Source organism: Stenotrophomonas capsici (genome assembly GCF_034961085.1).
GTDB classification, from domain to species: domain Bacteria; phylum Pseudomonadota; class Gammaproteobacteria; order Xanthomonadales; family Xanthomonadaceae; genus Stenotrophomonas; species Stenotrophomonas capsici.
Map to the genome: position 1 here is coordinate 492316 of NZ_JAYFUH010000249.1, position 56353 is coordinate 548668.

Consider the following 56353-nt stretch of genomic DNA (forward strand, 5'->3'; position numbering starts at 1 on the left):
TCCCTCGACATGGGTCTGCAGGGTCAGGTGCTTGTTCATGCCATGGCGAAGGCTGGCGCTGGCCAGGGCGACGTCGCCGTAACGGAAGGAGCGCTGGCCGTACTCGCGTCGGATTACCCCTCCCTCCAGCGACCAGTCCGACAGCCCCGCCTGCAGCAGGCGGGGGCTGCCATACAGGCTGAAGTCCAGCGCGCGACGTTGTCCGTTGATATCGGTGATGACCAGCTGCGCATGGCCCGTGCCGTTGAGCGAAGGGCTGCCATCCAGCTGGAAGCGGCCGGGGAGCAGGGAATGGGTGGATTGCCGGATGCCGTCGATGTACAGGTCGACCGTGGAGGGCAACACCGCCTCGCCGGAGAATGCGGCCGGGGGAGTGGTGATGCGGTAAGGCTGCAGGGCGAAGTTGCGCGATAGTCGAATGCCGCCGATACGCGTCGCGCGTGACCATTCCAGCGCACTGGTGGTGGTGTCGCCCACGGTCAGGGTGATCATGGATTCGGGGAGATCCAGCTGCCAGCGGCTGTCCAGGCGCGTGTTGCGGGCGCGGACGTCCGCCTTGGCGGGCCCGGCATGCAGGCGGCTGCGCATCGTGTTGCTCCAGACGCCACGGCCCACCCCGAACAGGCGCAGTTCGTTGAAGCTGCTGAGGTTGCTTCCCTCGCCGGAGCGCTGGCCGTACAGGTCGTAGTTGAGCACCGCACCGGGCACGCGTTGGCGTGCATCGCGCGGCGCAGCTTCGGTGAGGGTCAGGTCGATATGCGTCACCGGGCGGTCGAGCATCTCCACCGGCGCCAGCAGGTCGAGGCGTTGCCGTGGTGCGTCGTATTGCACGCTGAGCCCCGCCAGCGAGGGCAGTTCGACCAGGTGCCGGGTGGCAGCGCCGGCCGGCAGTCGGAGCCCCAGTTTCCACAGGGTGGCCGGGCTGGCCAACAGCACATCACCGCGTCGTACGAAGCGTGCCAGCTTGCCGGTGGCGGCCTCGTTGACGCGGGTGTCCAGGTAAAGCACGTGCTCGTCGACCGCGATATCCGTCGCATCACTGGCAGGTGCGTCGGCCAGGGCCAGCCCGGTGACCGCGGCGGCAACGGCCTGCCGAAGCCTACTGGCCGGCAGCGATCTGCGGCAGTGCTTGTGGGTCGGTGTCGTCATTGAGTCTTGCGTGAAGCGTGCCGTTGCCGTGCAGGGGCGAAGGCAGGGGCAGTGTCCAGCGCACGCCGGCACCCGGCAGCACGTAGCCCAACAGGCCCGGAGACAACTCGATGTCCGGGCCCGTGGGCGTCACCCAGCGCAGCTGGCTGATGCGGATGCGTTGTGTGCCGTGGTTGTGCAGCACCAGGGAGAGGTTGCCGCGTTCCTTCGTCCAGTGGCCCTGCAGGTGGTGTGCGTCCGTTGGCAGGCGGCCGCCGCTGCGCTCCAGTTGGGGCACTGCACCGGGCGGCAGTACGAACACGGGGATGGAATAACGCAGCAGGAACTGCAGGCCAGGGACGGGGGTATCCGCGTCGCCGGGCAACTCGTCGACGATCAGTCGGAACGCTTTCTCTAGGTCATTGATGCCGGGCTCGGCCTGTACCAGCCGGACCAATTGGCTGTGGCCCGCCGCGATCTCGATCAGTGGCGGGCTGGCGAGCAGGGCGTCGGAGGGCTGCAACACGTCCTGCTGACCCGCTTGTGTCCACTGCTGGACGCGGATCTGCGCGCGCAGCGGGTGCTGCCCGGTGTTGGCCAGCCAGAGCGTCTGCGAGTGCTGGCCATGGGCAAACTCCAGCAGGATCGGGGCGACCTGCAGGTTGCCGGCATGTGTGCTGCCCGCGGCGATCAGCAGCAACGCAAATGCGGCGGTGGCGAGCCCGCGCAGGCTCGCCACCCGCGACGCGGGCGGGTGGCGTGGGGACATGAGGGCCCGCTCAGTACATGACGGTGGCAGTGACCGTGTCCACATAGGTGCCGGCGGGGGCGTCGGTACCCGGGACGCGCCCATACACCGGAATGGACTGGGTGGCCGCGGTGCCCGTGCCGGCCAGGGTGTTGGTGTTGCTCACATCGCCCCAGAAGTCGGTGCGCGCTGCGTCACGGTACAGGCCGTACCGGACGTAGCGGTTGTCGGCGCTGACCATCCTGCGGTTGTCGGCCGATGCCGTGGGGCTGGTCGGGTTGAGGCCGGCATTCATGGCGATCTGGTAGGGCGTGCCCTTGGTGCAGTTGAGCTGCAGGGCGCCCTGCTTGTCGATCGGGGTGGCGTCGGTGGAGCGCGCGCGGGTGCCGAAGTCGATGTCCGTGGCGCTGATGGTGTGCACATCGCAGGACTCGGTGATGACGATCTTGACCTGGAACTGGGCGGTATCCGTGGCGGCGAGGGCGGCGCTGGGCAGGGAGGCGGCCAACAGGCCGGCGAACAGATGAGCGGTACGAGCGTTCATTGGGATCCTTGCGCGGGGGGAGTGGGGCACCGGCTGCCGCGTTGGCGAGCCCTTGCAGCAAGGCAGGAATGTGGGAGCAGGTGCGGGATCCAGTGTGCTGTCTGGCCGCCGGGCCAAAGGATGAGATATGGCCGGATCCGGGGTTTTTGTGATGTTTGTCGGCCAAATTGCCGCCAATTCGACAGGGCTGCTGTCAGCAGGGCCTTTGCGGCAATCGGGGGCGGCCGGTCCGGTCGGCCGCCGGGGCACCTAAACGTTTAATAATGTGAAAGGTTCAGCGATCTCCCCAAATGCGCGATAATCCGCCGATGGCAATCCAACTGAAAACCCCTGAAGAAATCGAGAAGATGCGCATCGCCGGCCGCCTGGCTGCCGAGGTGCTCGACATCATTGGTCCGCACGTCAAGCCCGGTGTCACCACCGAGGAACTGGACCGCATCTGCCACGATCACATCATCAACGTGCAGGGTGCGATCCCGGCCAACGTGGGCTACCGCGGGTTCCCCAAGACCGTCTGCACCTCGGTCAACAACGTCATCTGCCATGGCATCCCGAGCGAAGCCAAGGTGTTGAAGGACGGCGACATCGTCAACATCGACGTGACCGTCATCAAGGACGGTTGGCATGGTGATACCAGCCGCATGTACTACGTCGGCACCCCGTCGGTGATGGCCAAGCGCCTGGTGGAGACCACCCGGGAAGCCATGTGGCGCGGCATCCGTGCGGTCAAGCCGGGCGCGACGCTGGGCGACGTGGGCCACGCCATCCAGGAATACGCCGAATCCGAACGCTTCAGCGTGGTGCGCGAGTACTGCGGGCATGGCATCGGCAAGGTCTACCACGACGAGCCGCAGGTGCTGCATTACGGCCGTCCGGGCCAGGGCCTGGTGCTCAAGCCGGGCATGACCTTCACCATCGAGCCGATGATCAATGAAGGCACCCGCTACACCAAGGTACTGCCCGACGGCTGGACCGTGGTGACCAAGGACCGCAAGCTGTCGGCCCAGTGGGAGCACATGATCGCGGTGACTGAAGACGGCGTGGAAGTGCTGACGCTGTCGCCAGCCGAATCCGCGCAGGCATGAGCCAACTGCCGGCGGGTCAGGTCGATTCCGTACCGGACGCGCCGGCAGATCCTGCCGGTGATGCGCAGTGGGCCGCGCAGGCGCGGCAATCACTGGCGCATACCGATGCGCGGTTGTGCAAACGCTTCGAGCAGGGCGACACCGTCGAACGCCTGATCGGGCTGCGCGCGCGCGCGGCCGACCTGCTGATCCGCCAGGCCTGGCAGCGCTGCATCGGCGATGCAGCGTTGTCCCTGTTCGCGGTCGGCGGTTACGGGCGGGGGGAGTTGTTCCCGCGCTCGGACATCGACCTGCTGGTGCTGGGCGAGGTGCCGGCCCAACAGGCGCATGAGGCGGACCTGGCGCGCCTGTTTGCGCTGCTGTGGGACGCCGGCCTGCCGGCCAGCCATGCAGTGCGCTCGGCCGAGGAGTGCACCTGGGCCGCCGCGGACCAGACCGTGCTGACCGCGTTGATCGAGGCACGCCCGTTGTGCGCCGGCAACGCCGCGCAGCAGGCGCTGGCGCGCGCGGTCGCCCCCGGGCTGGTCTGGCCGGCGCGCGAATTCTTCCTGGCCAAGCGCGAGGAACTGCAGTGGCGGCACCAGCGCTTTGGCGACACCGCCGACAACCTGGAGCCGGATATCAAGGACGGCCCGGGCGGGTTGCGCGACCTCAACACGCTGGGTTGGATGGCGCTGCGCGCGTTCGGCGTGAGCAACATCGACGCGCTGGTGGGCCTGGGCCACCTGGGCCTGGACGAGGCCGCTGCCCTCAAGCGCGAGCGGCTGGTGCTGGCGCGGTTGCGCTTCGGCCTGCACCTGGTCGCCCAGCGTGCCGAGGAACGGCTGCGCTTCGATCACCAGAAGACGCTCGCCGCGCGCATGGGGTTCGTCGATGACGCCGAAAGCCTGGGCGTGGAAAAGATGATGCAGGGCTTCTATCGCAGCGCCGCGGTGATCCGTCGCATCAGCGACCGCCTGCTGCAGCGCTTCGAGGAACAGTTCGACGGCGAGGCGAGCCCGGAGCCGGTGGGCGATGGTTTCTCGCTGCGCCGCGGTTACCTGTCCGCCGACGACCCCGCCTGGCCGCACGGCGACATCCGCAGCCTGTTCGCGTTGTTTGCCTGCTGGGCACGCACCCCGGACGTACGTGGCCTGCATTCGATGACCGCGCGTGGCCTGGCCGAGATGCTGGACGAGATCCCCGCGTACACCGAGGTGGACGTGGCGGTGCGCGACCAGTTCATGGCGCTGCTGCGCGGCCCCCGCGCGGTCGACACGCTGGCTCGGATGGCACGCCTGGGCGTGCTCGGCCAGTGGATCCCGGCGTTCGCGCAGGTGTCCGGGCGCATGCAGTTCGACCTGTTCCACGTCTACACGGTGGACCAGCACACCTTGATGGTGCTGCGGAACATCGGTCTGTTCGCTTCCGGGCGCGCGGATGAGCGCTTCTCCATCGCCCATGAAGTCTGGCCGCGCCTGCGCAAGCCCGAGTTGCTGCTGCTGGCCGGCCTGTTCCACGACATCGCCAAGGGCCGCGGCGGCGACCATTCCGAGCTGGGAGCGGTGGATGCACGCGGGTTCTGCGCCGCACATGAGCTCAGCGCCTCCGACACCGAACTGGTGGCGTGGCTGGTGGAACAGCACCTGCGCATGTCGGTGACCGCGCAGAAGCAGGACATCACCGACCCGGACGTCATCCAGCGGTTTGCCGCGTTGGTGGGCGACCGCGACCGGCTGGATTACCTGTACCTGCTGACCTGTGCCGATATCGCCGGCACCAGCCCCAAGTTGTGGAATGCCTGGAAGGACCGCCTGTTGGCCGACCTGTACTTCGCCACCCGCCGCGCGTTGCGCGAAGGTGGCGAGCACACCTTGCCCGAAGCCGAGCGCGTGCAGGAAGCACGTGACAACGTGCGCGAGCAGATGCGGCTGCTTGGCCATGCCGACGCGGTGATCGACCGCCAGTTCGCGGCGATGCCGGACGAGAGCTTCCTGCGCTTCCGTCCCGAACAGCTGGTGTGGCAGGCAGCCTCGCTGGTGGAGGTGCGCAAGGGCGGCACGCTGGTGAAGGTGCGCCGCATCACCCCGGAGAGCGATGCACTGGAAGTGTTCGTGCATTCGCCGGACCGCGATGGCCTGTTCGCCGCCATCGTGATGACGCTGGACCGCGCCGGGTACGGCATCCACCGCGCGCGCGTGCTGGACGGCCCGGACGACACCATCTTCGATACGTTCGAAGTGACCCCGGCGGTGAACTTCGCCGATGGTGATACCGCGCGGCTGGAGGCGGCGCTGCGCAAGGCGCTGGCCGGCAATATCCAGATCCTGCGGCCGGCGCGGCGGGTGATGCCACGCCAGCTCAAGCATTTCCGCTTCGCGCCGCGGATCGAGTTCATCGAGTCCACGCATGCCGACCGCACCTTGTTGAACCTGGTGGCGCCGGATCGCCCCGGCCTGCTGGCCGACGTGGCGCATGTCCTGCGTGACCAGCAACTGCGCGTGCAGGATGCGCGCATCGCCACGTTCGGCGAGCGCGCCGAAGACCAGTTCCAGTTGACCGACCGGCACGACCAACCCCTTACCGAATCCTCCCGGCAGGCCCTGCGCGAAGCGTTGCTGGCCAGCCTGGAGCCTGAAACAACGCCAGGAGACCCCCACTGATGGCCACCCGGAAACCCGCCGCCAAGAAGGCTGCACCGACCAAGAAGACCGCCGCCAAGCCGGCAGCCCCCGCGCCTGTTGCGAAGAAGCCCGTTGCAAAGAAGCCGGTGGTGAAGAAGCCCGCTGCAGCGGCCAAGCCAGTCGTGAAGAAGGCGGTGGCCGCCGCCAAGCCGAAGACCATCGAATCGGTGGGGCCGCGCAGCCTGCGCAAGCCGCCGGCGCCGGGCGTGGCGGAAATGAAGTTCAGCATCGAGAGCGCGTTCGAGCGCCGCGCGATGCTGACCGTCGACGAGATCGAAGGGTCGACCCGCCCGCTGGTCAACCGCGTGATCGATGGACTGGAGTCGGGTGAGTTCCGCGTCGCCGAGCCCGATGGCAATGGCGGCTGGAAGGTCAACGAGTGGTTGAAGAAGGCGGTGCTGCTGTACTTCCGCGTCAATGACATGGCGGTGATGGAAGGCCGTCCGGCACCGTTCTGGGACAAGGTCGAAGCGCGCTTCGAAGGCTATGACGAAACCCGCTTCCGCCAGGCCGGCGTGCGCGTGGTGCCGGGCGCGATCGCCCGCCGCGGCACGCACTTCGGCAAGGACGTGGTGCTGATGCCGAGCTTCACCAACATCGGCGCGCACGTGGGCGAGGGCACCATGGTCGACACCTGGGCCACGGTGGGTTCGTGCGCGCAGATCGGCAAGCACTGCCACCTGTCCGGCGGTGCCGGCATCGGTGGCGTGCTGGAGCCGCTGCAGGCCAGCCCGACCATCATCGAGGACCACTGCTTCATCGGCGCGCGTTCGGAAGTGGTGGAAGGCGTGGTCGTCGGCCATCACAGCGTGATCGGCATGGGCGTGTTCCTGAGCCAGAGCACCCGCATCTACAACCGCGCCACCGGCGAGATCAGCTACGGCTACATCCCCCCGTACAGCGTGGTGGTCAGCGGTTCGCTGCCGTCCAAGGACGGCACCCACTCGCTGTATTGCGCGGTGATCGTCAAGCAGGTTGATGCCCGGACCCGCAGCAAGACCAGCGTCAACGACCTGCTGCGCGGCCTGGCCGACTAACGCAGTAGCCCCGGAAGTTCCCTTCTCCCGCGAGCGGGAGAAGGTGGTGCGAAGCACCGGATGAGGGCGCTTCTGTGCTGTTGATGCACGCAAACCTGGAGCTTGCCCTCACCCCCAACCCCTCTCCCGTACACGGGAGAGGGGAGTACATCATCGCGAGCATGGAACAATGACCACCGTTTTCGGTTTGAAGAACTGCGACACCTGCAAGAAGGCCACCAAGTGGCTGGACCGCTTCAACGTCGGCTACACCTTCGTCGATTACCGCGACAACAAGCCCACCCCGGAAACGCTGCTGGAGTGGGCCGGCAAGGCCGGTGGCTTCGAGGCGATGATCAACAAGTCCTCGACCACCTGGCGGCAGCTGCCGGACAACCGCAAGGGCGCCGCGTCCGATGCCGAGTGGAAACTGCTGTTGCGCGAATACCCGCAGCTGATCAAGCGCCCGGTGGTGATCACCGAGGATGGCCAGTTCAGTCAGGGCTTCAGCGACAACGGCTTCAAGAAGCGCTTCGACATCGCCTGAATCCAACGTAGGCGCGGCCTCGGCCGCGAAACCACCACCGCCGAAACAACCGTGGCGCAAAGCCCGGCGCACCCTCGAACGAGGCCCCCATGAGCGACGTATTCGACCTGACCTGCGCGTTGATCGCGCGCCCCTCGGTAACCCCGGACGATGCCGGTTGCCAGCAGTTGATCGGCGGGCGCCTGGCCGCCGCCGGTTTCCACTGCGAGCACCTGCGCCTGGGCGAAGTCGACAACCTGTGGGCCACCCACGGCAGTGGTGCGCCGGTGCTGGTGCTGCTCGGTCACACCGACGTGGTGCCCAGCGGCCCGGCCGAGCAATGGGCCAGTGAGCCGTTCACCCCGGTCGTGCGCGAAGGCGTGCTGTATGGGCGTGGTGCGGCCGACATGAAGGGCAGCGTGGCCGCGTTCGTGGTCGCCGCCGAGCAGTTCGTGGCCGCGCATCCGCAGCATCCGGGCACGTTGGCGGTGCTGCTGACCAGCGATGAGGAGGGCGATGCCATCGATGGCGTGCGCCACGTGGCGCGCCTGTTCCGCGAGCGCGGGCAGGGCATCGACTGGTGCATCACCGGCGAGCCTTCTTCCACCGCAAGGCTCGGTGACCTGCTGCGCGTGGGCCGGCGTGGCAGCCTGTCGGCCAAACTGCGGGTGAAGGGCGTGCAGGGTCACGTGGCCTATCCGGACAAGGCACGCAACCCGATCCACCTGGCCGCTTCGGCGTTGGCCGAGCTGACCGCACGGCATTGGGACGATGGCTATGAGAGCTTCCCGCCGACCAGCCTGCAGGTGTCCAACATCAACGCCGGCACCGGCGCCAACAACGTGATCCCCGGCGAGCTGCAGGTGATGTTCAACCTGCGCTACAACCCGCATTGGAATGCCGACCAGCTGGAGGCGGAGATAACCGCGCTGCTCGACCGCCATCACCTGGACTACGAATTGAACTGGCATCGCAGCGGCGAGCCGTTCTACACGCCGGAAGGGCGCCTGCGCAGCGTCGCGCGCGAGGTGCTGGCCGGGTTCGCCGGCACGCTGCCGGAAGAAAGCACCGGCGGTGGCACTTCCGATGCACGCTTCATCGCGCCGCTGGGCGCGCAGTGCATTGAGGTTGGGCCGGTGAACGCCAGCATCCACCAGGTGGACGAGAACGTGCGCGTGGCCGACCTGGAAGCCTTGCCGGCGCTGTACCAGCGGCTGATCGAGCGCCTGCTCGCCTAGCCGCTGCCCGCCGGCAGCGACGCGGCGGCCGGCATTCGACGATGCAGGACCCGGGCGCGGGGCAGGCGCCCTATTCGAAGATGAAGAAGGGCGGGGCGATGGCCTTGCGCCAGTAGGCCTCTTCGGCCAGATAGAACTGCTGGGCCTGCGACTGTGCGAACCACGCCGCCGCAGCGTCCACGTCGGCCTGCAGTCCCTTGCTGCCGCGTCCCAGCGCCAGTCCGGCGAAGTACTGCCCGTAGACGTTGCCCTGTGCGCCCGCGCGCTGGTACCAGCGCAGCGCTTCGGCGGTGTCTTCGGCCACGCCCAGTCCGGCTTCGTGCAGCGCGCCGAGATCGACCTGCGCCTCGGCGTCGCCACGCGCGGCGTCGCGCTGGATGCGCGCGATCACGGCGTTCAACGATGGCCCGTCCAGGCGCAGGCGGCCGACCGATGCCGGCTCACCCGCCGCCGCGCGCAGGGGCGCGAGCTTGTACAACTCGCGCATGTAGACCGCGTGGCGCATCCGCCACCGCAGCGCGCCGGCCATGTCACCGCGATCGGCATGCCACCGCCCCAGGTCGGCCATGGCATAGGGCGAGCCGTGGTAGGCGGCGCTGCGGTACCAGCGGTAGGCCTTGCGTGGCGATGGCTTGAGCACGACGTGCTCGGGTTCCTGTGGTGCATCGCCACTGTCGAGCCGGCCACGTTCCAGGATCGTCCCGAGCTGTTCCTCGGCGCTGGCGCTGTGGTGGGTGCGGGGCGGGATCGCCGCGGCGCGTGCGTACCAGTCCAGTGCCCGCGGATCGTTGCGGGACCGGTACAGGCGCGCCATGCGCAGGGCCGAATCGAACTGGCCATCGGCGGTGGCGGCCAGGGCCTGGCGTTCGCTGTCGTCGCTTGGCCGGTGTGTCCGGGTGGACGCGCAGCCGGCCAGGATGAACAGGGCGAGCGCGCCCAGGAGCAGGAGGGGAGCGTGGGGGATCATCCGTGAAGTCCTGGCAGGGCAGGGGATTATCCGGGACCGTGGCGGCCCACCCGCTGAATCGGTTGCGCGAGCAACAGTTGCGCGGTCGCCAAAACAGGGATACGGTCAGCGCCATGTCCTCGTTCCTGGCCACCGCCGTCAACAACAACAACCGCAATAATCTGCGCGCGAATAATCGTGCGCGGCCGATGCGGGACTGCGACCAGAGCTAGAACAGGCAACACGCTCAGGACACCAGAAAACCCGCATCGGTCGATGCGGGTTTTTTTGTGGCCGGGCGGGAATACCAAGCGGCTGCGCCGTCCCCATGCCGTTGCTTCGAATGCTTGTCCCCACACAACCCCAGGAGCTTTCCCATGTGTTCCATCTTCGGCATTTTCGGCCTGCAACCGGGCGATGACCTGCAGGCGCTGCGTCGCCAGGCGCTTGACCAATCCCAGCGCCAGCGCCACCGCGGCCCGGACTGGAGCGGCGTCTACGTCGACACCGGCGCCATCCTGGTGCACGAGCGGCTGGCCATCGTCGATCCGGCCGGCGGCTCGCAGCCGCTGCTGTCCGAGGACGGCGAACTGGCGCTGGCGGTGAACGGCGAGATCTACAACCACCAGGAGCTGAAGAAGGAACTCGCCCAGCCCTACGCCTTCCAGACCGGTTCGGACTGCGAGGTGATCAACGCGCTGTACCGGCAGGACGAACCGGCATCGTTCCTCAACCGCCTCAACGGCATCTTCGCCTTCGCCTTGTGGGACAAGGCCAAGGGCCGCGCGATCATCGCCCGCGACCCGATCGGCGTGGTGCCGCTGTACTGGGGGCATGACAAGCAGGGCCGCCTGTGCGTGGCCTCGGAGATGAAGTCGCTGTCCGATACCTGCGCCGACGTGGCGCAGTTCCCGCCGGGCCACTGGTACGACAGCAGCACCGATACCCTGACCCGCTACTACGAGCGGCCGTGGCGTGACTATGACGCGGTCCAGGGCGTGGACGTGCCGCTGCAGGAACTGCGCGAGGCGTTCGAGCGCGCCGTGCACCGCCAGCTGATGACCGACGTGCCGTATGGCGTGCTGCTGTCCGGCGGGCTGGATTCGTCGCTGGTCGCGGCGGTGGCCGCGCGCTATGCACGCCATCGCATCGAGGACGGCGGCCAGAGCGAGGCCTGGTGGCCGCGCTTGCACAGCTTCGCCATCGGCCTGAAGGGCTCGCCGGACCTGGCCGCGGCCAAGGTTGCCGCCGAGGCGCTGGGCACCGTCCACCATGGGTTCGAGTACACCTTCGAGGAAGGGCTGGACGCACTGCCGGAAGTCATCCGGCATATCGAGACCTATGACGTCACCACCATCCGCGCCTCCACGCCGATGTTCCTGCTGGCGCGCCGGATCAAGGCGATGGGCGTGAAGATGGTGCTGTCCGGCGAAGGCAGCGACGAGATCTTTGGCGGCTACCTGTACTTCCACAAGGCGCCGAACGCGCGCGAGTTCCATGAGGAACTGGTGCGCAAGCTCGACGGGCTGAACAACTACGATTGCCTGCGCGCCAACAAGTCGATGATGGCCTGGGGCGTGGAGCCGCGCGTGCCGTTCCTGGACCGCGAGTTCATGGACGTGGCGATGCAGCTGGACGCGCGCTACAAGATGGTCGACAAGGGTACCGGCCGCATCGAGAAGGCGGTGCTGCGCGAAGCCTTCGAGGGCTACCTGCCGAAGGAGATCCTGTGGCGGCAGAAGGAGCAGTTCAGCGACGGCGTCGGCTACGGCTGGATCGACGGGCTCAAGGCGCACGCCGAGGAACAGGTCAGCGACCGCGTGCTGGCCGCGGCCGACAAGCGCTTCCCGTACAACCCGCCGCAGACCAAGGAGGCGTACTACTATCGCCACCTGTTCGAACAGTTCTACCCGAGCCGCGCGGCGTCGGAGACGGTGCCGGGCGGCAAGTCGATCGCCTGTTCCTCGCCGGCCGCGATTGCCTGGGATGCCAGTTTCGCCAGCATGGCCGACCCCTCCGGTCGCGCCGTGGCCGGCGTGCATGAGCAGGCACTGGCCGGTTGAGCAGCGCGGCGGGCCCCGCACGGATGCGGGTCCCGTCGTATCGATCGCCGGTGACGGCATTTCCATGACGGGGAGGAGGAATGATGCGCGCATTGATGCCGGGAATTGCCGGCCTGTTGGCGTGTGGCCTGGCGCAGGCGACGGAGGTCCCGCTGGAGCGGCATTCGCTGGGCAGCTGGGAGGCCGACATCGGCTACAGCGGCGTGGTCCGTGACGGCGACACGCTGCATATCTCCGGCGTGCCGTGCCGGGGCAAGGACATGCAGGAGGCGGTGCAGCGCTGCTACGGGAAATTGAACGAGATCCTGCAGCGCTTCGGTGCCGACAGCAGCCAGGTGGTGAAGGAAACTGCGTTCACCACCGACATGGATGCCTTGGTCAAGGCCATCCCGGAACGAAAGGCGTTCTTTGCCGATGGTCGCTATCCGGCCGCCTCCTGGGTACAGGTGGAGCGCCTGTTCAATGCCCAGGACATGCTGGAGGTGGAGTGGACCGTGCGGCTGAAGTGACCGCCGCATGAGGGATGGCCCGGCGGCGCATGGCCGGCCGGGCTTCATTGCAGTGGCCCCGCCGACCGGACGCGCTCCGGCCGGCCGGGATCATCGTGGGCTCAGGCGCAGCGTGTGCACGCGTTCCCCGGGCAGGAACGGGGTCGGCGTGCCCTTGACCCAGTCCTCATGGCCCGCGCCCCAGAACGGCGACAACGGATGGCCGCTCTGGCCGCCGGGCATGTGCACGATGCCGTCGGCTTCATGTCCGGGTGAGACCACCATGCGCTCGGAGGCGCCGAAGGAGGGGCCGACCACGCGCGGCATGTCGCCATCACCGGCCAGGGCTTGGCGCGGCATGCACAGCCAGCGCTTGAACAGTTCCGGGAGTGCGCGGCTGACCGGGTGGCAGATGGCCGCCGTGTTGCGTTCGCCCCAGGTGCGCTGGGTGAGGTCCGCCCCTTGGGCGGTGAGGTCCTTCTCCAGCTGGACGGCGCTCTCGGCCAGCAACGCATCCCAGCTCTTGAACGGTGGCGGCAGCAGGTGCACCGGCCGTTCGGTCAGCAGTGGCCAAGCCACGCCCTCCAGCTGCGGCAGGTTGGGCGCGATGAAGTCATCGCCCAGGGTGGCCTGCGCGGGTGCCAGCAGCGCGGCCTGCAGGTTGTCGAGCAGGATGCCGCGGAAGCCGCGGGCAAGCCGGTAGCTGACCGAGTCGACGCTGGCGTGGCCTTCCCAGCTGCGGGTGGCCGCTTCCAATCGCTGCAGCGAGGGATCGCTGCTGTGCTCGACGGTCTGCCGCAACAGCTTCCACCAGCGTTCCATCAGCAGGGCGCGGTCATCGAGCTGGATGGCGAGCAGGTCGCGTTCGGTGAACTGCTGGCGTGCGAACAGGCCGTCGCGGATCTGCCGGGCGCGTGCGCCGAAGTCGTAGCCCCCGTTGCCGGCCACCGCCAGCGCCGGGCCGTCGAGTACGCGCCCGTTCGCGGTCCACAGGCGGTGGTTCGGCGGGTCGACCAGTGACGGGGCCTGGTCGGAGCGGATCGCCCACGCGCTACACGTCGCCGGCGTGGCGGGCACCGCCCGGGTGGGGGTGTCGATGCCATGCGAACAGTCCGGGCTCCGGTCCGGACGTGCGCCGATCAGCCGCCAGGCAATGCGACCCTTGCGGTCACCGACCAGCAGGTTCTGCGCCGGGATGCCGGAGCGGTCGGCCACGGCAAAGGCGGCATCGAGGTCGGCGGCCTTGGCCATGTCGGCGAAGTCCAGGCGTACCGCGCCGGGCAGCTGGCCCACCCAGCGCAGCGCCAGCAGCGAGCCATCGGGGGTTTCATGCAGCACCGGTCCCCAGTCGGATTCACGCACGAGCAGCCGTTCCGGTGCCTGCCCGGCGACGGCAATGGATTCCACGTACTCGCGCAGCGGCGTGTCCGCAGGCAGCGGCGCGAAGTCGGCGGTGTCGATGTAGCTGTTGGTGAATGCCCAGGCCACGCGCGTGTTGCTGCCGACGATCACCGCCGGCAGGCCGGGCAGGGTGAAGCCGGTGACATCGATGTTGCCGTCCGGCGCGGTGGGTTCGGCATAGCGCAGGCGCGCGCGGAACCAGATGTTGGGTGCGCGCAGGGTGAGGTGCATGTCATCGGCGATGATCGCGCGGCCGTCGGCGGTGAGCGCCCCGGACACGGCGAAGTTGTTGCTTCCCGGAAAGTAATCGGCCGCCTCCGGCGGCCCGCCGAGGTCTCTCTCCCGCCGTGCGGGAGAGAGGGCTGCCGTCGCGTCGCCCTGCGCGGGCGGCGCAACGCGCAGATCCAAGGCATCCGCCCCCGGCAGCACCGCATCGCCACGCGCGTTTCCGAACAGGGGCGCGTCCCAGCTGCTGCCGTCGTGGCTGATCAGGGCATACAGGGCCGGAGGCACGACCTCGCGGATGCGCCCCAGCGCCAGTTCGCGGGTATTGCTGGTGTCCTGCAGGTCGGCATACATGGCCAATCCGGTCAGGACCGAGTCTTCCAGTTCCCACGGCCGTGGTTGCTGGCGCAGCAGCAGGTACGGCCAGGGGCGCACCGGCAGGGCGGCCAGGCCGGCGTTGACGCCCTCGCGGTAGGCCTCGATGACCGCGCGTTTGTCGCCCAGCGCCACGCCCAGGTTTTCATGGGTGCGTGCCCGCAGCCGGTGCACGCGCATGGCGCGGTCGCGGGGCAGGGCGGCGGCGCCGAACAGTTCGGACAGCTCGCCGGCGGCGGCGCGCCGCATCAGGTCCATCTCGAAGAAGCGCTCCTGCGCGTGCACGTAGCCCAGTGCACGCGCCATGTCCGCCTCATTGGCGGCCTGCACGGTGAGCATGCCGTTGGCATCGCGATCAAGGCTGACCGGGGCGCTGAGCCCGGGCAACAGCAACTCGCCATCCAACTGGGCTAGGCTGCCGCGCAGCAGCAGCCAGACGACCAGAACCAGAACAAGCAACAGACCCAGCAAGATCCCCAGTGAACGCATCAGCCAACGTAGCACAGGCCTACCCCCGGTCAGGTGTGTCCGGCGATTGTAGACAGCTTGTGAAGCCGGCAGGTGTCAAAAGGCGGGCCGGCGAGGGGAAGCGCAACTGAAAGTGATTCCGATTAGATCATTGCGCGGCGGGATAGGGCACCCTATGCCCATTCCGAACCATCAGGAGCACCCCCATGCAGGGCAAACCCGAAGTCATCGAATGCCTGAAGGAGCTGCTGCGCGGCGAGTTGGCTGCGCGCGACCAGTACTTCATCCATTCCCGCCGTTATGAGGATCAGGGCCTGCAGGCGCTGTACGAACGCATCGGCCACGAGATGGAAGAGGAGACCGAGCACGCCGACGCGCTGCTGCGCCGCATCCTGTTCCTGGGCGGCAACCCGGACATGCGCCCGCACGGCTTCGAGCCGGGCCTGACCGTGGTGGAGATGCTGGAGAAGGACCTGCAGGTCGAATACCAGGTGCGCGCCAACCTGGCCGCCGGCGTGAAGCTGTGCGAAGCGCACGGCGACTACGTGAGCCGCGACATCCTGATCGCGCAGTTGCGTGACACCGAGGAAGACCATGCCTGGTGGCTGGAGCAGCAGCTGGGCCTGATCAAGCGGATCGGCCTGGCGCTGTACCAGACCAGCAAGATGGACGCCAAGGGCACCCCGGCGCACTGATCGGGATGACGGAGGTGGGGCGGCGTGAGCCGCCCTTCTTCTTTTTGGGGCTTTTCCTTGAAGCGACCCTCACCCCAACCCCTCTCCCGCAGGCGGGAGAGGGGCTCGTAGTCCGTGGACTGGTCGTGACAAGCCCCTCTCCCGCCTGCGGGAGAGGGGTTGGGGTGAGGGCGGCTTTCAGCCGTGCAACAAGCGATACACGGCCGTGGACAGCGCACTCACGCCCTGCGCGCGGAAGTCCGGTTGCTGGTCCAGGATGTCGCGGCGCTCTTCCAGCCGCACTTTCCAACCCAGCCGGGACAGCTGCTCCACCTCGGGCTGCTCGACCGAGAACGGCGGGCCCTGCTTTTCGTCCTGCGGGTATTCCAGGGTGATCAGCACGCCTTGGCAGCCCTGCGGCACGCGTGCATAGACGGTGTCGCGATAGCGCTCGCGCAGCGCCGGCGGCAGGGCGATCAGCGCGGCACGGTCGTATATGCCGGCAATGTCCGATAGCAGCCCCGCCTCCAGCGCGAAGGCATCGCCGCAGATGATCTCGATCGGCCCGGCGACGTAGTGCTCGCCGTTGGCACTGCGGTGGCGCTGCGGGGTGAGGCCGGCTTCGGCGAAGAACTGCTCCACGGCCAGCGATGACAACTCCACGCCCAGCACCCGGTGCCCCTGCGCGGCCAGCCAATGCATGTCCAGGGTCTTGCCGCACAGCGGCACCAGCACACGGCTGCCGGTGGGCAGCTGCAGGTCGGGCCAGTGCTTCTGCAGCAACGGCATCACCTCGTTGCGGTGGAAGCCGATCTGGCCGTCATGCCAGCGTTGGAGCCAGAAGTCGGGATGCATGGGGTTCGTCCAAGGGAAGAGGGCACCATTGTAGGAGTGGCGTTGGCCGCGATGCCGGGCATGCTGCAGATGCAGGCCGTGCCTGACCGGCGCGTTCATCGGCTTCGCGGCCGAGGTCGCTCCTGCGAAAAAAAAAGCCGGGCGTTCTGCCCGGCTTTTTCGTGATTACTGGACTTCCAGTCCTTCGACCTTCTGCCGCGCCATGCACACATCCGGCAATCGCATTGCCGAACGCGCCGCCGCGCGCCAGTGAAGTGAATTACTGGACTTCCAGCCCTTCGACCTTCTGCCACCCCCTCGGCAACAAATGCCCGCGCGTGGCCCGGGTGCCCAGGTAGGTTTCCAGGTCCTTGAACGACAGGTTCATCGTGCGCTGGCCGCTGCGGACCAGCAGGGTGTTGCCCGGGCCCACCGCGACCACCGCCACCACGCGCTCGGTGGAGAGCTTGGCCTTGGGGATCTCGATGATCTTGTTGCCCTTGCCCTTGTCCAGCTCGGGCAGGTCGGCGGCCGGGATGGCCAGCATGTTGCCGGCGCTGGTCACCGCGACGATGCGGTCGGTCTCCGGGTTGGCGACCACGGACGGCGACAGCACCGTCGAGCCGGTGCTCAGGTTGAGCATCGCCTTGCCGGCCTTGTTGCGGCCGACCAGGTTCTCGAAGCGGGTGACGAAGCCATAGCCGTGCGAGGAGGCCAGCACGAAGCGGGTGTTGTTCTCGCCGCTGGCCACGGTGACGAAGGAACTGCCCGCCGCCGGCGAGAAGCGGCCGGTCAGTGGCTCGCCGTTGCCGCGTGCCGAGGGCAGGGTGTGCACCGGCGTGGAGTAAGCGCGACCCTCGCTGTCGAGGAAGGCGACCTGCTGGGTGCTGCGGGTGCGGGTGGCGGCAAGCAGACCATCGCCTTCGCGGTAGGACAGCGTGGCGCCGTCCACGTCGTGGCCCTTGGCCGCGCGCACCCAGCCCTTCTCCGAGAGCACCACGGTCATCGGTTCGCTGGCGACCAGCTCGGTCTCGTCGATGGCCTGGGCGGCAACGCGCTGCACCAGCGGCGAACGGCGGGCATCGCCGAACTTCTTGGCATCGGCCAGCAGCTCGTCCTTGACCAGCTTCTTCAGCTTGGCGCTGCTCTGCAGGATCGACAGGATCTTGTCGCGTTCCTTGGCCAGCTCGTCCTGCTCGCCGCGGATCTTCATTTCCTCCAGGCGGGCCAGCTGCTTGAGCTTGGTCTCCAGGATGTATTCGGCCTGTTCCTCGCTCAGCGCGAAGCGGGCGATCAGCGCGGCCTTGGCATCGTCCTCGGTGCGGATGATGCGGATCACCTCGTCCAGGTTGAGGAAGGCGATCAGCAAGCCTTCCAACAGGTGCAGGCGACGCTCGACCTTCTGCAGGCGGTGGGTCAGGCGGCGGGTGACCGTGTCCTGGCGGAAGCGCAGCCATTCGCCGAGCAGCATCTTCAGGTTCTTGACCTGCGGGCGCCCGTCCAGACCGATCACGTTGAGGTTGACGCGGTAGCTGCGCTCCAGGTCGGTGGTGGCGAACAGGTGACCCATCAGCTGTTCGGCATCGACGCGGTTGGAGCGCGGGATCAGCACCACCCGTACCGGATTGGCGTGGTCGGACTCGTCGCGGATGTCTTCCAGCCACGGCAGCTTCTTGGCGCGCATCTGCGCGGCGATCTGCTCGATCACCTTGGACGGGGAGACCTGGTGCGGCAGCGCGTTGACCACGATGTTGCTGGCCTCGCGCAGGAAGGTGGCGCGTGCACGCACGCTGCCGTTGCCGGTCTCGTAGATGTTCCGCAGGTCCGACGGCGAGGTGATGATCTCGGCGGTGGTCGGGTAGTCCGGGCCCTTCACGTGCTCGCACAGCTCGGCCACGGTGGCGTCCGGGTCGTCGATCAGGTGCACCAGCGCGCTGACGATCTCATTGAGATTGTGCGAGGGCACGTCGGTGGCCATGCCCACGGCGATGCCGGTGGTGCCGTTGAGCAGCAGGTGCGGCAGGCGCGCCGGCAGCCAGCTGGGCTCTTCCAGGGTGCCGTCGAAGTTGGGCGTCCAGTCCACGGTGCCCTGGCCCAGCTCGCCCAGCAGCACTTCGGCGATGGGGGTGAGCTTGGATTCGGTATAGCGCATGGCCGCGAACGACTTGGGGTCGTCGCTGGAGCCGAAGTTGCCCTGGCCGTCGATCAGCGGGTAGCGGTAGGAGAACGGCTGGGCCATCAGCACCAGCGCTTCGTAGCAGGCGCTGTCGCCGTGCGGGTGGTACTTACCGATCACGTCACCGACGGTGCGTGCCGACTTCTTGGGCTTGGCCGAGGCGCTCAGCCCCAGCTCGCTCATCGAGTAGATGATGCGGCGCTGCACCGGCTTGAGCCCGTCGCCGATGAACGGCAGGGCGCGGTCCAGGACCACATACATGGAGTAATCGAGATAGGCGCGTTCGGCGTATTCACGCAGCGGCTGCTGTTCGAAGCCGTGGAACGCGGGGCGTGCAAGGTCGGTCATTGCGGGTGGTGCTACCTGTGAACGTTGAAGCCGCGGCGTGGCTGCCGGCTTCCAGCCGCCCGATTATCCGGATGGCGGCGGCGATGCCAAGCGTGTACCGCCGCGGCAACCGGCACGGCGCGGGATTCGATCCAAATCTGTAACACTGAATTCACTTCTTGTTGGAAATGTTCCATTGAGAATATTTCCAAATGGAAATAATATGCCGCCCCATGATTTCCTGCCTGTCCGTGCCCCCGATCGCCATGCCCCCCAGTTTCGGCCTGCTGTTGCGCCAGGTCGGCGACGGGCTGGTGCGCCAGCTCGATGCCGCCATGGCCGAAGAAGGCCTGGGCATCAATTTCACCCACTACGTGGGCCTGAAGGTGCTGGCCAACATGGGCCCGTGCACGGCGGCCGAGCTGGGCCAGGCCATCAACCAGGTGCCCAGCGCGGTCACGCGCCTGCTGGACAAGCTCGAAGCGCTGGGCTGCCTGCGCCGCGAGCCGCATGCGCAGGACCGGCGTGCATTGCAGATCGTGCTTACCGAAAAAGGCCAGGCGCTCTGGCAGCAGTTGAAGGTGCGCGGTGACCGGGTGATGGACCTGGCCATGCGCGACCTCGACGACGCCGAGCGCGCTCTTTTGACTTCCCTGTTGACCCGAGTCCGCGACTCCCTCTCTTCCCCATGAAAACTCATCCATTGCAATCAGCCCGCCCGCTGTTGGTGGGCGTTTTGGCGTTGGCGCTCACCGCCTGTGCCAGCAGCCGTGGGCTGCAGCCGCAGGGACGCCTGCTCGACATGGACGGCCTGCAGGCCGGCCGCAGCCTGGCCGGTGATGACCTGAGCGCCTCCGGTTTCCCTGCCGTGGACTGGTGGCGTGCCCTGGGCGATGCCCAGCTCGACGCGCTGGTCGCCGAAGGGCTGCGCAACAGTCCGTCGCTGGAAGTGGCCGATGCGCGCTTGCGCCAGGCCCAGGCGCAGGTGGCCGGCAGCAAGGCCGAACGCATGCCCAGTCTGTCGGTCTCGCCGGGCTACACCGGCATGCGCCTGCCCGAATCGATGCTGGGCGAGGCCGGTGGCCACTACGCCGGCAGCGTGCAGACCGTGCTGAACTTCAGCTACGGCGTGGACCTGTGGGGCGGCAAGCGCGCCGCCTGGGAAGCGGCGGTGGACAGCCGGCATGCCGCGGCGGTGGACGCGCAGGCGGCACGGCTGGACCTGTCGGCGGCCATCGTCCAGGGTTACGCCCAGTTGGCCCACGCCGGTGCCCTGCAGCGGGTGGCCAATGACGAGCTGGCACGCTCGGAACAGTTGCTGCAACTGACCCGCCAGCGCCGCAGCGCCGGCATCGACAGCGACCTGCAGGTGCGCCAGGCCGAAGCCCGCATCCCGCTGGCACGTCAGCAGCAGTTGGCGGCGCAGCAGCAGATCGATGCCGCCCGCAACGGACTGGCCGCATTGCTGGGCCAGGGGCCGGACCGCGGCCTGCAGATCGCCGTGCCGGAGGCGCTGAGCCCGCTGGCGCTGCAACTGCCGGGCGTGCTGCCCAGCGAACTGCTGGGTCGTCGTCCCGACGTGGTCGCCGCGCGTTGGCGGGTGGAAGCCTCGGACAAGCAGATCCATGTCGCCAAGTCGCATTTCTATCCCAGCCTCAACCTGATGGCGCTCGGCGGCGTGGTGTCCAAGGACGTCGGCAGCCTGCTGGAAAGTGGCTCCACCTTCGGCCTGCTGGCACCGGCATTGAGCCTGCCGATCTTCGACGGTGGCCGTCTGCGCGCCGGGTTGGCCAAGAGTGACGCCGATTACGACCTGGCCGTGGCCAGCTACAACACCACCGTGGTGCAGGCGCTGCGCGAGGTGGCCGACCAGGTCAACGCGGTGCGTTCGCTGGCCACCCAGGTGGAAGCCCAGCAGCAGGCCGTGGCCACCGCGCAGTCGGCCAACGCGCTGGCGCAGCAGCGCTACCGCGCGGGCATCGGCAACTACCTGGACGTGCTCGGCACCCAGGACGTGCTGCTGCAAGCGCAGCAGCGGCTGAGCAACCTGCAGTCGCAGCAGCTGTTGTCCTCGGTGCAGTTGAGCGCGGCGCTGGGCGGTGGTTACCAGCCCGGCGACGACGCGCTGCCGGGTACCGCCAAGGCTTCCGATCTTCCGAATTCCTGAGAGTCCTTTCCATGAGCCAGACTTCTTCCAATGACGCGGCCGCCGCCGCACCCAGCCGCCGCGGCAAGCTGCTGCGCGGCCTGTTCCTGATCGTGGTGATCCTGCTGGTCGCCTTCGTGGCGTGGTACTACCTGATGGGCCGCTGGGCCGAGGAAACCGACGACGCCTACGTGGTCGGCAACCAGGTGCAGATCACCCCGCTGGTCGGTGGCACGGTGGTGTCCATCGCCGCCGATGACGGCATGAAGGTGGAGCAGGGCCAGTTGCTGGTGCAGCTGGACCCGGCCGACACCGAGGTGGCCATGCAGCAGGCCGAAGCCAACCTGGCCCGCACCGTGCGCCAGGTGCGCGGCATGTACCGCAGCGTGGAAGGCGCGCAGGCCGAGTTGAACGCCCGCCAGGTCACGCTCAAGCGCGCCCGCGAGGACTACGCGCGGCGCAAGGGCCTGGCCGATACCGGCGCGATCTCGCGCGAGGAACTTGCCCACGCCGCCGATGAACTGGCGGCCGCCGAAGCGGCGGTGTCCGGTTCGCGCGAAAGCGTGGAGCGCAGCCGCGCGCTGGTCGATGACACCGTCATCGCCACCCAGCCCGACGTGCAGGCCGCCGCGGCGCAGCTGCGCCAGGCCTATCTGAACAATGCCCGCGCCGGCATCGTGGCGCCGGTCAGTGGCTACGTGGCCCGTCGTTCGGTGCAGGTCGGCCAGCGCGTGCAGCCGGGCGCCGCGCTGATGGCGGTGGTGCCGACCGAGCAGATGTGGGTGGAGGCCAACTTCAAGGAAACCCAGCTGCGCCACATGCGCCTGGGCCAGGAAGTGGAACTGCGCTCGGACCTGTACGGCGGCGAGGTGACCTACAAGGGCCACATCACCAGCCTGGGCCTGGGCACCGGTTCGGCGTTCTCGCTGCTGCCGGCGCAGAACGCCAGCGGCAACTGGATCAAGATCGTGCAGCGCGTGCCGGTGCGCGTGGCCATCGATGCCAAACAGCTGGCCGACCACCCGTTGCGCATCGGCCTGTCGATGAAGGCCGAGGTGAACCTGCACGACCAGAAGGGCGGCGTGCTGCCGGCCGACGTTGCCAAGGGCACCGTGTACGGCACCGAGGTCTACGCCAGGCAGCTGCAGGAAGCCGACGCGCTGATCCACACCATCATCCAGGGCAACCTGCCGTCGTCGGCCCGCGCCGGCTGAGGTCACCATGTCCGCTCAAGCTCCCGCAGCCCCGCAGGCGGAGGCCGGCCAGGCGCCGGTCAACGTCGCGCTGTGCACGGCCGGCCTGGCGCTGGCGTCGTTCATGCAGGTGCTCGACACCACGATCGCCAACGTCTCGCTGCCGACCATCGCCGGTAACCTCGGTGCCAGTTCGCAGCAGGCGACCTGGGTCATCACCTCGTTCGCGGTCAGCACGGCCATCGCGCTGCCGCTGACCGGCTGGCTGAGCCGGCGCTTCGGCGAGGTGAAGTTGTTCATGTGGGCGACCATCGCCTTCTCCATCGCCTCGCTGCTGTGTGGCATCGCGCAGAGCATGGGCATGCTGGTGGTTTCGCGCGCGCTGCAGGGCTTCGTCGCCGGCCCGATGTACCCGATCACCCAGTCGCTGCTGGTGTCGATCTATCCGCGCGAGAAGCGGGGGCAGGCGCTGGCGCTGCTGGCGATGATCACGGTGGTCGCGCCGATCGCCGGGCCCATCCTCGGTGGCTGGATCACCGACAACTACAGCTGGGAATGGATCTTCCTGATCAACGTGCCGCTGGGCGTGATCGCCGCAGCCATCGTCGGTGGCCAGCTGCGGCACCGCGTGGAGCAGGTCGAGAAGCCGAAGATGGACTACGTCGGCCTGGTCACCCTGGTGATCGGCGTGGGCTGCCTGCAGCTGATGCTGGACCTGGGCAACGAGGAAGACTGGTTCGCCTCGACCAAGATCGTGGTGCTGACCTGCATCGCGGTGGTGATGCTGGCGGTGTTCGTGATCTGGGAGCTGACCGACAAGGATCCGATCGTGGACCTGCGCCTGCTGCGCCACCGCAACTTCCGTGCCGGTACGCTGGCGATGGTGGTCGGCTACGCCGCGTTCTTCTCGGTGGCGCTGATGATCCCGCAGTGGTTGCAGCGGGACATGGGGTACACCGCGATCTGGGCGGGCCTGGCCACGGCGCCGTTGGGTTTCCTGCCGGTGTTGCTGGCGCCGTTGCTGGGCAAGTTCGGGCACCGCTTCGACATGCGCACGCTGGCCAGCTTCGCCTTCGTGGTGTTGTCGGCGACCTGCTTCCTGCGCGCGGGCTTCAACCTGCAGGTCAACTTCGAGCATGTGGCCGGCGTGCAGCTGTTGATGGGCCTGGGCGTGGCGCTGTTCTTCATGCCGGTGCTGCAGATCGTACTGTCCGACCTGGATGGCCGTGAAGTGGCGGCAGGTTCGGGCCTGGCGACCTTCCTGCGCACCCTGGGCGGCAGCTTCGCAGCTTCGCTTACTACCTGGCTGTGGGCGCGCCGCACCCAGCAGCACCACGCCAGCCTGACCGAGCACGTGTCGCTGTACGACCCGGGCATGCATGCGCAGGTCACCGCGATGGGGCAGGGCGATCTGCAGCGCGGTGCCGCGGTGCTCGACAACATGATCGTGCACCAGGCCTCGCAGATGGGCTTCAACGACATCTTCCTGTTGCTGGGCTGGGTGTTCCTGTTGATCACCGGCATCGTGTGGATGGCCAAGCCGCCGTTCGGTGCGGGCGGTGGCGCGGCATCGGCGGGCGGTCATTGATCAGCGTTGGCCGAGCAGGTGCCGGATACGTGCCGAGCGTGGCTCGGCACTATCGGGTGGTGCAGCGGTAAAGCGCTGCCGTGCTGCGCCGTGCCCTGCCGGATACGTGCCGGGCATGGTCCGGCACTGCCTTGCTTCGACCTTCTTTTGTGCTGGACTTCAGGCATGAAAAAACCCGCTTTCGCGGGTTTGATCTGTTTGAGTCATGGTGCCCAGGAGAGGACTCGAACCTCCACGGTTTTACCCGCTAGTACCTGAAACTAGTGCGTCTACCAATTCCGCCACCTGGGCGACTCAGGGCGTGAATTCTGTTGGAGAACGCGCGACATGTCAACAGGATTTCGCAGGCGATGCGCAGGTTTTTTTCAGCGCTGCATCAGTCCTGCATCGCGTCCCTGCGGACATCATCAACTGCGGCGGACAACGCGCGTACGAGCACCTCGTGGATGCGCTCATCCGCTTGTTGGGCGGCGTTGAACCGCAGGACGCCGCCGGCGGTGTGCGATTGATCGAAGGCGTTGCCGGTGGCGGGCGCAATGTCTTCCTTCAGGGGAAGCGCGCAAGGCGAGTGCAATGCCGGTGGCATCGTTGCTGCACGAGGCGGTGAGCGTGCAGTGACGCTGGCCGCGGTGCCGTGCGTGGCCGGTGCGAAGGAGTTCGCGCGCTGACGTGCAGGGGTGATGCAGGGGGTGAGCGCAGGCATGTTGCGCCGGGATGCTTGCCGAGCGTGGCTCGGCACCGCCTGTTCCGTGCTGGATCGCGGGCATGAAAAAACCCGCTTTCGCGGGTTTCTTCATTCTTGAGTCGTGGTGCCCAGGAGAGGACTCGAACCTCCACGAAGTTGCCCCCGCTAGCACCTGAAGCTAGTGCGTCTACCAATTCCGCCACCTGGGCGACTCAGGAGCGAGATTATGCGGGGTGTTTTTCCCTTCGTCAATACTTTTGTGAAGGCCGGTGCGGGAAGGGCTCCTTCGTGCCGGCAGGGCCGCGTTGAACGCCGGATACGAAAAGACCCGCTTGCGCGGGTCTGATCTTATGCTTGGTGCCCAGGAGAGGACTCGAACCTCCACGGTTTTACCCGCTAGTACCTGAAACTAGTGCGTCTACCAATTCCGCCACCTGGGCATTTCAGGCCGGCGATTTTGGCCGGGGTGACAGGCTTTGTCAACGTTTTTTCACATCCGCCGCGCTTGACGGCGTACGCACTGTATCCACGGCGCAGCAGGTACCATGTAGGGCGATGAAAAACAAAAAGACCACTGGGGCCGGCAAGGCCCACAAGTCCGCCTCCGGCAGCACGCCGGGCAAGGCGCCGGGCAAGGCCCGCAAATCCACCAAGCTGCCGGCCTGGATGCCGGACAGCATGACCGCCCCGGCCAAGCCCGGCCGCGGCAAGAAGACGCCGGACAACGCCTCGCCACAGAGTTTCGTGCGCGGCCGCCGCAAGGCAGGCCCGGCCCCGGCCTTCGATGACCCCTACGCCGCACGCGAGGCCGAGCGCTACGCCCAGCCCATCGCCAGCCGCGAGGCGATCCTGCAGTTGCTGGAGCGCTGCGAGGGGCCGCAGAACGCCGAGGAGATCGGCGCGCAGCTGGGCCTGACCGAACCGGACCGCGCCGATGCGTTGGCCAAGCGCCTCGGGGCGATGGTGCGCGATGGGCAGCTGGTGCAGAACCGCCGTGGCGGCTTCGCCCCGGTGCTGGCATTGAGCCTGATCCCCGGCGTGGTGATCGCCAACCCGGAGGGCTTCGGCTTCCTGCGCCCGGACGAGGGCGGCGACGACCTGTTCCTGTCGCCGTATGAAATGCGCAAGGTCATGCACGGTGACCGTGCGCTGGCCAACGTCACCGGCATCGACCGCCGTGGTCGCCGCGAAGGCGCCATCGCGCGCGTGCTGGAGCGCGGCGTCAACCGCCTGATCGGCCATTTCAGCGTCGAGGCCGGCATCAGCTACGTGGTGCCGGACGACAAGCGCATCCAGCGCAATATCCAGATCCCGGCCGATGCCGCCGGCGGGGCCAAGGATGGGCAGCTGGTGGTATGCGAGCTGACCCACGCCCCGGATTCGCGGCGCCCGCCGATCGGCAGGATCATCGCGGTGCTGGGTGACAAGCTGACCCCGTCGCTGGTGGTGGAAACCGCCATCCACGGCCACGAGCTGCCGTACGAGTTCCCACCGGAAGTGCTGGACGAAGCCACCGCCATCCCGATGACGGTCGAGCCGTCGATGATCGGCACGCGCGTGGACCTGCGTTCGATGCCGCTGGTGACCATCGATGGCGAGGATGCCAAGGATTTCGACGACGCGGTGTACTGCGAACCGAACCGCGATGGCTTCCGCCTGGTGGTGGCCATTGCCGACGTGTCCAACTACGTGCGTCCCGGAACGCCGCTGGACGATGAAGCACAGAAGCGCGCCACCTCGGTGTACTTCCCCGGCTTCGTCGTGCCGATGCTGCCGGAGACCCTGTCCAACGGCATCTGCTCGTTGCGGCCGAAGGAAGACCGCATGTGCTTCGTCTGCGACATGCAGGTGGGCCGCGACGGACAGGTGACCGGCTCGAAGTTCTACGAAGCGGTGATGAACTCGCATGCACGCCTGACCTACACCCAGGTGTGGGCCGCGGTGGGCGAGGACGATGCCGACGCCAAGGCCTTCATCGGCCCGCTGTTGCCGCAGATCGAGAGCCTGCACCAGCTGTACCGCATCCTGGCCAAGGCGCGCGAGCGTCGTGGCGCGATCGAGTTCGAATCCTCCGAAGTGCGCTTCGTGCTGGACAACCGCGGTGAAGTCACCCAGGCCGGCATGATGGTGCGCAACGACGCGCACAAGCTGATCGAGGAGTGCATGATCGCGGCCAACGTGGAGGCCGCGCGCTACCTGCTGTCCACGCACATCCCGGCCCCGTTCCGCGTGCACGAGCGGCCGCCGGAGTCCAAGTTCGCCGACCTGCTGGAATTCCTGAAGGAGTTCAAGCTCAGCCTGCCGGCCTGGAGCAAGGTGCAGCCGGGCGACTACACCAAGCTGCTGAAGAAGGTGCGCGAGCGCCCAGACGCGGCGCTGCTGGAATCGGTGCTGCTGCGCAGCCAGTCGCTGGCGGTGTATTCGCCGGACAACAACGGCCACTTCGGCCTGGCGCTGGAGGCGTACGCGCACTTCACCTCGCCGATCCGCCGTTACCCCGACCTGCTGGTGCACCGCGCGATCAAGTACGCGCTGACCGGCGCGCCGCGCGAGAAGTACACCTACACCCCGCGCGAGATGGCAGCCCTGGCGCTGCAGTGCTCCGAACGCGAGCGCCGTGCCGACGAGGCCGAGCGCGAGGTCGACGAGCGTTTCCGCGCGGCGTGGATGGAAAAGCACGTCGGTGGCCAGTTCGATGGCGTGATCAGCGGCGTGACCAGCTTCGGCCTGTTCGTGGAGCTGGACGAGTCCAAGGTCAACGGCCTGGTCCACGTGACCCAGTTGCCGCACGACTATTACCAGTTCGACCCGATCCGCAAGACGCTCAGTGGCGACCGCCGCGGCAACGCGTTCCGGCTGGGCGACCGGGTCCGGATCCTGGTGCTCAAGGCCAGCATGGAGGAGCGCAAGATCGACTTCCGCCTGGTCGAGAAGCTGGACGGGGAGGCCATGGACAGCGGCCTGCCGCCGCTGCCCGAGCGCGGCAAGCCGGCCAAGCGGACCAAGCAGAAGTACTGAGGACCGGGGTGCCGCCGCTGCGTGGCGGCGCCCGGGCAGTCCCCGCAGGCCGGTGGCAGCTGCGGGCCGGCCCGATTGGGCCTACCATTGCCACCCCCCGAATTTCCCCATGTGACGCCCATGAGCAAGCAGAACCAATGGATCGTCGGCGTCAATGCCGTGGCTTCTTCGATTGAAAAGGACCCGGAGAACGTCCGCGAGGTCCTGATCGAGGCCGGTGCCAAGAACCCGCGCCTGGTCGAAATCGAGGAAGAAGCCCTGCGCAAGGGCATCGACGTGCGCAAGGTCAACGCCCAGGCGCTGGGCGGCGTGGCCGGCCAGGTGCGCCACCAGGGCGTGGCCGCGCGGTACGCCGCGCCCAAGCTGTGGGCCGAGAACGAACTGGAAGGCCTGATCGAGGCCGCCGGGGGCAAGGCGCTGGTGCTGGTGCTTGATGAGGTACAGGACCCGCACAACCTCGGCGCCTGCCTGCGCAGCGCGGCCGCCGCCGGCGTCACCGCCGTGGTGATCCCCAAGGACAAGAGCGCGCCGGTCAATGCCACGGTGCGCAAGGTCAGTGCCGGCGCCGCTGACCGCATCCCGGTGGTCGCGGTGACCAACCTGGTCCGTTGCATCAAGGACATGCAGAAGCTGGGCGTGTGGGTGTACGGCCTGGCCGGTGAGGTGGACACCACCCTCCACCAGCTGGACCTGCGCGGCAACGTGGCGCTGGTGATGGGCGGCGAAGCCGATGGCCTGCGTCGCCTCACCCGCGAAACCTGCGACCAGCTGGTGCGCATCCCGATGCCGGGCGACATCGAGAGCCTCAATGTCTCCGTCGCCACCGGCGTGGCGCTGTTCGAAGCCGTCCGCCAACGACTGTAAGAGGAAACCACATGCTCCCTGCGCCGTATCGTCTCTCCCTTCGACTGACTGCGGCGCTGCTGGGGCTGTGCGCCCTGGTGGCTTCCGCACAGGAAGCCCCGCGCGCCCGCGCCCGTGACCTGGGCGTGGCCCCGGGCATCTTCGCGCCGGGCCACTACAACGCGATCACCGACGTGGCCGGCGTGCGCGTGGGCCAGGTGACGCTGGCCGAGGGCGACAGCGTGCGCACGGGCGTCACCGCGATCCTGCCGCACCCGGGCAATGCCTATCGCTCGCGGGTGCCGGCGGCGGTGCACGTGGGCAATGGCTTCGGCAAGTTCGTCGGCAGCACCCAGGTCAATGAACTGGGCGAGCTGGAAACCCCGATCCTGCTGACCTGCACGTTGTGCGTGTGGAAGGCGGCCGATGCGATGGCCGAGTGGATGCTGGCCCAGCCGGACATGCAGCAGGTGCGCTCGTTGAATGTCGTGGTCGGCGAAACCAACGACGGCGGACTCAATGACATCCGCGCCAGGCCGATCACCGCCGGGGCAGTGCGGAATGCACTGGAAAGCGCCAAGAGCGGGCCGGTACAGGAAGGCAGCGTCGGTGCCGGCACCGGCACCGTGGCGTTCGGTTGGAAGGGCGGGATCGGAACCTCTTCGCGCAAGCTGCCCGACAGCCTCGGCGGCTGGACGGTCGGCGTGCTGGTGCAGGCCAACTTCGGCGGCGTGCTGCAGGTGGAAGGCGCGCCGGTCGGCCGCGCGCTGGACCGCTATGCATTCCAGAACGCGGTAGCGATGCAGGACAACACGCGCGGCCTGGCCGATGACCGGGGCGACGGCTCGGTGATCATCGTGATCGCCACCGACGCCCCGTTGTCGGACCGCAACCTGAAGCGGTTGGCCTCGCGCGGGATGATGGGGCTGGGGCGCACCGGCAGCTCGGCCTCCAACGGCAGCGGCGATTACGTGCTGGCGTTCTCCACCGCCGAGTCGGTGCGACGGGCTTTCGATGCGACCCGCCTGCAGACCACGGAGCTGGCCAACGAGCCGATGAGCGCGGTGTTCCAGGCCAGCGTCGATGCGGTGGAAGAGGCGGTCTACAACGCCTTGTTCATGGCGACCACCACCAGTGGCAACGGCAAGACGGTGGAGGCGATTCCCTTGGACAAGGTGCGCGATGTGCTGCGTGCGCATGGGATTGCGCCCGCGTCGTAAAAGCGGCCCTCACCCCAACCCCTCTCCCGCCGGGCGGGAGAGGGGCTTGGATTGCGAGCGGTGCGGGAGCTGCCGGATGGCGTGATGACTCCCTTCTCCCGCTTGCGGGAGAAGGCTTGGATTGCGAGCGGTGCGGGGGCTGCCGGATGGCGTGATCGCTCCCTTCTCCCGCCTGCGGGAGAAGGTGGTGCGGAGCACCGGATGAGGGTGCTGTTGCTTTTGCGTGCCGCGATGCGTGCCCTCACCCCAACCCCTCTCCCGCGGGGCGAGGGGCTTCCATCACGGGGTCCCACCCCCCAACGCCTTGTACAGGGTCACGTCGTTGACCAGCTGGCTGCGCTTGACCTGCGCCAGCGACAACTCGGAACTGCGACGGGTCTGCTCGGCTTCCAGCCAGGTGCGCAGGTCCGTCGCGCCGGCGCGGTAGCGCACTTCATACAGCCGCGCGATCTCCACGGCTTCCTCGTACGAGGCCTGCGCGGCGGCGAGCTGCTCGGCCAGGCGCGTGCGCGCGGACAGGGCGTTGTCCACTTCCGACAGTGCGGTGTACAGCGTCCGGCGGAAATCATTGGCGGCGATCTGGTAGGAGAGGTCGGCCGAATCGATGTCCAGCTGCATCTGCCGGAACTTCAGGAACGGCAAACTCAGGCCCGCGCCCAGCGTTGCCACCGGATGGGTCAGTACCTCACCCAGTGAGGGGCTGGAGCTGCCGATGCTGCCGCTCAGGCTCAGGCTCGGGTAGTAGCTGGTGGCGGTGACCTTGATGCTGGCCAGCGACTGGCGCAGGCGCAGCTCGGCCGCGCGCAGGTCCGGGCGACGTGCCAGGAGTTCGGCCGGCAGCCCTTCTGCCAGTGCCGGGCTCTGCGCCACGTCCAGGTTCTGCGGTTCATCGGCCAGCGGCCAAGGCTGGCCGTCGAGCAGCACGGTCAGTGCGTTGCGGGTTTCCACCCGCTGCTGTTCCAGCTGGGCCTGCGCGGCGCGTTGGCTCTCGATGTTCTGTTGCGCCTGGCGCACCTCCAGCCGCGAGACCGCGCCGGCCTTGAACTGGCTTTGCACCAGCGCGGCGGTACGCTCCAACCGATCGAGGTTGGCCTGGCCGGTGGCGATGGCCTGGTTGAGGTAGCCCAGCTGCCAGTACAGCTCGCAGCTCTGGCCGACCAGGCTCAACGCCGTGCTCTGCAGGTCCTGCGCGGTGGCCTGCGCTTCCCAGCGGGCGATGTCGCGCTGGCCGCGCAGCTTGCCCCACAGGTCCAGCTCCCAGCCCAGCGACACGCTGGCGCCGTGGTTGCGGGACCAGTCGTCGCCGCGGTCGGTGCTGCGGCTGGCACTGGCACTGACCGAACCCGATGCCTGCGGCCACAGGTCGGCACCGGCCAGGCCGGCCTGCGCGCGTGCGCGCTCGAGCTTCAGTCCGGCCGAGGCCATGTCGGTGTTGCTGTCGAGTACGCGTGCGATCAGCTGGTCCAGGCGTGGGTCGGCGAACCCTTGCCACCAGGCGTCGGCGCGGATATCGGCGGGCGGTGCGGTGACCTCGCGCTGGATGTCCTGCACCGGTGCGTTGGCGGCGGCATCGCCGCGGCCGTACTGCGCCGGTACCGGCAGATGGGCGGCGGGATCGGCGCTGGGCGTGGTGGCACAGGCGGCCAGCACCGTGGTCAATGCGGCGGAAAGCAGCAGGGGACGATAGGCAGTCATGGTCATCTTCATTCGCGGGCCAATGCCTCCACCGGGTCCAACTGGGCGGCATTGCGGGCCGGCAGGAAGCCGAACGCCACGCCGATCAGGGTCGAGCAGGCGAAGGCGGCGACGATCGAGCCGGTGGAGAACAGCAGGGTGAAGCTGGCGCCGAAGGTGCGGAACGCCCAGCCGATGGCCAGCGCCAGCACGATGCCGAGGATGCCGCCGAGCAGGCACACCAGCACCGCCTCGATCAGGAACTGTTGGCGGATGTCACTCTGGCGCGCGCCCACGGCCATGCGCACGCCGATCTCGCGGGTACGCTCGGTCACCGACACCAGCATGATGTTCATCACGCCGATGCCGCCCACCACCAGTGCAATGGCGGCGATGGCGCCGATCAGCAGCGTCATGGTCCGGGTCGTGGACGCGATGGTCTCGCGGATCTCGGCGGTGTTGCTGAGGAAGAAGTCCTCGGTGCCGTGGCGCAGGGTCAACAGCCGGGTGATGGCCGATTGCGCCGCATCCATCGGGGTGTCGTCCTTGACCCGCAGCGTGATGCTGCTCAGGTAGCTTTGCCCGAGCATGCGCGCCATTACCGTGGTGTAGGGCACCCACACGCTCAGGTTGGTGCTGCCGCCGAAGCCCATCGACTGGCGCTTGGCGATGCCGATCACGCGTGCCGGCACGTTGCCCAGCAACACCACCTTGCCCAGCGGGTCGTCGCTGCCGAACAGCTGGGTGCGGGTGTTCTCGTCGATCACCACCACCTGCGCCAGGCCCTTGACCTCGCTTTCATCGAAGTAGCGCCCGGACACCAGCGTCATGCCCTTGACCCGGAAGTACTGCTCGCCGATGCCGCTGACCTGCGCCGAGGCCGCCTTGTTGCCGACGCGGGCGGTCACCGAGCTGGAGACGCTGGGCGTGGCGCTGTCGATGTAGCTCTGCTGGGCCAGGACGTCGGCGTCGCTGGACTTGAGGGTCTGCACCCGCGCCGAGCGCATGTCGCCGAAGCCCTTGCCGGGGTAGACGTCGATGGTATTGGTGCCCAGCGCCGAGATGTTCTTCAGGATCTCCTGCTGCGAGCCATTGCCCATCGCCACCACCGAAACCACCGAGGCGATGCCGATGATGATGCCCAGCATGGTCAGGAAGGTGCGCAGGCGGTGCGCGTTCATGGCCAGCAAGGCCATGCGGAAGGCCTCCAGGAAGCGGTCGCGCGCGGCCTGGAAGGCGCTGCCGCCGGTCTTCACCGGCGTGGCGCGCTGCTGGGCCGGGAACCGTGGCGCGGCGTCGTTGCGGCGGTCGTCGATGATCACGCCATCGCGGATCTCGATGATGCGCTGGGCGTGCTCGGCCACGTGCATGTCGTGGGTGACGATGATGATGGTGTGGCCCTCGGCATGCAGCTCGCCGAGGATCTTCATCACCTCCTCGCCGGAAGCGCTGTCCAGCGCACCGGTGGGCTCGTCGGCCAGGATCACCTCGCCGCCGTTCATCAGTGCACGCGCGATCGACACGCGTTGCTGCTGGCCACCGGACAACTGGCCCGGCGTGTGGCCCATGCGGTCGGACAGGCCCAGCCGTGCCAGCAGTGCCTCGGCGCGACTGCGACGGGCCTGCGCCGGCGTACCGGCGTAGATGGCGGGCACCTCGACGTTGCCGCGTGCGTCCAGGTCGCCGAGCAGGTGGTAGCGCTGGAAGATGAAGCCGAAGTGCTCGCGGCGCAGCTGCGCCAGTTCGTCCGGTTGCATGCGCCCGGTCTCGCGCCCGGCGACCCTGTACGAGCCCACGGTGGGACGGTCCAGGCAGCCGAGGATGTTCATCAGCGTGGACTTGCCCGAGCCGGACTGGCCGACGATGGCGACCATCTCACCGGCATGGATGTCCAGGTTGACGTCCTTGAGCACGGCGATGGTTTCCTCGCCGGCCGGGAACTCGCGACGCAGCTCGCGCAGCTGCAGCAACGGCTGGCTCATCGACGCGGCCCGCCCATCATCGGGCTCATCGGTCCCCGGGTATTGCCACGCGCGCTGGCCTTCTCGGCATCGGTGACTTCGCCCACCACCACCTGTTCGCCTTCTTCCAGCCCTTCGAGCACCTGCACGCTGGAGCCGTTGTTCAGGCCGACCTTGATGCGGCGTGGCGCCGGCTGGCCGTCCTTGCCAAGCACCCGCACGATGTAGCTGTTGCTGTTGGCCAGTGCGGCGGCATCAGGCCGCGCCCGCGCCTGGCGTTGCTGGCGCTGGGCCTCGCCGAGGCTGCGCGGCTCGCGCTGCGCGCCCGCTGGGCCGCCTTCGGGCACCTTGGGGCCGAGGGCGACGGTGGGGATCAGCAGCGCATCGCTGGCCTGCGCCAGCAGCACTGAAACCTGCGCGGTCATGTCGATGCGCAGCGTGCCGTCCGGGTTCTCCACGTCGAACAACGCGTTGTAGTACACCGCCGTGCTGGAACTGGAGGAGGACGAACTGCTGGAGGTGGTGCTGTCGGTACTGATCGAGGCCGGGGCCGGATTGACCGTGCGCAGCCTGGCCTCGTACTTGTGGTCGGGCTTGCCGAGGATGGTGAAGTACACCGGCATGTCCGGCTTGACCTTGACCACGTCGGCCTCGGAGATCTCGGCATTGACCGTGACCAGGTCCAGGCGGGCCAGCTTGACGATGGTCGGCGCGGACTGGTTGGCGTTGACGGTGCGGCCTTCCTCGGCGACCACCGCCACCACGGTGCCGTCGATCGGCGCGGTGATGCGGGTATAGCCCAGGTTGGCCTGGGCGGTGCTCAGTTCGGTTTCGCGTTGCATGATCTGCGCGTCCAGCGCACGGATCTGCGCACGGGTGCTGGCGAGGTTGGCCTCGGCGGCCTCGTAGTCGGCGCGCGAAGTGGCCTCGGCGGCCAGCATTTCCTTCTGGCGGGCGAAGGCCAGCTCCGATTCCTTCAGTGAGGCGGTCTGTACCGCACGCTGGGCGCGGATGTTCTCCAGCGCGGCCTGTGCGTTCTTCAGGCTGTTCTGCTGGGTGACCGAGTCGATCTCGGCGATCAGGTCGCCCTGCTTGACCACGTCACCCAGCTGTACCTTCAGCGACTTGATCTGGCCGGACACCTGCGCACCGACGCTGACCAGCTTGTAGGCATCGATCACGCCCGTGGCATCGACCGTCTGCTCCAGGTCGCCGCGGGTGACGGGCGAGGTGGCCAGTGACGGCGCGGCGGGCTTGCGCAGCGCCCAGGCGGCGGCCGCGCCGGCCAGGACGATGATGGCGGCGGCAAGCAGCAGGCGGTTGCGGCGGGAAGAGGGCAGCAGCTTCACGATGATCGGACACTCATGGCGGGCCGCAGGGCGCGGCGACAGTGCCAGTGTCGCCAGCGGAAGATGCCGCCTCAATGCACGGGTTGTATCGTTCTGTGTCCGGTCCGGCACGCTGTGTAACGGTGTGTATCGGCTGCGGTGATCGATACATGCCGATACAGGCGCGCCCGCGCACGTTGATCCGCTAGCATGGATCATGGCGCCATGACGGAAGTACAGACCATGCACCGCCTCCTGGTGGTAGACGACGACAGCGACATCCGCAGCCTGCTGGCCGAACAGCTGGGACGGGCCGGTTACACCGTGAGCACGGCCGGCGATGGCGGCCAGATGCGCCAGGTGCTGGCGCGCGAGCACATCGACCTGATCGTGCTCGACCTGAACCTGCCGCGCGAGGACGGGCTGGCGTTGTGCCGCGAGATCCGCGCGCGTTCGGCCACGCCGGTGATCATGCTGACCGCGCGCAGCGAGCCGATCGACCGCGTGCTGGGCCTGGAGATGGGGGCCGACGATTACCTGGCCAAGCCGTTCGAGCCGCGTGAGCTGCTGGCGCGCATCCGCAACGTGCTGCGGCGGACCGAGGCGCTGCCGGCCAACCTGGAGCCGCTGGCCATGCGCCGGGCGGGCTTTTCCGGCTGGGTGTTCGACCTGGAGCATCGCCACCTGGTCGACCCGGCCGGGCGCGTGGTGATGCTGTCCGGCGCCGAATTCCGGCTGCTGCGGGTGTTCGTCGCGCATGCCAACAAGGTGCTCTCGCGCGAGCAGCTGGTGGCCTTGAGCACCGGCCGCAACTACGAGTCGCAGGACCGCGCGATCGACCTGCAGGTCAGTCGCCTGCGCCAGAAGCTGGGCGATGCCGGCGGCAGCGATGGCCTGGTCAAGACGGTGCGCAACGAGGGTTACGTGTTCGCCAGCGCGGTGACGCTGGAATGAAGCGCCTGCGCCGGTTCCTGTCCTCGATGACGGGACGCCTGTTCGTGATCCTGCTGGTCGGCATGATGGTCGCGGCGATCGGTGCCACGCTGCTGGCCGAGTCCCGCCGCCAGCAGGAGTTCGAACGGCAGAACCTGGCGCGCATCGCCGACCGCCTGCAGGGCTTCGTCAACCTGCTCGATGGCAACCCGGAGCTGCGCGCCCGCCTGCTGGCGGTGGGCGGGCCGAGCGTGCGGGTGGTCAAGGACACGTTCCGTACCGGCGCGCCGGACACGGCGCTGATGGAGACCCTGGCGCAGCGCGGTGGCGTGGTGGCCGGTGCGCAGGTGCGGGCCACCAGCTTCCGCGCCTGCATGGTGCCGCTGCCGCAGTTCATGCGGCCACCGGCCCCGCCGCAAGGGCGCCGGGAAGGCGAGCGCCGTCGCCATGTGCATGACCCGGCGTTCACACCGCCGCGCTGCCGCCTGGTCGAACTGAAGCTGAGCGACGGCACCCCGGTGCGGCTGGCGCTGGAGTACCCGGCCATCGCGCGCAGCCCCGCGGCGGCGTTCGATCCGTGGTTCCTGTCGTTGCTGGGGCTGGCCATCGCGGTGCTGGCCTACGTGGTCGCGCGCATGGCCAGTACCCCGCTGGAACGCCTGGCCGCGCACGCCGCCGGACTGGGGCAGGACCTGCAACGCGATCCGTTGCCGGTGAGCGGTCCGCTGGAAGTGCGGCGTGCCGCCGAAGCCTTCAACGCCATGCAGAAGCGGCTGCAGCGCCACCTCGGCGAACGCACGCAGATGCTGGCGGCGATCACGCACGACCTGCAGACACCGGTGACCCGGTTGCGGTTGCGCCTGGAGAACGTCGCCGACGAACAACTGCGTGAGCGCCTGATCGGCGACCTGGCCGCGATGCAGGCGCTGATCCGCGAGGGCCTGGAGCTGGCACGCAGCGCCGAAAGCGCCGAGCAGCGCGCCGCGCTGGACCTGGATTCGTTGCTGGAGAGCGTGGTCGAGGATGCCGCCGAGGCTGGGCATGACGCCACGCTGGAGCAGAACTGCGGTGCCGTGCTGATGCTGCGCCCGCTGGCCATGCGCCGGCTGTTCTCCAACCTGGTCGACAACGCGGTCAAGTACGGGCGTGGCGTGCAGGTGCATGCGAGCCGGCAGGGCGATGCGGTGCAGGTGGTGATCCGTGACCATGGGCCCGGCCTGGCCAGCGACGAGCTGGAGGCGGTGTTCACGCCATTCCTGCGCCTGGAGACCTCGCGTTCGCGCGAGACCGGCGGTGCCGGGCTGGGCCTGACCATCGCCCGCGCGCTGGCCGAGAAGGACGGTGCCACGCTGGTGCTGCGCAACCACCCTGAAGGCGGCCTGGAGGCGGTGGTGCGGTGGGAGCAGCCGCAGTGGGAGACCGGTCAGCGCGGTTGAGCGGGGCGGGCATCCGCAGCGCCGGGCTGTGAAGGAGGTCGCCTGGCGGGGCCGGTGTCTTTGCTAGTATCGCCGCACTATCCGGGGATGCAGATCGATGGCAAGGGATACGGTTCTGGCAGGTACGCCGGGGGCGGTTGACAGGTGTGGCAAGCGCACGCGCAGACAGCGCCGGAAGGCCGTGTTGGCTGCGCCGGCCTTGCTGGCGTTGCCGCTGTTCGCGCAGGCGGCTGGCGCGCCGCCGGCAACGCCGTTGGCGGTGGCCACGGTACCGGTGCTGGCCGGCGTCGGCGCACTGCTGATGGCGGCACTGCTGTGGTGCGGTTACCGGCTTGGCCAGCAGCGCATGCAACTGGCCAGGTTGATGCAGGATGCCGAACGGCAGGCCCGCGACGGGCGCCAGGCCGCCGAGCGGCTGGCTGCGGCCGAGCAGGCCGTGGCTGAGCTGGAGCTGCAGATGCAGCAGCAGGCCGAGTCGTTCGCGCGGCTGGCGCACGAGGACGACCTCAGCGGCCTGCCCAACCGGCGTGCCTTCGATGATGCGCTGTCGCGGCAGATGGCCGCCTCGCGCCGCAGCGAACGACCGTTGTGCCTGGTGGTGCTGAGCATCGACCACCTCAAGCAGATCAACGCAGCCTGGTCGCGTGCCGTCGGTGACTTGGTGCTGTGCGAGGTGGGCGAACTGCTGCGGCGCAGCCTGCGCGCCTCGGACATGCCGGCGCGGCTGGGCAACAAGGAGTTCGCGATCCTGCTGGGCGACACCACCCTGGCCGATGCCGAGATGGTCTGCCAGCGCCTGCAGCGCCTGTTTGGCCAGTACGGCGAATGGGGTGGCCGCGGCGAAGGCGAGATCGCCGTGACCTTCAGTGCCGGCGCGGTGCAGATGGGCGATGCCGACCAGGCCCCGGTGCTGTTCTACCAGCGTGCCAAGAACGCCTTGGCGCAGGCCAAGCAGGACGGGCGCGCGCGTACCTGCGCGGCCTGAGCCACGATAGCGGCGGGCCGCTCAGCGGCCCAGCGGGGTGGGCCAGGCGTTGACGATCTTGCAGAACAGCCGTGCGGTTTGTTCGGTGTCGTAGACCGCGCTGTGCGCCTCGTTGGCATCCCATTCGAAGCCGGCTGCCTGCACCGCGCGGGCCAGCACGGTCTGGCCGTAGGCCATGCCGGCCAGGGTCACCGTGTCGAACACGCTGAAGGGATGGAACGGATTGCGCTTGTGGCCGCTGCGGGCCACGGTGGCGTTGATGAAGCCCAGGTCGAAATGGGCGTTGTGGCCGACCAGGATCGCGCGTTGGCAGTTGTACTTCTTCATGGCCGCGCGCACCGGGGCGAACACATGCTCCAGCGCGTCGCGTTCGGGCTTGGCTAGGCGGAACGGGTGGTCCAGCACGATGCCGGTGATTTCCAGTGACTTGGGGTCGATTTCGGTGCCTTCGGCCGGGATGACGTGGGCGCTGGCAGTCTGCCCGGGATACAGCAGGCCGTTCTCATCCATCTCCACCGGCACCGCGGCGATCTCCAGCAGTGCATGCCGGTTGCAGTCAAAGCCACCGGTCTCCACGTCCACAACCACCGGCAGGAAGCCACGGAAGCGTTGCGCCATGGGCGTGAAAACGGGGCGCGGGACGGGCGATTCAACGTGTTCGTTCATCGCAATAGGGTAGCAGAGCGCGTAAGAACGGCCGGTGATAAGCGGGTTTCGCGCCTGCAGGTGCGCCTACCGGGCGGTGCCCAGGATGCAGGCGCGCTCGCGCAGCTGCTGCAGCATCGCGGCGCCATTGGCAAGGAAGGCGGGGTCGGCGACGACGCCGGCTTCCTCGGCCAGCGCCTGCAGATGCATGCGGCCGCTGTGTCCGGGGAACTGCTCCAGCCGCTCCAGCAGGCGGAACAGCAGCGGCGAGACGGTGGAGAACGCCACGCTGCCATCGACGCCGCGCCGTGCCAGCAGCAGCGTCGGCTCGGCCGGGGGCTGCGTCGGTTGCCACGCCGGGCCAATGCGATGCACCGGCCATTGATAGGCCAGGGCCCGGCACCAGGGGGAGCACAGCGGCGCGGCGTCCAGCAGGTCGCCCTGCGGGTCGTGGGCGGGCAGGGCGGCGTCGCTGACCTGCAGGGCCAGTTCGATCCACTCGTAGTGGGCAAGTTCCAGCAGCCAGGGGTAGCGCGGGTCCGCTGGCCGCTGGTCGAGGAACAGGATGAACTCCTGCGCGATCTCGGTGAACAACGGCGTGTGGGCGCGATGGTCGCGACAAAAAGCGCGGACCAGCGACAACCACTCGGCATCGTCCAGGGTGCGGCGGATGACCGGGAAGTTGGCCGCCAGCAATGATTGCAGGTTGTTGAAATACAGCTCGCGATACACCTGCATGCGGCGCCGGGCGATGGCATCGGGCGCCGGCTGCCGTTCCGGGTCGCGCAGGTGGGCGGCGAAGCGCTGCTGCAGTTGCGCCAGGGTTTCAGCCATGCGCGTGCTCCGTCGCGGCGGCCTGCTGCAACCGGCGGATGACCTGCAGCTCATCGAGCAGCTCGGGCAGGGGCGGGAAATTGAAATCACGCTCCAGCAGCGTCGGGCGGACCCCGTGCAGGGCATGGCTGGCCGCCAGCAACTGCCAGACATCGTGCTTGACCGGCATGCCGTGGGTGTCGATCTTCAGGTCGTCGGCTTCGTCATGGTGGCCGGCAACGTGATAGCTGGCGATGCGTGCCGACGGCAGGCGGGCGAGGAAGGCGTGCGCGTCGTAGCCATGGTTGATGGCGTTGACGTAGACGTTGTTGACGTCCAGCAGCAGGTCGCAGTCGGCCTCCTCCAGCACGGCGTTGATGAAGCCGGCTTCGTCCATGTCGGCGGCCGGCACGGCGTAGTAGGAGGCGTTCTCCACCGCGATGCGGCGGCCCAGGATGTCCTGCGCCTGGCGGATGCGGGCCGCCACGTGGCGCACGGCCTCGCCGGTGAACGGCAGTGGCAGCAGCTCGTACAGGTGGCCGTCGTCGCTGCACCAGCTCAGGTGTTCGCTGTACAGCGCGACCTGATGCTGGTCGAGGAAGCGACGGGTGCGCTGCAGGAATGCCACGTCCAGTGGGCTTGGGCCGCCGAGCGACAGGGACAGCCCATGGCAGGTCAGGGGGTGACGCCGCGACAGCTCGGCCAGTGCCTCGCCAAGCCGGCCGCCGACGCCCACCCAGTTGTCCGGGGCGCATTCGAGGAAATCGAACGCGCCTGCCGGCGCGGCGGCCAGTGCATCCAGCAGTGACCGCCGCAGGCCCAGTCCTGCGCTGGCCGCTGCCGGCGCGCGCAGGTTGCCGGGGAGGCGGTCAGTGGTTGCCGCCACACTTGCCCTCGCCACACTTGCCTTCGGCGTGGGTCTTGGCGCTGTCGGCGGCCTTGTCGTCACCGGCCTTGGCCGGTGCGGGGGCAGCGGCCGGTGCCGGGGCGGCGGTCGCAGCGGCGCCGGCGTGGCTGCCGCCACACTTGCCTTCGCCGCACTTGCCCTCGGCATGCTTGGCCGGTGCGTCGGTGGTGCCGGTCGGCGGCGGCGTGGCCGGCTTCTGTTCGGCCGGCGGCGTCTGGCCGGTGGCGGCCAGTGCGTAGCCCTGGGCCAGGTCGGTCATGGCGAAGGCCGGGGCGGCGCTGCCCCCGAGCAACGCGACACCCAGGGCGAGGGAAGCAGGCTTGCGGAGATCGATGGCCATGCGGTGGTGCTCCAGTGTCAGAGGTGTGCGGGGGAGGCTGGAGCTTAGCAAGCACGGTGGCGTGCGTGCGGGTAGCGGATGTGTCGACAGGCCCGGTTTGGGCCTGTCGGGGTTGCGGTACGGGCGGTGTTCAGCGACCGCTGGCGATGTCCATGACCAGGCCGGTGGCGATGGCGATCAACACGTAGCGATCGTCGATCCGGCGCCACTCATTGCCCCTTCCGGGCTTGCGCAGGCCATGGTGAGCGTAGTCGGCCACGCGTGTTCCACGCTGATGCCGGGACAGCCGCTCGCCCTTGCGGGGGGCGTGATGGGCCGACTGCGGGGCGGCATGGCGGGCGCCATTGGACGACGCGGGAGCCGGGTGCTGCTGCGCATGCGACGGTGCCGGCGGGTCGTGGCGGTCGCGGTCCTGCACGGGGCCGGCAAAGGCACTGGCCGAGGCCAGCAGGGACAGGGACAGGGCGGTGGCGAAGATGCGCTTCATGGTGGTTTCCTGGGGGACGCGGCGGGGATGCCGCGTGCAACACCACGCTAGGAAAAAATCCATGAACGCGTAATTAAATTTCCCGCCGCCGCGGTATCGCTTTGTATCGGCATGTAACGGCCCGCCGGGACGAGGATCCGGCGGGCCGTTGCCAGGCTCAGGCGTGGTCGACCGTGCTGGTTTCGTCGCGCTTCTCGCGCGGCGGCAGCGGCTGTTCGCCGTGCACGAGGAACCAGACGTTCTCGGCGATGTTGGTGGCGTGGTCGCCGATGCGCTCCAGGTTCTTGGCCATGAACAGCAGGTGCGTGCACGGGGTGATGTTGCGCGGGTCTTCCATCATGTAGGTCAGCAGTTCGCGGAACAGCGCGGTGTACTGCGCGTCCAGGCGGGCGTCTTCCTCGCGCAGCTTCAACGCCGCTTCGGCGTCGTTGTCGCGGTAGGCCACCAATGCGGCGCGGACCTGCTGGGCGGCCAGGCGGCCCAGTGCGCGCACGCCCTGGATCTGCGGCATCGGCGGCACCGACACCAGCGCGATCGAGCGCTTGGCCACGTTGGCGGCGTAGTCGCCGATGCGTTCGATGTCGGCCGGGATGCGCAGGCCGGCCAGGATCTCGCGCAGGTCGCGCGCCATCGGGCCGCGCAGCGCCAGGCGCATGACGTCATGGCTGATCTGCTGTTCGAGCTGGTCGATGGCCTCGTCGTTGGCGACGATGCGCTGGGCGGCCTTCTCGTCGCGGCGCTCGATCACGTCCAGCGCCGCTTCCAGCTGCGCGACGGACATCTCGCCCATGCGCACGATCTCGGTTACCAGGCGCTGCTGTTCTTCGTCGTAGCTCTTCACGATGTGGTCGTTGGGGTTGTTCATGGGCGTCAGCCGGAATAGGGGAAACAGGAATGGGGAGGCAGGGCGTTGAAGTCCGGTGGGGCAGGGGGCGGGAGGACTGCACTCCCGCCTGCCGGCTCCCCATTGCCCGGGCTCAGCCGAACCGACCGGTGATGTAGTCTTCGGTCTGCTGCTTGGACGGGTTGGAGAAGATGACCTCGGTGCGGTCATGCTCGATCAGGTCACCCAGGTACATGAAGGCGGTGTAGTCGGACACGCGCGCGGCCTGCTGCATGTTGTGGGTGACGATGGCGATGGTGTAGTCGTTCTTCAGTTCCTCGACCAGCTGCTCGATGCGGCTGGTGGAGATCGGGTCCAGCGCCGAGGTCGGTTCGTCGAGCAGCAGCACGTCCGGGCGCAGGGCCACGGCGCGGGCGATGCACAGGCGCTGCTGCTGGCCGCCGGACAGTCCCAGCGCGCTCTGGTTGAGCTTGTCCTTCACTTCGTCCCACAGCGCGCCCTGGCGCAGCGCCTGCTCGACGCGCACGTTCATCTCGGCCTTGGACAGCTTCTCGTGGTGGCGGATGCCGTAGGCCACGTTCTCGAAGATGGTCATCGGGAACGGCACCGGCTTCTGGAACACCATGCCCACCTTGGAGCGCAGGCGGTTCATCGGGTACTTGGGCGAGAGGATGTTCTCGCCGTCCAGCAACACTTCGCCGCGCGCTTCCAGCTTCGGGTACAGCGCGTAGATGCGGTTGAAGATGCGCAGCAGGGTGGACTTGCCGCACCCGGACGGGCCGATCAGCGCGGTCACGCGCTTTTCGGGGATCTCCAGGTTGATGCCCTTGAGCGCATGGAACTTGTCGTAGTAGAAGTCCAGGCCGCGTGCGGCCAGCTTCACCGGCGCCGGTGCATGCAGCTCCTGGTTGGAGGCAGGCACGTTGATGCGCTGCATGGGCACGGCGTTGTTGAGGTCGTTCATGGGAAGGTCCATGGGATCAGTCGTTTGAAATTCGATTGCGCAGCAGCAGGCCGCGGGCGGAGAGGCTGACCAGCAGCACGAACACGGTCAGGACCAGTGCGCCGGCCCAGGCCAGCACCTGCCAGGATTCATACGGGCTGCCGGCGAACTGGTTCATCACCACCGGCACCGAGGCCATCGGCTGGAACACGTTGCTGTTCCAGTACTGGTTGCCGAAGGCGGTGAACAGCAGCGGCGCGGTCTCGCCGGAGATGCGTGCCAGCGCCAGCAGGATGCCGGTGACGATGCCGGCCATGGCGCTGCGGTACAGCACCTGCATGATCACCTTCCACTGCGGCACGCCCAGCGCCAGCGCCGCTTCGCGCATCTGCACCGGTACCAGCCGCAGCATTTCGTCGGTGGTGCGGATCACCACCGGCAGCACGATGAAGGCCAGCGACAGCGCACCGGCGAAGGCGGAGAACTGGCCGCCGGTCTGCATCACGTACAGCGTGTAGACGAACAGGCCCAGCACGATCGACGGCGCCGACAGCAGGATGTCGTTGACGAAGCGCACCACCGTGCCTGCCTTGCGCGTATTGCCGTACTCGGCCAGCCAGGTGCCGGCGGCCACGCCCAGCGGCGTGCCGATGGCGATGGCCAGCGCGCACATCACCGCGCTGCCGAAGAAGGCGTTGAGCAGGCCGCCTTCCTGCATCGGCGGCGGCGTCATCTTGGTGAACAGGTCGAGGTTGATGCCCGGCAGGCCCTTGGACAGCAGCGTCCACAGGATCCAGCCGAGGAAGAACAGGCCGAACAGCGCGGTGGCGCAGGCCAGCAGCAGGGCCAGGCCGTTGGTGATGCGACGACGCAGGTACAGCGCGTCGGCGGCCTTGTGGGAAGCGACGGTGGACATCAGTTGCCCTCCTTGCGGGACAGGCGCAGCAGCATCAGTCGGGCGATGGCCAGCACCACGAAGGTGACGATGAACAGCACGAAGCCGAGCAGCAGCAGTGCCGAGCGGTAGGTTTCGGTGGCTTCGCCGAAGTCGTTGGCGATCAGCGCGGCGATGGTGGTGCCCGGCTCCAGCAGCGACGGGGTCAGGCGCACGCTGTTGCCGATCACGAAGGCCACGGCCATGGTTTCACCCAGGGCGCGGCCCAGGCCGAGGAACACGCCGCCGATCACCGCCGAGCGGGTGTAGGGCAGCACGATGTCCCAGCTCACTTCCCACTTGGTCGAGCCCAGCGCGTAGGCCGACTCCTTCAGGCGGGTCGGCACGGTGAGGAACACCTCGCGCATCACCGAGGAGATGAACGGGATCACCATGATCGCCAGCACGAAGCCGGCGGTGAGCATGCCGATGCCCAGCGGCGGCCCCTGGAACAACGCGCCGATGACCGGCAGGCCGCCGAGGTTCTCGTTGAGGAACGGGGTGACGTACTCGGTCATCACCGGCACCAGCACGAACAGGCCCCACATGCCGTAGATGATCGACGGGATGCCGGCCAGCAGTTCGATGGCGGTGCCGACCGGGCCGCGCAGCCAGCGCGGCGCCACCTCGGTCAGGAAGAAGGCGATGCCGAAGCTCACCGGCACGGCGATCAGCATGGCGATCAGCGCGGTGACGATGGTGCCGTAGATCGGCGCCAGTGCGCCGAACTTGTTCTCCACCGGATTCCAGTCGGCGGAGTAGAAGAAGCTCAGGCCCTGTTCCTGCAGGGCATGGCGGCCGCCCCACAGCATGGACAGCGCGGCGCTGGCCAGGGCGACCAGCACGAAGACGACGGTGGCGATCAGGAACCAGCGGAACAGCCGGTCATTGCGGGCATCGCGCACATCACGCGAGCTGGGCGAAGCGAGGGACGGTGCGATGGCATTCATGGCAGCGGCGTAGGCCCAAGGGGGAGGCGGTTTTGGTTCTGTCCCCGGTATTCCGGGAAGGACACAGCGGTGGCAACGTTGTCCGCGCGGTGGCGGGGGAAGCGGAGGCGTTCGTCATTCCCGCGAAGGTGGGGATCGTTCCTGCCTTTACCCCCGATGCAACCCCGGAAGCAGGAGCGGTTCCCGCCTTCGCGGGAATGACGACAACAGCAACAACGACAACGGTCCTGCGGGTACTGCATGCAACCTGCACGGGTGCGCCCATGGCGCACCCGTGCGATTCCATTACTTGAACTCGGCGGCCCAGTAGCTTTCGATCTGGGTCACCAGCTCCGCCGGCAGCGGCACGTAGTGCAGTTCGTTGGCCTGGGTCTGGCCGTTCTCGAAGGCCCACTTGAAGAAGGCCAGGGTGTCGGCGCTGCGCTTGGCGTCCTTCGGCTGCTTGTGCATCAGCATGAAGTTGGTGGCGGTGATCGGCCACGCATTGGCGCCCGGGGCGTTGGTGATGACCAGGTTGAAGTCCTTGGCGTTGGCCCAGTCGGCGCTGGCGGCAGCGGCGGCGAAGGTCTCGGCGGTCGGTTGCACCCAGCTGCCGGCGGCGTTCTGCATCGACGCGTACGGCATGTTGTTCTGCAGCGCGTAGGCCAGCTCGACGTAGCCCAGCGAACCCTTGATCTGCTGCACGTAGGAGGCGACGCCTTCGTTGCCCTTGCCGCCCACGCCATCCGGCCACTGCACCGAGGTGCCTTCGCCGACCTTGTCCTTCCACTCGCCACTCACCTTGGACAGGTAGTTGGAGAAGTTGAAGGTGGTGCCCGAACCGTCGGAGCGGTGCACCAGGGTGATCTTGGTGTCGGGCAGGGTCACGCCCGGGTTGGCATCGGCGATGGCCTTGTCATTCCACTGGGTGACCTTGCCCAGGAAGATGTCCGCCAGCAGGGCGCCGCTCAGGCGCAGCTGGCCCGGCTGGATGCCTTCCAGGTTGACCACCGGGACCACGCCGCCGATCGCCGACGGGAACTGGCCGAGGCCGGCCTGGGCCAGCTCTTCGCTGGACAGCGGCTTGTCGGAGGAACCGAAGTCGACGGTGCCGGCCTTGATCTGGGCGATACCGCCGCCCGAGCCGATCGACTGGTAGTTGATCTTGGCGCCGGTGGCGGTGTTGTAGTCGGCCGACCACTTCGACACGAGCGGGAAGATGAACGAGGCGCCTGCGCCGGAGATCTCGGCGGCAACCTTGTCACCCGCGGCCGGGGCACCGGCAGCAGCGTTTTCCGGGTTGGAAGCGGCGGGGTTGCCGTTGTTGCCACCGCAGGCCGACAGGCCCAGGGCAATGGCCAGGGAAAGGGCGGCAAGGCCGGTCGTGTGCAGCTTCATGCGTCACTCCATAGCGGGAGAAAGGCTGGCGGCGCCAGCGGATGCGGCTATGAAATGATGTTTTTGTTACAGCCTGATTACATGCTGAAAAAAATCTGAAAAACCCATGTTCATCAATGGGCTACAGGATGCGGTGGGGTGTCCGGAAACAGCCGGGACAGCGGTGCTGTGTGACGCGTTTGGCCTTCCGGATGACGCCAGGGCGGAATGCCGGGGCATGCCCGGCAGGGCCTTCCCGTTGGCACCGCGGCGGTGCGTGGTTCCGTGCTGCCGGGAGGTGCAAAAAAAGGCGCGGATCGCTCGATCCGCGCCTGAGGCGACGAGGGAGAGGGACTCGTCGGCTCTACACTCAGTAACGCGCGTTCTGCTGCCAGTAGGTTTCGATCTGGCGGACAAGGCTGTCCGGCAGCGGCACGTAGTCCAGCTGGCGGGCCTGTGCATCACCGTTGGCGTAGATCCAGCGGAAGTAGTCCAGCGCGGCCTTGGCGCCTTCGGCGGTCTTGGGCTGCTTGCGCATCAGGATGAAGTTGGTGGCGGTGATCGGCCAGGCCTGCTCACCCGGGGCGTTGGTCATCACCAGGTAGAAGTCGCGGGCATTGGCCCAGTCGGCGCTGGCGGCAGCGGCCGAGAAGGTCTCGTCACGCGGCTGCACGAAGTTGCCGGCGGCGTTCTTCATGCGCGAGAAGGTCAGGCGGTTCTGCAGCGCGTAGGAGAACTCGACGTAGCCGATCGAACCCTTGATCTGCTTGACGTAGGCGGCGACGCCTTCGTTGCCCTTGCCGCCGATGCCGACCGGCCACTGCACGCTGGTGCCTTCACCGACGCTGGTCTTCCAGTCGTTGTTGACCTTGGACAGGTAGTTGACGAAGTTGAAGGTGGTGCCCGAACCGTCGGAGCGGTGCACGACGGTGATCTTCGCGTCGGGCAGGGCCAGGCCGGCGTTGAGGGCGACGATGGCCGGGTCGTTCCACTTGGTGATGCGGCCCAGGAAGATGTTGGCCAGGGTCGGGCCGTCGAGCTTCATGGCACCGGCTTCGACGCCGGCCACGTTGATGACCGGCACCACGCCGCCGATCACCGACGGGAACTGCACCAGGCCCGAGGAGGCCAGTTCTTCCGGACGCAGCGGAGCGTCGGAGGAGCCGAAATCGACGGTGTTGGCCTTGATCTGGGCGATGCCGCCGCCGGAGCCGATCGACTGGTAGTTCACCCGCTTGCCGGTGGCGGCGCTGTAGTCGGCCGACCACTTGGACATGACCGGGTAGATGAAGGAGGCGCCAGCGCCGGTGACATCGGTGGCATTGGCGGCGAACACGGACGACGCGGCGAGGATGGCGACGACGGCGCGCGATTTGATGGCGTGGATCACGAATGGCTCCTGGGAGGTGAATGTGCGGTGAGTTCCGCCCGGCGCCTATTCCATAACCATTTGATGACAACGCAGCGTCTGTCATATGACGACGCGGTGACAGCCGCAACCTGCTCAGAAGCTGGCCGTGATCGCCTCCGGCAGCGGGTAGCTGCGGCCCTTGGGTTGCAGGGTGTAGTGCTTGACCGGCAGCGTGTGGCGATCCTCCACGCATTGGCCGGCGGCATCCTCGCGGTTGATGATCCCGGTGATGCGCTCGCGCACCCGCAGGGTGGCAAAGCCCTGTGCCGGCGGTGGCTCCACTTCGAGGGTCCGCTCGACGTCGTTGAACTCGCCGGTGCAGCGGGTGTCCCATTCGCCGCTGAAAAGGTTCATCACGATCTGGCCGGTGACCGGCGTGAGCCGGTCCTTGTCCAGCACGAACAATTGCAGGCGTGTGTCAGAGAACGGGTTGGGCTGCGAGGAGCCACTGCGCGAGATGCGCACGCCGAACGCGCGTACGTCCGCGGACAGGCGGTAGCGGGCGGTGTCCAGGCTGACGCCCTCGATGCGGACGGCGTCGCTGCTCATCGCGCCGGGCAGGCGCACGGTGGCGCGCGGGCGCAGCGTGGTGGTGTCGACCACCAGCAGGTCCAGGTCGCCGTCGCGGTAGGAGCCGTCCTCCTGCCATTCACCGAGCAGCGGCACGGCCATCAGGGTCAGGGAGGTGTCGGCCGGCCAGACACGACAGACGCCCTGGGTGGCGTCGATGCGCATCTGGCCATGTTCCGGCAGGGTGCCGGCGGGCAGTTGCGCATAGGCCTGGCGGATGCGGGTGGCGCTGTCGGCGCCGCAGTCCTGGGCCAATGCCGTGACGGGGAGGGCGAGCAGGAACAGCAGCAGGGCGATGCGCATGATCAATCCGTTGATGACGTAGAACCGCAGCATAGCCGCTCGCCCAGCGAGGGAACGGCCTTGGCCGCGAGGCCGGAAATGCATCCGGCCGCGAAACGATGAACGGCGGACCATGGCTTCCGGCGAAGATCACGACAATGGGTACTCCCGCGTTCGGAACGACGACGGGCTTCGCGGCCAGGGCCGCTCCCCAAAAAAAGAGAACGCCCCTTGCGGGGCGTTCTCCTCGATCATCGCTGCCTGGGCTTACCAGAAGAACTGCAGGCGGGCTTCCAGGATGTTCGGCTTGTCGCTGAGGAAGGTGCGGGCGCTGGAGCTGTACTTCTTGCTGTCGACCATCACGTAGTTCAGCGAGGCCTTGAAGTTCGAACGCCAGTACCAGTTGGCGCCCACGGTCCAGATGTCCATCTTGCCGCCGAGCACGCCGTCCACCAGCGGAGCACCACCGATCACGGCCGGGGCGCGCAGGCCACCGTCGTTCAGGTCGATGCTGTCGAAGCGGGCGCCCAGCTGCCACATGCCACGGCCCGGATCGTCCGGCAGGCCCAGGCTCGGGGTGCCGCCCTTGTAGCCCCAGGTTTCGCCGGTGACGTTCCACACGCCGCTGACGTAGTAGCCGTCGGTGGTGTAGTTGTCATGGTCGTAGCGCTTGACCTTGGAGTTGTAGTACTCGGCCTGGGCCTTGAACGGACCCTGCACGTACATGGCTTCGGCACCGATGGTGCTGATGCGGTCGCTGTCCTTCAGGTCGCCGCTGTCGACCAGGCGCACGGTGGCCAGGTCGGCGTTCGGGCGGGCGCGCCAGCGCAGGGTGTCCGCGTCGGTGTCGTAATCGACGTAGCTCAGGCCCAGGTGCAGGATGTTGCCCTTCTCGTTGATCGGGGCGAAGGTGCCGCGCACGCCGTAGCCGCTGCCATGGGCCAAGTCGCGGGTCAGTTCGCGGCCGAACGCCGACGCGGTGACCGACCAGTCGCTGTCACCGATGCTGTAGCCCAGGCCGAGGCGACGGGCCACGGCATAGGTGTTGGTCACGGTGGCCTTGGAGATGAAGTCGTTGTTCTTGGTGCTGGACAGCTCTTCCAGGCTGTTGGGCTGCTTGAACTGGCCGGCCTGCAGGTAGTGGTTGCTGTTGCCGCCCAGCTTGTACTTCAGGTTGGTGTCCAGGAACTTGTCGGCCTTGGCGTCGTAGCCGACCACCCATTCCACGTTGCCCGGGCCCTTGCCCTTGAGCACCAGCTCGGCGCGGCGCAGCTCGAACTCGCTGTCCTTGCCGTTCTTGGCGACGCCGTTCAGGTCGGCGCGGTCGTTGTCGAACCAGTTGCCATCAGCCTGCACCAGGCCTTCGAAGGTGATTTCGGAGCCGCCGATGACATCGATGGCGATTTCGGCGTGTGCGGCCGGGACAAACAGCGCCGACACAACGGCTGCAGTGAGGAGTTGGCGATGCAGGTTCATGGATGGGTAGCCTTGCAGGCAGGTTGAGGATGCTGCGAAGGCTAGGGCGTAAAGATTGCGTAAATGTGACAGTCCGGCGACGACCTTCCGCGCACGCAACGCCCATGCCCGCGTATTGGACGCGGGCGCTGTTACGGTCAGGTGTCGTGCATATGGCAGCCGGCCGCGCTCAGGCGTCGGCTGTCTTGTCCTTGAAGTGACACAGATCGCGGATCACGCATTGCGGGCAGTCCGGCTTGCGCGCCTTGCAGACGTAGCGGCCGTGCAGGATCAGCCAATGGTGCGCGTCCTGCAGGAATTCCCCGGGGATCACTTTCAACAAGCCATCCTCCACCGCACGCACGTCCTTGCCGGGCGCCAGGCCGGTGCGGTTGGCGACGCGGAAGATATGCGTGTCCACCGCCATGGTCGGTTGCCCGAAGGCGGTGTTGAGCACGACGTTGGCGGTCTTGCGGCCGACGCCGGGCAGGGCTTCCAGCGCGGCGCGGTCGGCGGGCACTTCGCCCCCGTACTTCTGCACCAGGATCGCGCAGGCGGCGATGACGTTCTTCGCCTTGGCGTTGAACAGGCCGATGGTGGCGATGTAGCGCTTGAGCCCTTCCTCGCCCAGGTCGAGGATGGCCTGGGCGGTGTTGGCCACCGGGAACAACTTGCGGGTGGCCTTGTTGACGCCCACGTCGGTGGCCTGCGCCGACAGCGTCACCGCCACCAGCAGTTCGAACGGCGTGCTGTATTCCAGTTCGGTCTTGGGGTGCGGGTTGAGCTCGCGCAGGCGGGTGAACATCTCCCGCACTTCCTCGCGGCTCATGCGCTTGCCGGCACGCGGCGTCGACGGCTTCTTCACCGTCGCAGCGCTTGCTGGGGTGGCGGCGTTGCGGGGCGCGGCCTTGCGCGCCACGGCTTTCTTCACGGTGGGGGCAGTCATGCAGTGGGCTTTCCCGCGGCCCGTGCCTTTGCACGGGCGAGGATGGCGGCCGCTGCCGAGGGCAGGGCGGGTTTGTGGTCCGGTGCCGGCGGTGGCGCGCGGCGTGCTTCGCGTTCGGCCGCGCGCCGGGCCAGCCGTGCATCGCGCGCGCGGTGGCGTTCACGCGCGGCCCAGGCCTGGCGCAGGCGCTGCTGTGCTTCCAGCAACGGCTGTACCTGCGCGGTATCCAGCCCGGCGGCTTCGGGCGCGTACTCCATCAGCCCGGCGCGCACGGCGGCGTCGATGTCGTCGTCGGCGATGAACTGCAGCAGCTGTTGCGGTGTGGCGGTCACGGCAGGCATCGGTGCAGCTCAGCGGTTCCTGAATTCCGGCTTGCGGCGTTCCAGGAAGGCCGAGGTGCCTTCGCGCATGTCCTCGGTGGAGAAGGCCAGGCCGAACTGCGCGCTTTCGTACTCCAGTCCTTCCTCGATGCCGCACTCGCCGCCGACGTTGATCGCGTCCAGGATGCCGCGCAGTGCCAGCGGCGCGGCATGGGCCAACTGGGTGGCGATCTTCAACGTCTCCGCCTCCAGCTCGGCGGCCGGCACCACCCGGTTGACCAGGCCCAGTTGCTGGGCGCGGGCGGCGTCAATCGGCGCGCCGAGCAGACATAGCTCCAGCGCCGCGGCACGGCCGGCCAGGCGCAGCAGGCGCTGGGTGCCGCCGAAGCCCGGCAGCAGGCCCAGGTTGATTTCCGGCTGGCCGACCTTGGCGCTGTCGGCGGCGATGCGCAGGTGGCAGGCCATGGCCAGCTCCATGCCGCCGCCCAGCGCAAAGCCGTTGATCATCGCGATGACCGGTTTTTCCAGGCGTTCGATGCGGCGCATCAGGCGCTGGCCGACCAGCGAAAAGTCGCGCCCCTGCACCGGGGTCAGGCCATTCATCTCGGCGATGTCGGCACCGGCCACGAACGCCTTGGGGCCGGCCCCGGTCAGGACCACCACGCGCACGTCGTCGGCCTGGCCGGCCGCGGCGAATGCCGCATCCAGGGCTTCCAGGGTCTGGCGGTTCAATGCATTGAGCTTTTCCGGACGTTGCACGGTGATGGTGCGGATACCGTCGCGGGTGGCGATCGAGACCGGGGCGTCGGACATACGGTGAAGCTCCTGAAAAGTTAAAAAAAAGTGAGTTTTGAACTAAATCGAACCCATGTGGGTCAGAGCCCGGGTCGTCAGTGGCGGAGCGCCTTTGTGACGGCTATCCTAACCCGTCGCCTCAAGCGGCATGGTTGCCCTGAGACACCTTCCCTGGAGAACAGTTTGATGAAGTTGCGTTCTATCGCGGTCGCCGTGGCCGCTCTGGCCATCACCGGCACTGCATTCGCCCAGGACGTCTCGTCCGAAAAGGGCAAGCTGAGCTATTACTTCGGCTATGACTACGGCAACAACCTGGCTGAACTCACCGGTCGCGGCGAGCAGCTGGACATCGCTTCGGTGGTGAAGGGCCTGCAGGATGCCTACGCCAAGAAGCAGCCGGCGATCACCGCCGACCAGCTCAAGCCGGCCGTGGAAGCCTTCCAGCGCCGTGAGCAGAGCCGCGCCCAGGCCGCCAAGGCCGAGTACGACAAGGCCGCTGCCGACAACAAGACCCGCAGCGACCAGTTCATCGCCGCCAACCGGGCCAAGCCGGGCGTGCAGGCGCTGGCCAGCGGCGTGCAGTACCGCGTGATCGAAGCCGGCAACGGCGCCAAGCCGACCCAGGCCAGCACCGTTGCGCTGGAAGTGGCCGGTCCGTTCCCGTACGGCCAGCGTCCGACCGAAGCCCGCCCGGCCCAGTCGATTCCGTCGATCAAGGTCAGCGAAGTCGAAATGGCCGCGATGCGCGAAACCCTGCTGCAGATGCCGGCCGGCGCCAAGTGGGAAGTGACCCTGCCGCCGGAACAGGCCTACGGTGCCGACCCGCGTACCCCGTTCCCGCCGAACGTGGCCGTGCAGTTCGAGATCAAGCTGGTCAGCGTGAAGTAATCCACGCCAGTTGCATGGAAACACGAAGCGCCGGTGCGAAAGCATCGGCGCTTTTTTGTGGGTGTAGTACATCCGGATCGATTCCGGGCTTACGCGGAAAGGGGCCTGACACACGACCGGCGCCACGCGGGCGCCGGTCGTGGTACTGCAGAGTTGAAGCGCGGGCTTACAGCGATGTCACCTTGGCCGCGCAGGAGCGGATGCTGGCCTGCTCGACGTTGCTGACCATGCCCAGTGCCTTCAGGTCCGAGGCGGTGTCGTTCATGCAGCGCAGGTAGGCGCCGCGGTTGCCGTTGGCGCTGGTACGGCACAGGCGGTCCTGTGCCTGCACGTTGGCACCGGCGATCAGGCCCGGGTTCTTGAACAGTTTCACGCCGGTATCGCAGGTGCCGATACGCGCCGTGCCGGTGTTCAACACCCAGCCCTCGTCGGCGAACACGCCCAGGGTCAGGTCGACGATGCGGGCACCGTCGGTTTCATCACTGTTGGCCGGCTCCATCAGGGCGTCGGGGATCAGCACGCTCTCGAAGTGCGAGAACGACGAGCCGCTGGCGACCGTGGCAGGGGCGTACAGCAGCGGACGCCCGCTGGGATCGGCACCGGCCATCTGCCCGGCCACTTCGCCCAACGCCGCGGTCATCGCCGCACCGCCCTGGGCTCCGGCCTTGATGCGGTTGGCATCGGTCAGGTTGACGCTGACGGTGGGAATGTTGGCGGTGACCGTTGCATCCTCGGCCATGCCCGGTGCGGTGCCCGGATCACCGGAGCTGGCCACGTTGCCGATGATCGCCGCGACCGCCCCGGCGGCTTCGGCGTTGGCGGCCTTGATCTCGAAGGCGCAGCCGCCGCGGTTGATGTAAGCCACCTTGCCGGTAAGGCTGCCGGCTGGCAGGGCCTCGCAGGCATCGGCGGTGTCGCTGCCGGTGCCGTCATTGGCAACCACCACGCTGCCGGCGAAGTTGTCGGAGGTGGCCTTGGGCCCGAACGAAGCCGTGCCGTAGAACTGGGTGACCAGGGTGGGGCTGATGCCGCTGATGGACAGCACCACCGCCGGATCCAGCCACAGCGGCGCCTGCGCACGGGTGCTGGCACCATTCCAGGCCGGGCCGCCGCGGGTCTTGATCGAGGTGGCACGCAGCGCGTTGGTCATGCTCGCGTCGGTGAAGCGCTTGCCGGTGAGGTTGTCGAACGCATTGTCGGTGTACACGTCCGAATAGCCGTAGTAGCTGGGGATGCCGGTGCGTTCGCCCAGGCGCCCGCTGGTGTAGCCGACGAAGCCGGAGAAGCCCAGGCCGTGGCCGATCTCATGCAGCACCACGTCCAGGAAGTTGATCTGCCCGGCCGGCGTCTTGCCATCGAGCCCGTAGTACCAGCCCGAACCGGTCATGCACGGCGTGCCGTCCGGATTGGTGCCGCCCAGGTTGTTGTTGAAGCGGCTGGTGATGTCGGTGCCGGACGAGCTGATGCTGATGCGCGAGCCGTTGATCGCGTTGGCCAGCGGGCCGTGGTAGATCATGCCGAGCTGGCTGCCCGAGGGCGCGGAGGTGGCGATCCATGCTGCGCCGGCCGAGCCCAGGGTGCCGCCGGTGGCGGTGCAGGTCAGGTCCTGGAAGCTGGCACCGACGAAGGTTTCCACGTCGCTGTTCAGCACTGCCCCCCACAGGTCGGCGGCGTAGCGGTAGACGATGCGGCGCTGTTCACCGACGGTCTTGCCCGGGTTGCCGCCTTCCGGCGCGCGTGCGGTGGGGTCATTGAGGCCCTTGCCAACCGGGTCCTGGTTGACCGGGGTGATCACGGCCGCTTCGGCCGACGCGGCGAACAGGCTGGCGCCGATCAGGGCGCAGAGCAGATGCGTCTTCATTTGCTGACCTCCTGGCGTCCATGCGACGGCGGTGCGCCGTTCTCCAGCACCTGCACGCTGCCATCGGCAGCGCGTTCGACGGTGAGCGAATTCATTGCCGAGACCGGCAGTTCCGCGCTGCTCATGCCGTTGGCATGGGTGCGGATGGTGGCGGTGGCCTGGGCGCTGTTCTGCGGCATGCGTGCCCAGGCGGCGTTGGTGGCGGTGCTGCTGCCGGCGGCGCTACGCGCCGTGGCGGGCATGGCGTTGGCCTTCTCGGAGAGGGCGCGGATTTCTGCGTCGGTGAGCTTGCGCAGCTTGCCGGTGGTGGGGTCGATGCCGGCGACCATGCCACTCTCGGCCGTGGTGGCCGGGGCTTCGGTGGTGGGTGGTTCGGCGGCGTGGGCGGCAAGGCAGGTGCCCAGCGCAAGCGCGGTCAACAACAGGGAAGGTTTTGCCACTTTCATTTCTGGCTCCGTTACAGAGTGAAAAACGAGAGGCCCCAGCGCAACGAAGGCAGCAGTGGTGTGGTGGGCGTGCCACCGGACCCTGCGGACTGCGTGACGTGGTTTCGTGTTTCCCCCTGACGGCAACCCGAGTGTGCATGGGGATGAACGTCAGTTCAATAGACTTGATGTCCGTCACAAATTTTACTGTGCGGGCGGCAGGGCGCCGCCGTTGGGGCACGGTCGTTCCGCCCGCATCGCGATCACCGACCCGCGTGGAACAGCGCGACATCACGCCCTGCCCAGCCTGTGCGCTGTCCTCGCGCCGCGCTAAGCTGGGGAGATGTCTGAATTGATGGGTTCTCCGGTTCGTGCCGTCTCCAGCCCCTGCATCGGTGTGTGCGCACTGGACGCGGAAGGCCTTTGCCGAGGGTGCTGGCGCACGGGAAACGAGATCGGGAGCTGGATGCGCATGAGCGAGAGCGAGCGTCGCGGATTGATGAAGCAGGTGTTGCCGGGGCGTGCGCGCCAGGCGGCCAGCTTCGCCGAGCGCCTGGCCGGGCGTGATCGCCTGCAGCAGGCCCTGCTTCCGCTGACCCGCGTGCCGGCCGGACCGGGCTGGAACCGCAGTGAACTGGAAGACCTGTTGCCGCCGGGGCCGCCGGTGGAGGCCGCGGTGCTGGCCGGGCTGGTGCCGCGCGCGCAGGGTACGCAGGTGCTGCTGACGCGCCGCACCGAGGCATTGCGCAACCACGGGGGGCAGGTCGGCTTCCCGGGCGGCCGGATGGAAAAGCGCGACCGTAATCCCCTGGCTGCCGCGCTGCGCGAGAGCAACGAGGAAATCGCCTTGCCATCGCAGCAGGTGCTGGCGCTGGGGTACCTGGACCCGTTCATCACCATCAGCGGCTTCCGGGTGACGCCGGTGGTGGCGGTGGTGGACCCGGATTTCGTGCCGCGCCCGGAGCCGGGCGAGGTGGCCGAAGTATTCGAAGTGCCGCTGGACTACCTGATGGATCCGGCCAACCTGCGCCACGTGGACGTGGAGCACCGCGGCCGGGTGCGGCATGTGCTGGAGTACACCTGGCCGGGCCAGCGCATCTGGGGAGCCACGGCCGCCATCCTTTACAACCTGCGTCGTCGCCTGGAGCACGTGAGATGAGCCTGACCGGATTGCCGTGGACCACGCTGGTCGATGTTCCCCGCCTGGCCGCCGCGCTGGCCGGGCCGTCGGTGCAGGTGCTCGATG

51 protein-coding genes and 3 tRNA genes (2 of these 54 running past the window's edge) are annotated in these 56353 nt (G+C 67.9%); 22 read left to right on the forward strand and 32 right to left on the reverse strand.

The annotated features are described in order from the left end of the window. The 3 genes in view from VA603_RS15360 to VA603_RS15370 are tightly spaced (at most 10 nt apart) and all read right to left on the reverse strand, a layout consistent with a single transcriptional unit that may run on beyond the window. A protein-coding gene (locus VA603_RS15360; RefSeq protein ID WP_323439361.1) for a fimbria/pilus outer membrane usher protein crosses the window boundary here: on the reverse strand, positions 1 to 1149 show its beginning. 1245 nt of this gene lie to the left of the window's left edge; only the first 1149 of its 2394 coding nucleotides appear in the window; its start codon is at positions 1147 to 1149; its stop codon lies beyond the left edge, outside the window. Further along, on the reverse strand, positions 1100 to 1897 hold the full coding sequence (locus tag VA603_RS15365; protein WP_323439362.1) for a fimbrial biogenesis chaperone: 798 nt from the start codon (positions 1895 to 1897) through the stop codon (positions 1100 to 1102). Before VA603_RS15365 ends, VA603_RS15360 begins: the two co-directional genes overlap by 50 nt. Before the next feature lie 10 nt (positions 1898 to 1907). Beyond that, entirely contained in the window at positions 1908 to 2420 is a 513-nt protein-coding gene (locus tag VA603_RS15370; RefSeq protein WP_323439363.1) for a Csu type fimbrial protein, read from the reverse strand. 308 nt (positions 2421 to 2728) lie between these two features. Between VA603_RS15370 and map the strand changes: the two genes are divergently transcribed. From map to dapE, 5 genes are all read left to right on the forward strand, one after another. Then, positions 2729 to 3505 (forward strand): type I methionyl aminopeptidase, encoded by a 777-nt coding sequence (gene map, locus VA603_RS15375; RefSeq protein WP_132865122.1) that lies wholly within the window; start codon positions 2729 to 2731, stop codon positions 3503 to 3505. Beyond that, complete coding sequence (locus VA603_RS15380; RefSeq protein ID WP_323439364.1) at positions 3502 to 6147, forward strand: [protein-PII] uridylyltransferase; 2646 nt, start codon at positions 3502 to 3504, stop codon at positions 6145 to 6147. The genes map and VA603_RS15380 overlap by 4 nt, the downstream gene beginning before the upstream one ends. Next, positions 6147 to 7205 (forward strand): 2,3,4,5-tetrahydropyridine-2,6-dicarboxylate N-succinyltransferase, encoded by a 1059-nt coding sequence (dapD, locus tag VA603_RS15385; protein WP_323439365.1) that lies wholly within the window; start codon positions 6147 to 6149, stop codon positions 7203 to 7205. The genes VA603_RS15380 and dapD overlap by 1 nt, the downstream gene beginning before the upstream one ends. 169 nt (positions 7206 to 7374) lie before the next feature. After that, positions 7375 to 7731 (forward strand): Spx/MgsR family RNA polymerase-binding regulatory protein, encoded by a 357-nt coding sequence (locus VA603_RS15390; protein WP_323439366.1) that lies wholly within the window; start codon positions 7375 to 7377, stop codon positions 7729 to 7731. Between the two features lie 89 nt (positions 7732 to 7820). Further along, the gene (dapE, locus tag VA603_RS15395; protein WP_323439367.1) at positions 7821 to 8948 is read left to right on the forward strand and encodes a succinyl-diaminopimelate desuccinylase; all 1128 of its coding nucleotides are present in this window, start codon (positions 7821 to 7823) and stop codon (positions 8946 to 8948) included. Positions 8949 to 9018: 70 nt separating this feature from the next. On the opposite strand, the gene VA603_RS15400 is transcribed toward dapE, so the two are convergent. Beyond that, positions 9019 to 9915 carry a tetratricopeptide repeat protein gene (locus VA603_RS15400; protein ID WP_323439368.1) on the reverse strand — a complete coding sequence of 299 codons (897 nt, stop codon included), beginning with the start codon at positions 9913 to 9915 and terminating at the stop codon, positions 9019 to 9021. A gap of 2 nt (positions 9916 to 9917) precedes the next feature. Between VA603_RS15400 and VA603_RS15405 the strand changes: the two genes are divergently transcribed. From VA603_RS15405 to VA603_RS15415, 3 genes are all read left to right on the forward strand, one after another. Then, the gene (locus VA603_RS15405; RefSeq protein ID WP_313251480.1) at positions 9918 to 10127 is read left to right on the forward strand and encodes a hypothetical protein; all 210 of its coding nucleotides are present in this window, start codon (positions 9918 to 9920) and stop codon (positions 10125 to 10127) included. Positions 10128 to 10271: 144 nt separating this feature from the next. Continuing rightward, positions 10272 to 11957, forward strand: a complete 1686-nt coding sequence (gene asnB / locus VA603_RS15410; RefSeq protein ID WP_323439369.1) for an asparagine synthase B — start codon at positions 10272 to 10274, stop codon at positions 11955 to 11957. 83 nt (positions 11958 to 12040) lie between these two features. Beyond that, the gene (locus VA603_RS15415; RefSeq protein ID WP_323439370.1) at positions 12041 to 12466 is read left to right on the forward strand and encodes a RidA family protein; all 426 of its coding nucleotides are present in this window, start codon (positions 12041 to 12043) and stop codon (positions 12464 to 12466) included. 90 nt (positions 12467 to 12556) lie between these two features. Here the strand turns inward: VA603_RS15415 and VA603_RS15420 are convergent, their stop codons facing one another. Further along, entirely contained in the window at positions 12557 to 14935 is a 2379-nt protein-coding gene (locus tag VA603_RS15420; RefSeq protein ID WP_323439371.1) for a penicillin acylase family protein, read from the reverse strand. Positions 14936 to 15120: 185 nt separating this feature from the next. Between VA603_RS15420 and VA603_RS15425 the strand changes: the two genes are divergently transcribed. Continuing rightward, positions 15121 to 15609: a bacterioferritin gene (locus tag VA603_RS15425; protein ID WP_132865112.1), complete on the forward strand. Its 489-nt coding sequence runs from the start codon at positions 15121 to 15123 to the stop codon at positions 15607 to 15609. A 177-nt stretch (positions 15610 to 15786) separates the two neighbouring features. Here VA603_RS15425 and VA603_RS15430 read toward each other — a convergent pair whose 3' ends face one another. Further along, a complete protein-coding gene (locus VA603_RS15430) occupies positions 15787 to 16443 on the reverse strand; it encodes a thiopurine S-methyltransferase (protein ID WP_323439372.1) in 657 nt (218 codons plus the stop codon). 259 nt (positions 16444 to 16702) lie between these two features. Further along, the gene (gene parC / locus VA603_RS15435; RefSeq protein ID WP_323439373.1) at positions 16703 to 18946 is read right to left on the reverse strand and encodes a DNA topoisomerase IV subunit A; all 2244 of its coding nucleotides are present in this window, start codon (positions 18944 to 18946) and stop codon (positions 16703 to 16705) included. 245 nt (positions 18947 to 19191) lie between these two features. On the opposite strand from parC, the gene VA603_RS15440 reads away from it, so the two are divergent. Genes VA603_RS15440 through VA603_RS15455 form a run of 4 tightly spaced genes read left to right on the forward strand, consistent with a single transcriptional unit; the run spans position 19192 to position 23852 of the window. After that, entirely contained in the window at positions 19192 to 19617 is a 426-nt protein-coding gene (locus VA603_RS15440; protein WP_132865109.1) for a MarR family winged helix-turn-helix transcriptional regulator, read from the forward strand. Beyond that, positions 19614 to 21092, forward strand: coding sequence for an efflux transporter outer membrane subunit (locus tag VA603_RS15445; RefSeq protein WP_132865108.1), 1479 nt, complete (start codon positions 19614 to 19616; stop codon positions 21090 to 21092). The genes VA603_RS15440 and VA603_RS15445 overlap by 4 nt, the downstream gene beginning before the upstream one ends. An 11-nt stretch (positions 21093 to 21103) precedes the next feature. Continuing rightward, on the forward strand, positions 21104 to 22285 hold the full coding sequence (locus VA603_RS15450; RefSeq protein WP_323439374.1) for an HlyD family secretion protein: 1182 nt from the start codon (positions 21104 to 21106) through the stop codon (positions 22283 to 22285). A gap of 7 nt (positions 22286 to 22292) precedes the next feature. After that, a complete protein-coding gene (locus VA603_RS15455; protein ID WP_132865106.1) occupies positions 22293 to 23852 on the forward strand; it encodes a DHA2 family efflux MFS transporter permease subunit in 1560 nt (519 codons plus the stop codon). Between the two features lie 206 nt (positions 23853 to 24058). Here VA603_RS15455 and VA603_RS15460 read toward each other — a convergent pair. From VA603_RS15460 to VA603_RS15475, 4 genes are all read right to left on the reverse strand, one after another. Next, a tRNA-Leu gene (locus tag VA603_RS15460) sits at positions 24059 to 24143 on the reverse strand. A gap of 85 nt (positions 24144 to 24228) precedes the next feature. Further along, a complete protein-coding gene (locus VA603_RS15465) occupies positions 24229 to 24555 on the reverse strand; it encodes a hypothetical protein (protein WP_323439375.1) in 327 nt (108 codons plus the stop codon). Between the two features lie 104 nt (positions 24556 to 24659). Beyond that, positions 24660 to 24746 (reverse strand) — tRNA-Leu (locus tag VA603_RS15470). A 146-nt stretch (positions 24747 to 24892) separates the two neighbouring features. Then, positions 24893 to 24977: transfer RNA gene (locus tag VA603_RS15475), tRNA-Leu, on the reverse strand. Between the two features lie 115 nt (positions 24978 to 25092). Here VA603_RS15475 and rnr point away from each other — a divergent pair. From rnr to VA603_RS15490, 3 genes are all read left to right on the forward strand, one after another. Next, the gene (gene rnr / locus VA603_RS15480) at positions 25093 to 27555 is read left to right on the forward strand and encodes a ribonuclease R (protein ID WP_132862626.1); all 2463 of its coding nucleotides are present in this window, start codon (positions 25093 to 25095) and stop codon (positions 27553 to 27555) included. A 120-nt stretch (positions 27556 to 27675) separates the two neighbouring features. Next, positions 27676 to 28419 carry a 23S rRNA (guanosine(2251)-2'-O)-methyltransferase RlmB gene (gene rlmB, locus VA603_RS15485; RefSeq protein WP_132862627.1) on the forward strand — a complete coding sequence of 248 codons (744 nt, stop codon included), beginning with the start codon at positions 27676 to 27678 and terminating at the stop codon, positions 28417 to 28419. 11 nt (positions 28420 to 28430) lie between these two features. Beyond that, positions 28431 to 29618, forward strand: coding sequence for a DmpA family aminopeptidase (locus VA603_RS15490; protein WP_323439376.1), 1188 nt, complete (start codon positions 28431 to 28433; stop codon positions 29616 to 29618). A 279-nt stretch (positions 29619 to 29897) separates the two neighbouring features. On the opposite strand, the gene VA603_RS15495 is transcribed toward VA603_RS15490, so the two are convergent. Genes VA603_RS15495 through VA603_RS15505 form a run of 3 tightly spaced genes read right to left on the reverse strand, consistent with a single transcriptional unit; the run spans position 29898 to position 34608 of the window. Then, positions 29898 to 31313, reverse strand: a complete 1416-nt coding sequence (locus VA603_RS15495; protein WP_323439377.1) for an efflux transporter outer membrane subunit — start codon at positions 31311 to 31313, stop codon at positions 29898 to 29900. A gap of 8 nt (positions 31314 to 31321) precedes the next feature. Further along, entirely contained in the window at positions 31322 to 33274 is a 1953-nt protein-coding gene (locus tag VA603_RS15500; RefSeq protein ID WP_132862630.1) for a MacB family efflux pump subunit, read from the reverse strand. Beyond that, entirely contained in the window at positions 33271 to 34608 is a 1338-nt protein-coding gene (locus tag VA603_RS15505; RefSeq protein ID WP_323439644.1) for an efflux RND transporter periplasmic adaptor subunit, read from the reverse strand. The genes VA603_RS15500 and VA603_RS15505 overlap by 4 nt, the downstream gene beginning before the upstream one ends. A gap of 216 nt (positions 34609 to 34824) precedes the next feature. Here VA603_RS15505 and VA603_RS15510 point away from each other — a divergent pair, with 216 nt between their 5' ends. From VA603_RS15510 to VA603_RS15520, 3 genes are all read left to right on the forward strand, one after another. After that, positions 34825 to 35535: a response regulator gene (locus VA603_RS15510; protein ID WP_132866042.1), complete on the forward strand. Its 711-nt coding sequence runs from the start codon at positions 34825 to 34827 to the stop codon at positions 35533 to 35535. Beyond that, positions 35532 to 36950 (forward strand): ATP-binding protein, encoded by a 1419-nt coding sequence (locus tag VA603_RS15515; protein ID WP_323439378.1) that lies wholly within the window; start codon positions 35532 to 35534, stop codon positions 36948 to 36950. The genes VA603_RS15510 and VA603_RS15515 overlap by 4 nt, the downstream gene beginning before the upstream one ends. A gap of 181 nt (positions 36951 to 37131) precedes the next feature. Next, the gene (locus tag VA603_RS15520; protein ID WP_323439379.1) at positions 37132 to 37935 is read left to right on the forward strand and encodes a GGDEF domain-containing protein; all 804 of its coding nucleotides are present in this window, start codon (positions 37132 to 37134) and stop codon (positions 37933 to 37935) included. Positions 37936 to 37956: 21 nt separating this feature from the next. Here the strand turns inward: VA603_RS15520 and rnt are convergent, their stop codons facing one another. The 16 genes from rnt to VA603_RS15600 form a co-directional block, all read right to left on the reverse strand. Further along, positions 37957 to 38601 (reverse strand): ribonuclease T, encoded by a 645-nt coding sequence (gene rnt, locus VA603_RS15525; protein ID WP_132862633.1) that lies wholly within the window; start codon positions 38599 to 38601, stop codon positions 37957 to 37959. A gap of 66 nt (positions 38602 to 38667) precedes the next feature. Continuing rightward, complete coding sequence (locus tag VA603_RS15530; protein WP_323439380.1) at positions 38668 to 39414, reverse strand: HvfC family RiPP maturation protein; 747 nt, start codon at positions 39412 to 39414, stop codon at positions 38668 to 38670. Beyond that, positions 39407 to 40279, reverse strand: coding sequence for an HvfB family MNIO-type RiPP peptide maturase (locus tag VA603_RS15535; RefSeq protein ID WP_243693938.1), 873 nt, complete (start codon positions 40277 to 40279; stop codon positions 39407 to 39409). Before VA603_RS15535 ends, VA603_RS15530 begins: the two co-directional genes overlap by 8 nt. Further along, positions 40263 to 40640, reverse strand: a complete 378-nt coding sequence (locus tag VA603_RS15540) for an HvfA family oxazolone/thioamide-modified RiPP metallophore (RefSeq protein WP_323439381.1) — start codon at positions 40638 to 40640, stop codon at positions 40263 to 40265. Before VA603_RS15540 ends, VA603_RS15535 begins: the two co-directional genes overlap by 17 nt. Positions 40641 to 40770: 130 nt before the next feature. Further along, positions 40771 to 41127 carry an RcnB family protein gene (locus VA603_RS15545; protein ID WP_323439382.1) on the reverse strand — a complete coding sequence of 119 codons (357 nt, stop codon included), beginning with the start codon at positions 41125 to 41127 and terminating at the stop codon, positions 40771 to 40773. Between the two features lie 157 nt (positions 41128 to 41284). Then, the gene (gene phoU / locus VA603_RS15550; RefSeq protein ID WP_132862637.1) at positions 41285 to 41992 is read right to left on the reverse strand and encodes a phosphate signaling complex protein PhoU; all 708 of its coding nucleotides are present in this window, start codon (positions 41990 to 41992) and stop codon (positions 41285 to 41287) included. A gap of 112 nt (positions 41993 to 42104) precedes the next feature. Further along, positions 42105 to 42935: a phosphate ABC transporter ATP-binding protein PstB gene (gene pstB / locus VA603_RS15555; RefSeq protein ID WP_132862638.1), complete on the reverse strand. Its 831-nt coding sequence runs from the start codon at positions 42933 to 42935 to the stop codon at positions 42105 to 42107. A gap of 16 nt (positions 42936 to 42951) precedes the next feature. Next, the gene (gene pstA / locus VA603_RS15560) at positions 42952 to 43830 is read right to left on the reverse strand and encodes a phosphate ABC transporter permease PstA (RefSeq protein WP_323439383.1); all 879 of its coding nucleotides are present in this window, start codon (positions 43828 to 43830) and stop codon (positions 42952 to 42954) included. After that, a complete protein-coding gene (gene pstC, locus VA603_RS15565) occupies positions 43830 to 44798 on the reverse strand; it encodes a phosphate ABC transporter permease subunit PstC (protein ID WP_323439384.1) in 969 nt (322 codons plus the stop codon). Before pstC ends, pstA begins: the two co-directional genes overlap by 1 nt. Before the next feature lie 285 nt (positions 44799 to 45083). Further along, positions 45084 to 46175, reverse strand: a complete 1092-nt coding sequence (gene pstS / locus VA603_RS15570; protein WP_323439385.1) for a phosphate ABC transporter substrate-binding protein PstS — start codon at positions 46173 to 46175, stop codon at positions 45084 to 45086. 349 nt (positions 46176 to 46524) lie between these two features. Then, positions 46525 to 47544: a phosphate ABC transporter substrate-binding protein PstS gene (gene pstS / locus VA603_RS15575; RefSeq protein ID WP_132862642.1), complete on the reverse strand. Its 1020-nt coding sequence runs from the start codon at positions 47542 to 47544 to the stop codon at positions 46525 to 46527. A gap of 114 nt (positions 47545 to 47658) precedes the next feature. Beyond that, a complete protein-coding gene (locus tag VA603_RS15580; RefSeq protein WP_132862643.1) occupies positions 47659 to 48438 on the reverse strand; it encodes a PA3715 family protein in 780 nt (259 codons plus the stop codon). A 246-nt stretch (positions 48439 to 48684) separates the two neighbouring features. Next, positions 48685 to 49893 carry an OprO/OprP family phosphate-selective porin gene (locus VA603_RS15585; protein WP_323439386.1) on the reverse strand — a complete coding sequence of 403 codons (1209 nt, stop codon included), beginning with the start codon at positions 49891 to 49893 and terminating at the stop codon, positions 48685 to 48687. A 169-nt stretch (positions 49894 to 50062) separates the two neighbouring features. After that, complete coding sequence (gene nth, locus VA603_RS15590; protein ID WP_132866043.1) at positions 50063 to 50701, reverse strand: endonuclease III; 639 nt, start codon at positions 50699 to 50701, stop codon at positions 50063 to 50065. A 113-nt stretch (positions 50702 to 50814) separates the two neighbouring features. Beyond that, a complete protein-coding gene (locus tag VA603_RS15595; protein ID WP_132862645.1) occupies positions 50815 to 51159 on the reverse strand; it encodes a hypothetical protein in 345 nt (114 codons plus the stop codon). 9 nt (positions 51160 to 51168) lie between these two features. Further along, positions 51169 to 51951: an enoyl-CoA hydratase/isomerase family protein gene (locus VA603_RS15600; RefSeq protein WP_132862646.1), complete on the reverse strand. Its 783-nt coding sequence runs from the start codon at positions 51949 to 51951 to the stop codon at positions 51169 to 51171. A 168-nt stretch (positions 51952 to 52119) separates the two neighbouring features. Between VA603_RS15600 and VA603_RS15605 the strand changes: the two genes are divergently transcribed. After that, entirely contained in the window at positions 52120 to 52821 is a 702-nt protein-coding gene (locus tag VA603_RS15605) for an FKBP-type peptidyl-prolyl cis-trans isomerase N-terminal domain-containing protein (protein WP_132862647.1), read from the forward strand. Positions 52822 to 52987: 166 nt separating this feature from the next. On the opposite strand, the gene VA603_RS15610 is transcribed toward VA603_RS15605, so the two are convergent. Both VA603_RS15610 and VA603_RS15615 read right to left on the reverse strand, forming a co-directional pair. Then, the gene (locus VA603_RS15610; RefSeq protein ID WP_192288008.1) at positions 52988 to 54682 is read right to left on the reverse strand and encodes a PA domain-containing protein; all 1695 of its coding nucleotides are present in this window, start codon (positions 54680 to 54682) and stop codon (positions 52988 to 52990) included. Beyond that, a complete protein-coding gene (locus VA603_RS15615; protein WP_192288009.1) occupies positions 54679 to 55128 on the reverse strand; it encodes a post-PEP-CTERM-1 domain-containing protein in 450 nt (149 codons plus the stop codon). Before VA603_RS15615 ends, VA603_RS15610 begins: the two co-directional genes overlap by 4 nt. A gap of 334 nt (positions 55129 to 55462) precedes the next feature. Between VA603_RS15615 and VA603_RS15620 the strand changes: the two genes are divergently transcribed. Both VA603_RS15620 and VA603_RS15625 read left to right on the forward strand, forming a co-directional pair. Further along, positions 55463 to 56266 (forward strand): CoA pyrophosphatase, encoded by an 804-nt coding sequence (locus tag VA603_RS15620; RefSeq protein ID WP_323439387.1) that lies wholly within the window; start codon positions 55463 to 55465, stop codon positions 56264 to 56266. Further along, positions 56263 to 56353, forward strand: partial view of a sulfurtransferase gene (locus VA603_RS15625; protein WP_425603723.1) — the 5' end (the start) only. The gene runs 812 nt beyond the window's last position; 91 of the gene's 903 nt are visible here — the first part of the coding sequence; its start codon is at positions 56263 to 56265; its stop codon lies beyond the right edge, outside the window. Before VA603_RS15620 ends, VA603_RS15625 begins: the two co-directional genes overlap by 4 nt.

Coding starts and splice junctions, on each gene's coding strand:
- nth (WP_132866043.1), bottom strand. CDS start 50,701: ATGAGCCGCGAGGAAGTGCGGGAGATGTTCACCCGCCTGCGCGAGCTC.
- phoU (WP_132862637.1), bottom strand. CDS start 41,992: ATGAACAACCCCAACGACCACATCGTGAAGAGCTACGACGAAGAACAG.
- VA603_RS15610 (WP_192288008.1), bottom strand. CDS start 54,682: ATGAAGACGCATCTGCTCTGCGCCCTGATCGGCGCCAGCCTGTTCGCC.
- dapD (WP_323439365.1), top strand. CDS start 6,147: ATGGCCACCCGGAAACCCGCCGCCAAGAAGGCTGCACCGACCAAGAAG.
- VA603_RS15440 (WP_132865109.1), top strand. CDS start 19,192: ATGCCCCCCAGTTTCGGCCTGCTGTTGCGCCAGGTCGGCGACGGGCTG.
- pstC (WP_323439384.1), bottom strand. CDS start 44,798: ATGAATGCCATCGCACCGTCCCTCGCTTCGCCCAGCTCGCGTGATGTG.
- VA603_RS15400 (WP_323439368.1), bottom strand. CDS start 9,915: ATGATCCCCCACGCTCCCCTCCTGCTCCTGGGCGCGCTCGCCCTGTTC.
- map (WP_132865122.1), top strand. CDS start 2,729: ATGGCAATCCAACTGAAAACCCCTGAAGAAATCGAGAAGATGCGCATC.
- parC (WP_323439373.1), bottom strand. CDS start 18,946: ATGACCGACCTTGCACGCCCCGCGTTCCACGGCTTCGAACAGCAGCCG.
- VA603_RS15430 (WP_323439372.1), bottom strand. CDS start 16,443: ATGCATCCCGACTTCTGGCTCCAACGCTGGCATGACGGCCAGATCGGC.
- VA603_RS15455 (WP_132865106.1), top strand. CDS start 22,293: ATGTCCGCTCAAGCTCCCGCAGCCCCGCAGGCGGAGGCCGGCCAGGCG.
- VA603_RS15515 (WP_323439378.1), top strand. CDS start 35,532: ATGAAGCGCCTGCGCCGGTTCCTGTCCTCGATGACGGGACGCCTGTTC.
- VA603_RS15445 (WP_132865108.1), top strand. CDS start 19,614: ATGAAAACTCATCCATTGCAATCAGCCCGCCCGCTGTTGGTGGGCGTT.
- VA603_RS15425 (WP_132865112.1), top strand. CDS start 15,121: ATGCAGGGCAAACCCGAAGTCATCGAATGCCTGAAGGAGCTGCTGCGC.
- VA603_RS15500 (WP_132862630.1), bottom strand. CDS start 33,274: ATGAGCCAGCCGTTGCTGCAGCTGCGCGAGCTGCGTCGCGAGTTCCCG.
- VA603_RS15510 (WP_132866042.1), top strand. CDS start 34,825: ATGCACCGCCTCCTGGTGGTAGACGACGACAGCGACATCCGCAGCCTG.
- VA603_RS15390 (WP_323439366.1), top strand. CDS start 7,375: ATGACCACCGTTTTCGGTTTGAAGAACTGCGACACCTGCAAGAAGGCC.
- VA603_RS15380 (WP_323439364.1), top strand. CDS start 3,502: ATGAGCCAACTGCCGGCGGGTCAGGTCGATTCCGTACCGGACGCGCCG.
- VA603_RS15450 (WP_323439374.1), top strand. CDS start 21,104: ATGAGCCAGACTTCTTCCAATGACGCGGCCGCCGCCGCACCCAGCCGC.
- VA603_RS15420 (WP_323439371.1), bottom strand. CDS start 14,935: ATGCGTTCACTGGGGATCTTGCTGGGTCTGTTGCTTGTTCTGGTTCTG.
- VA603_RS15545 (WP_323439382.1), bottom strand. CDS start 41,127: ATGAAGCGCATCTTCGCCACCGCCCTGTCCCTGTCCCTGCTGGCCTCG.
- VA603_RS15595 (WP_132862645.1), bottom strand. CDS start 51,159: ATGCCTGCCGTGACCGCCACACCGCAACAGCTGCTGCAGTTCATCGCC.
- VA603_RS15620 (WP_323439387.1), top strand. CDS start 55,463: ATGGGTTCTCCGGTTCGTGCCGTCTCCAGCCCCTGCATCGGTGTGTGC.
- VA603_RS15585 (WP_323439386.1), bottom strand. CDS start 49,893: ATGAACCTGCATCGCCAACTCCTCACTGCAGCCGTTGTGTCGGCGCTG.
- VA603_RS15370 (WP_323439363.1), bottom strand. CDS start 2,420: ATGAACGCTCGTACCGCTCATCTGTTCGCCGGCCTGTTGGCCGCCTCC.
- VA603_RS15600 (WP_132862646.1), bottom strand. CDS start 51,951: ATGTCCGACGCCCCGGTCTCGATCGCCACCCGCGACGGTATCCGCACC.
- dapE (WP_323439367.1), top strand. CDS start 7,821: ATGAGCGACGTATTCGACCTGACCTGCGCGTTGATCGCGCGCCCCTCG.
- pstB (WP_132862638.1), bottom strand. CDS start 42,935: ATGAACGACCTCAACAACGCCGTGCCCATGCAGCGCATCAACGTGCCT.
- VA603_RS15495 (WP_323439377.1), bottom strand. CDS start 31,313: ATGACTGCCTATCGTCCCCTGCTGCTTTCCGCCGCATTGACCACGGTG.
- pstA (WP_323439383.1), bottom strand. CDS start 43,830: ATGTCCACCGTCGCTTCCCACAAGGCCGCCGACGCGCTGTACCTGCGT.
- VA603_RS15580 (WP_132862643.1), bottom strand. CDS start 48,438: ATGCGCATCGCCCTGCTGCTGTTCCTGCTCGCCCTCCCCGTCACGGCA.
- VA603_RS15415 (WP_323439370.1), top strand. CDS start 12,041: ATGCGCGCATTGATGCCGGGAATTGCCGGCCTGTTGGCGTGTGGCCTG.
- VA603_RS15465 (WP_323439375.1), bottom strand. CDS start 24,555: ATGCCTGCGCTCACCCCCTGCATCACCCCTGCACGTCAGCGCGCGAAC.
- asnB (WP_323439369.1), top strand. CDS start 10,272: ATGTGTTCCATCTTCGGCATTTTCGGCCTGCAACCGGGCGATGACCTG.
- VA603_RS15530 (WP_323439380.1), bottom strand. CDS start 39,414: ATGGCTGAAACCCTGGCGCAACTGCAGCAGCGCTTCGCCGCCCACCTG.
- rnt (WP_132862633.1), bottom strand. CDS start 38,601: ATGAACGAACACGTTGAATCGCCCGTCCCGCGCCCCGTTTTCACGCCC.
- VA603_RS15490 (WP_323439376.1), top strand. CDS start 28,431: ATGCTCCCTGCGCCGTATCGTCTCTCCCTTCGACTGACTGCGGCGCTG.
- rnr (WP_132862626.1), top strand. CDS start 25,093: ATGAAAAACAAAAAGACCACTGGGGCCGGCAAGGCCCACAAGTCCGCC.
- pstS (WP_323439385.1), bottom strand. CDS start 46,175: ATGAAGCTGCACACGACCGGCCTTGCCGCCCTTTCCCTGGCCATTGCC.
- VA603_RS15540 (WP_323439381.1), bottom strand. CDS start 40,640: ATGGCCATCGATCTCCGCAAGCCTGCTTCCCTCGCCCTGGGTGTCGCG.
- VA603_RS15605 (WP_132862647.1), top strand. CDS start 52,120: ATGAAGTTGCGTTCTATCGCGGTCGCCGTGGCCGCTCTGGCCATCACC.
- VA603_RS15365 (WP_323439362.1), bottom strand. CDS start 1,897: ATGTCCCCACGCCACCCGCCCGCGTCGCGGGTGGCGAGCCTGCGCGGG.
- rlmB (WP_132862627.1), top strand. CDS start 27,676: ATGAGCAAGCAGAACCAATGGATCGTCGGCGTCAATGCCGTGGCTTCT.
- VA603_RS15615 (WP_192288009.1), bottom strand. CDS start 55,128: ATGAAAGTGGCAAAACCTTCCCTGTTGTTGACCGCGCTTGCGCTGGGC.